55 protein-coding genes, 3 tRNA genes and 2 pseudogenes (2 of these 60 only partly in view) are annotated in these 56,030 nt (G+C 59.7%); 31 read left to right on the top strand and 29 right to left on the bottom strand.

The window, feature by feature from the left end:
• A protein-coding gene (locus BLR26_RS13245; RefSeq protein WP_093381189.1) for a hypothetical protein crosses the window boundary here: on the top strand, nucleotides 1–616 show its 3' end. 728 nt of this gene lie to the left of the window's left edge; the window shows 616 of its 1,344 coding nt (coding positions 729–1,344); its start codon lies beyond the left edge, outside the window; its stop codon occupies nucleotides 614–616.
• Between the two features lie 64 nt (nucleotides 617–680).
• Here the strand turns inward: BLR26_RS13245 and BLR26_RS13240 are convergent, their stop codons facing one another.
• Complete coding sequence (locus BLR26_RS13240; RefSeq protein ID WP_093381186.1) at nucleotides 681–971, bottom strand: DUF3077 domain-containing protein; 291 nt, start codon at nucleotides 969–971, stop codon at nucleotides 681–683.
• An 81-nt stretch (nucleotides 972–1,052) separates the two neighbouring features.
• Complete coding sequence (locus BLR26_RS13235; RefSeq protein WP_093381185.1) at nucleotides 1,053–1,280, bottom strand: hypothetical protein; 228 nt, start codon at nucleotides 1,278–1,280, stop codon at nucleotides 1,053–1,055.
• A gap of 269 nt (nucleotides 1,281–1,549) precedes the next feature.
• Here BLR26_RS13235 and BLR26_RS27480 point away from each other — a divergent pair, with 269 nt between their 5' ends.
• The 11 genes and pseudogenes from BLR26_RS27480 to BLR26_RS27730 all read left to right on the top strand — a co-directional run.
• The gene (locus tag BLR26_RS27480; RefSeq protein WP_256326716.1) at nucleotides 1,550–1,681 is read left to right on the top strand and encodes a hypothetical protein; all 132 of its coding nucleotides are present in this window, start codon (nucleotides 1,550–1,552) and stop codon (nucleotides 1,679–1,681) included.
• A 26-nt stretch (nucleotides 1,682–1,707) separates the two neighbouring features.
• A complete protein-coding gene (locus tag BLR26_RS13230; RefSeq protein WP_093381182.1) occupies nucleotides 1,708–2,670 on the top strand; it encodes a bifunctional GNAT family N-acetyltransferase/nucleoside diphosphate kinase regulator in 963 nt (320 codons plus the stop codon).
• A 207-nt stretch (nucleotides 2,671–2,877) separates the two neighbouring features.
• Nucleotides 2,878–3,780 carry an HNH endonuclease gene (locus BLR26_RS13225; protein ID WP_093381179.1) on the top strand — a complete coding sequence of 301 codons (903 nt, stop codon included), beginning with the start codon at nucleotides 2,878–2,880 and terminating at the stop codon, nucleotides 3,778–3,780.
• A gap of 416 nt (nucleotides 3,781–4,196) precedes the next feature.
• The gene (locus tag BLR26_RS13220) at nucleotides 4,197–5,453 is read left to right on the top strand and encodes an integrase domain-containing protein (protein WP_093381176.1); all 1,257 of its coding nucleotides are present in this window, start codon (nucleotides 4,197–4,199) and stop codon (nucleotides 5,451–5,453) included.
• A 948-nt stretch (nucleotides 5,454–6,401) separates the two neighbouring features.
• Nucleotides 6,402–7,385, top strand: a complete 984-nt coding sequence (locus tag BLR26_RS13210) for an integrase domain-containing protein (protein ID WP_093387455.1) — start codon at nucleotides 6,402–6,404, stop codon at nucleotides 7,383–7,385.
• Complete coding sequence (locus BLR26_RS13205) at nucleotides 7,378–7,686, top strand: hypothetical protein (RefSeq protein ID WP_093381170.1); 309 nt, start codon at nucleotides 7,378–7,380, stop codon at nucleotides 7,684–7,686. The genes BLR26_RS13210 and BLR26_RS13205 overlap by 8 nt, the downstream gene beginning before the upstream one ends.
• Before the next feature lie 357 nt (nucleotides 7,687–8,043).
• A complete protein-coding gene (hsdR, locus tag BLR26_RS13200; RefSeq protein ID WP_093381166.1) occupies nucleotides 8,044–10,407 on the top strand; it encodes an EcoAI/FtnUII family type I restriction enzme subunit R in 2,364 nt (787 codons plus the stop codon).
• Between the two features lie 101 nt (nucleotides 10,408–10,508).
• Complete coding sequence (locus tag BLR26_RS13195) at nucleotides 10,509–11,978, top strand: type I restriction-modification system subunit M (RefSeq protein ID WP_093381162.1); 1,470 nt, start codon at nucleotides 10,509–10,511, stop codon at nucleotides 11,976–11,978.
• Nucleotides 11,975–13,696, top strand: coding sequence for a restriction endonuclease subunit S (locus BLR26_RS13190; RefSeq protein ID WP_093381159.1), 1,722 nt, complete (start codon nucleotides 11,975–11,977; stop codon nucleotides 13,694–13,696). Before BLR26_RS13195 ends, BLR26_RS13190 begins: the two co-directional genes overlap by 4 nt.
• A 10-nt stretch (nucleotides 13,697–13,706) precedes the next feature.
• Nucleotides 13,707–15,620, top strand: coding sequence for an AAA family ATPase (locus BLR26_RS13185; protein WP_093381156.1), 1,914 nt, complete (start codon nucleotides 13,707–13,709; stop codon nucleotides 15,618–15,620).
• A gap of 361 nt (nucleotides 15,621–15,981) precedes the next feature.
• Nucleotides 15,982–16,246, top strand: a pseudogene (locus tag BLR26_RS27730) (site-specific integrase); the annotation flags it as partial.
• A gap of 78 nt (nucleotides 16,247–16,324) precedes the next feature.
• Here the strand turns inward: BLR26_RS27730 and BLR26_RS13180 are convergent.
• From BLR26_RS13180 to thrS, 9 genes are all read right to left on the bottom strand, one after another.
• Nucleotides 16,325–16,401 (bottom strand) — tRNA-Pro (locus BLR26_RS13180).
• Between the two features lie 106 nt (nucleotides 16,402–16,507).
• Nucleotides 16,508–16,864: a MerR family transcriptional regulator gene (locus BLR26_RS13175; RefSeq protein WP_010222411.1), complete on the bottom strand. Its 357-nt coding sequence runs from the start codon at nucleotides 16,862–16,864 to the stop codon at nucleotides 16,508–16,510.
• Nucleotides 16,845–17,147, bottom strand: coding sequence for an integration host factor subunit alpha (gene ihfA / locus BLR26_RS13170; protein WP_002553164.1), 303 nt, complete (start codon nucleotides 17,145–17,147; stop codon nucleotides 16,845–16,847). The genes BLR26_RS13175 and ihfA overlap by 20 nt, the downstream gene beginning before the upstream one ends.
• A 3-nt stretch (nucleotides 17,148–17,150) precedes the next feature.
• Entirely contained in the window at nucleotides 17,151–19,526 is a 2,376-nt protein-coding gene (pheT, locus tag BLR26_RS13165; RefSeq protein WP_093381153.1) for a phenylalanine--tRNA ligase subunit beta, read from the bottom strand.
• 36 nt (nucleotides 19,527–19,562) lie between these two features.
• Nucleotides 19,563–20,579 carry a phenylalanine--tRNA ligase subunit alpha gene (pheS, locus tag BLR26_RS13160; protein WP_038994580.1) on the bottom strand — a complete coding sequence of 339 codons (1,017 nt, stop codon included), beginning with the start codon at nucleotides 20,577–20,579 and terminating at the stop codon, nucleotides 19,563–19,565.
• A 104-nt stretch (nucleotides 20,580–20,683) separates the two neighbouring features.
• Entirely contained in the window at nucleotides 20,684–21,040 is a 357-nt protein-coding gene (rplT, locus tag BLR26_RS13155) for a 50S ribosomal protein L20 (protein ID WP_010222414.1), read from the bottom strand.
• Nucleotides 21,041–21,069: 29 nt separating this feature from the next.
• Nucleotides 21,070–21,264 (bottom strand): 50S ribosomal protein L35, encoded by a 195-nt coding sequence (rpmI, locus tag BLR26_RS13150; protein ID WP_045194535.1) that lies wholly within the window; start codon nucleotides 21,262–21,264, stop codon nucleotides 21,070–21,072.
• Nucleotides 21,265–21,324: 60 nt separating this feature from the next.
• Nucleotides 21,325–21,876 carry a translation initiation factor IF-3 gene (gene infC / locus BLR26_RS13145; protein WP_174242331.1) on the bottom strand — a complete coding sequence of 184 codons (552 nt, stop codon included), beginning with the start codon at nucleotides 21,874–21,876 and terminating at the stop codon, nucleotides 21,325–21,327.
• Nucleotides 21,876–23,798, bottom strand: coding sequence for a threonine--tRNA ligase (gene thrS, locus BLR26_RS13140; protein ID WP_045194537.1), 1,923 nt, complete (start codon nucleotides 23,796–23,798; stop codon nucleotides 21,876–21,878). Before thrS ends, infC begins: the two co-directional genes overlap by 1 nt.
• 384 nt (nucleotides 23,799–24,182) lie before the next feature.
• Between thrS and BLR26_RS13135 the strand changes: the two genes are divergently transcribed.
• Both BLR26_RS13135 and BLR26_RS13130 read left to right on the top strand, forming a co-directional pair.
• The gene (locus BLR26_RS13135; RefSeq protein ID WP_082075393.1) at nucleotides 24,183–24,485 is read left to right on the top strand and encodes a hypothetical protein; all 303 of its coding nucleotides are present in this window, start codon (nucleotides 24,183–24,185) and stop codon (nucleotides 24,483–24,485) included.
• 163 nt (nucleotides 24,486–24,648) lie between these two features.
• Nucleotides 24,649–24,861, top strand: a complete 213-nt coding sequence (locus BLR26_RS13130) for a cold-shock protein (protein WP_007956027.1) — start codon at nucleotides 24,649–24,651, stop codon at nucleotides 24,859–24,861.
• A gap of 131 nt (nucleotides 24,862–24,992) precedes the next feature.
• On the opposite strand, the gene BLR26_RS13125 is transcribed toward BLR26_RS13130, so the two are convergent.
• Nucleotides 24,993–25,310 (bottom strand): I78 family peptidase inhibitor, encoded by a 318-nt coding sequence (locus tag BLR26_RS13125; protein ID WP_093381150.1) that lies wholly within the window; start codon nucleotides 25,308–25,310, stop codon nucleotides 24,993–24,995.
• Between the two features lie 130 nt (nucleotides 25,311–25,440).
• Nucleotides 25,441–25,743 (bottom strand): hypothetical protein, encoded by a 303-nt coding sequence (locus BLR26_RS13120; RefSeq protein ID WP_093381147.1) that lies wholly within the window; start codon nucleotides 25,741–25,743, stop codon nucleotides 25,441–25,443.
• Between the two features lie 192 nt (nucleotides 25,744–25,935).
• On the opposite strand from BLR26_RS13120, the gene BLR26_RS13115 reads away from it, so the two are divergent.
• A complete protein-coding gene (locus tag BLR26_RS13115; protein ID WP_045195702.1) occupies nucleotides 25,936–26,145 on the top strand; it encodes a hypothetical protein in 210 nt (69 codons plus the stop codon).
• On the opposite strand, the gene BLR26_RS13110 is transcribed toward BLR26_RS13115, so the two are convergent.
• From BLR26_RS13110 to BLR26_RS13080, 7 genes are all read right to left on the bottom strand, one after another.
• Entirely contained in the window at nucleotides 26,117–27,088 is a 972-nt protein-coding gene (locus BLR26_RS13110; protein WP_371128643.1) for a nucleoside hydrolase, read from the bottom strand. The two genes, BLR26_RS13115 and BLR26_RS13110, sit on opposite strands and share 29 nt — an antisense overlap.
• Before the next feature lie 72 nt (nucleotides 27,089–27,160).
• Nucleotides 27,161–27,565 (bottom strand): D-ribose pyranase, encoded by a 405-nt coding sequence (rbsD, locus tag BLR26_RS13105; RefSeq protein ID WP_045194548.1) that lies wholly within the window; start codon nucleotides 27,563–27,565, stop codon nucleotides 27,161–27,163.
• Nucleotides 27,562–28,470, bottom strand: a complete 909-nt coding sequence (rbsK, locus tag BLR26_RS13100; protein WP_093381142.1) for a ribokinase — start codon at nucleotides 28,468–28,470, stop codon at nucleotides 27,562–27,564. The genes rbsD and rbsK overlap by 4 nt, the downstream gene beginning before the upstream one ends.
• 14 nt (nucleotides 28,471–28,484) lie before the next feature.
• Nucleotides 28,485–29,507 carry a LacI family DNA-binding transcriptional regulator gene (locus BLR26_RS13095; protein WP_093381139.1) on the bottom strand — a complete coding sequence of 341 codons (1,023 nt, stop codon included), beginning with the start codon at nucleotides 29,505–29,507 and terminating at the stop codon, nucleotides 28,485–28,487.
• 4 nt (nucleotides 29,508–29,511) lie between these two features.
• Nucleotides 29,512–30,504, bottom strand: coding sequence for an ABC transporter permease (locus tag BLR26_RS13090; protein ID WP_093381135.1), 993 nt, complete (start codon nucleotides 30,502–30,504; stop codon nucleotides 29,512–29,514).
• Entirely contained in the window at nucleotides 30,501–32,051 is a 1,551-nt protein-coding gene (locus tag BLR26_RS13085) for a sugar ABC transporter ATP-binding protein (RefSeq protein WP_093381133.1), read from the bottom strand. The genes BLR26_RS13090 and BLR26_RS13085 overlap by 4 nt, the downstream gene beginning before the upstream one ends.
• A gap of 47 nt (nucleotides 32,052–32,098) precedes the next feature.
• Nucleotides 32,099–33,058: a sugar ABC transporter substrate-binding protein gene (locus BLR26_RS13080; RefSeq protein ID WP_093381130.1), complete on the bottom strand. Its 960-nt coding sequence runs from the start codon at nucleotides 33,056–33,058 to the stop codon at nucleotides 32,099–32,101.
• A gap of 335 nt (nucleotides 33,059–33,393) precedes the next feature.
• Between BLR26_RS13080 and BLR26_RS13075 the strand changes: the two genes are divergently transcribed.
• From BLR26_RS13075 to BLR26_RS13065, 3 genes are all read left to right on the top strand, one after another.
• Nucleotides 33,394–34,482, top strand: coding sequence for an asparaginase (locus BLR26_RS13075; protein WP_045194561.1), 1,089 nt, complete (start codon nucleotides 33,394–33,396; stop codon nucleotides 34,480–34,482).
• Nucleotides 34,483–34,647: 165 nt separating this feature from the next.
• Nucleotides 34,648–34,917, top strand: a complete 270-nt coding sequence (locus BLR26_RS13070) for a DUF1654 domain-containing protein (protein ID WP_045194563.1) — start codon at nucleotides 34,648–34,650, stop codon at nucleotides 34,915–34,917.
• A 6-nt stretch (nucleotides 34,918–34,923) separates the two neighbouring features.
• Entirely contained in the window at nucleotides 34,924–35,616 is a 693-nt protein-coding gene (locus tag BLR26_RS13065; protein WP_045194565.1) for an endonuclease, read from the top strand.
• Nucleotides 35,617–35,619: 3 nt separating this feature from the next.
• Here BLR26_RS13065 and BLR26_RS13060 read toward each other — a convergent pair whose 3' ends face one another.
• The 4 genes from BLR26_RS13060 to BLR26_RS13045 all read right to left on the bottom strand — a co-directional run bounded on the left by BLR26_RS13060 (nucleotide 35,620) and on the right by BLR26_RS13045 (nucleotide 37,221).
• Complete coding sequence (locus tag BLR26_RS13060; protein WP_093381127.1) at nucleotides 35,620–36,045, bottom strand: HD domain-containing protein; 426 nt, start codon at nucleotides 36,043–36,045, stop codon at nucleotides 35,620–35,622.
• Nucleotides 36,046–36,180: 135 nt separating this feature from the next.
• Nucleotides 36,181–36,753 (bottom strand): SPOR domain-containing protein, encoded by a 573-nt coding sequence (locus BLR26_RS13055; RefSeq protein ID WP_093381124.1) that lies wholly within the window; start codon nucleotides 36,751–36,753, stop codon nucleotides 36,181–36,183.
• Nucleotides 36,754–36,908: 155 nt separating this feature from the next.
• Nucleotides 36,909–36,985, bottom strand: a tRNA-Val gene (locus BLR26_RS13050).
• A gap of 159 nt (nucleotides 36,986–37,144) precedes the next feature.
• Nucleotides 37,145–37,221 (bottom strand) — tRNA-Val (locus BLR26_RS13045).
• Between the two features lie 186 nt (nucleotides 37,222–37,407).
• On the opposite strand from BLR26_RS13045, the gene BLR26_RS13040 reads away from it, so the two are divergent.
• Nucleotides 37,408–38,691 (top strand): NAD(P)/FAD-dependent oxidoreductase, encoded by a 1,284-nt coding sequence (locus BLR26_RS13040; RefSeq protein ID WP_045194571.1) that lies wholly within the window; start codon nucleotides 37,408–37,410, stop codon nucleotides 38,689–38,691.
• Nucleotides 38,692–38,713: 22 nt separating this feature from the next.
• On the opposite strand, the pseudogene BLR26_RS13035 reads toward BLR26_RS13040, so the two are convergent.
• Nucleotides 38,714–39,452 (bottom strand): annotated as a pseudogene (locus BLR26_RS13035) (peptidase C39 family protein).
• A 161-nt stretch (nucleotides 39,453–39,613) separates the two neighbouring features.
• Between BLR26_RS13035 and BLR26_RS27315 the strand changes: the two are divergent.
• Nucleotides 39,614–39,790: a hypothetical protein gene (locus BLR26_RS27315; RefSeq protein WP_176794244.1), complete on the top strand. Its 177-nt coding sequence runs from the start codon at nucleotides 39,614–39,616 to the stop codon at nucleotides 39,788–39,790.
• A gap of 77 nt (nucleotides 39,791–39,867) precedes the next feature.
• Here the strand turns inward: BLR26_RS27315 and BLR26_RS13030 are convergent, their stop codons facing one another.
• Nucleotides 39,868–40,617, bottom strand: coding sequence for a TerC family protein (locus BLR26_RS13030; protein ID WP_045194575.1), 750 nt, complete (start codon nucleotides 40,615–40,617; stop codon nucleotides 39,868–39,870).
• Nucleotides 40,618–40,649: 32 nt separating this feature from the next.
• Entirely contained in the window at nucleotides 40,650–40,892 is a 243-nt protein-coding gene (locus BLR26_RS13025) for a hypothetical protein (RefSeq protein ID WP_093381118.1), read from the bottom strand.
• A gap of 137 nt (nucleotides 40,893–41,029) precedes the next feature.
• Between BLR26_RS13025 and nhaR the strand changes: the two genes are divergently transcribed.
• From nhaR to BLR26_RS13010, 3 genes are all read left to right on the top strand, one after another.
• Nucleotides 41,030–41,926, top strand: coding sequence for a transcriptional activator NhaR (nhaR, locus tag BLR26_RS13020; RefSeq protein ID WP_045194578.1), 897 nt, complete (start codon nucleotides 41,030–41,032; stop codon nucleotides 41,924–41,926).
• 198 nt (nucleotides 41,927–42,124) lie between these two features.
• Nucleotides 42,125–43,336, top strand: a complete 1,212-nt coding sequence (gene sstT / locus BLR26_RS13015; RefSeq protein WP_093381115.1) for a serine/threonine transporter SstT — start codon at nucleotides 42,125–42,127, stop codon at nucleotides 43,334–43,336.
• 96 nt (nucleotides 43,337–43,432) lie between these two features.
• Nucleotides 43,433–44,077, top strand: coding sequence for a YceH family protein (locus tag BLR26_RS13010; protein WP_045194583.1), 645 nt, complete (start codon nucleotides 43,433–43,435; stop codon nucleotides 44,075–44,077).
• An 85-nt stretch (nucleotides 44,078–44,162) separates the two neighbouring features.
• Here BLR26_RS13010 and BLR26_RS13005 read toward each other — a convergent pair whose 3' ends face one another.
• Entirely contained in the window at nucleotides 44,163–44,981 is an 819-nt protein-coding gene (locus tag BLR26_RS13005) for a shikimate 5-dehydrogenase (protein ID WP_045194586.1), read from the bottom strand.
• 256 nt (nucleotides 44,982–45,237) lie between these two features.
• Here BLR26_RS13005 and BLR26_RS13000 point away from each other — a divergent pair, with 256 nt between their 5' ends.
• Both BLR26_RS13000 and pbpG read left to right on the top strand, forming a co-directional pair.
• Entirely contained in the window at nucleotides 45,238–45,420 is a 183-nt protein-coding gene (locus BLR26_RS13000; protein WP_093381111.1) for a hypothetical protein, read from the top strand.
• Between the two features lie 228 nt (nucleotides 45,421–45,648).
• On the top strand, nucleotides 45,649–46,572 hold the full coding sequence (gene pbpG, locus BLR26_RS12995) for a D-alanyl-D-alanine endopeptidase (protein WP_082075415.1): 924 nt from the start codon (nucleotides 45,649–45,651) through the stop codon (nucleotides 46,570–46,572).
• A gap of 39 nt (nucleotides 46,573–46,611) precedes the next feature.
• On the opposite strand, the gene BLR26_RS12990 is transcribed toward pbpG, so the two are convergent.
• Complete coding sequence (locus tag BLR26_RS12990) at nucleotides 46,612–47,061, bottom strand: hypothetical protein (protein WP_256326715.1); 450 nt, start codon at nucleotides 47,059–47,061, stop codon at nucleotides 46,612–46,614.
• Between the two features lie 186 nt (nucleotides 47,062–47,247).
• Here BLR26_RS12990 and pvdM point away from each other — a divergent pair, with 186 nt between their 5' ends.
• From pvdM to BLR26_RS12960, 6 genes are all read left to right on the top strand, one after another.
• Nucleotides 47,248–48,597 (top strand): pyoverdine-tailoring dipeptidase-like protein PvdM, encoded by a 1,350-nt coding sequence (gene pvdM / locus BLR26_RS12985; protein ID WP_093381108.1) that lies wholly within the window; start codon nucleotides 47,248–47,250, stop codon nucleotides 48,595–48,597.
• Nucleotides 48,598–48,614: 17 nt separating this feature from the next.
• Nucleotides 48,615–49,886, top strand: a complete 1,272-nt coding sequence (locus BLR26_RS12980) for a pyoverdine-tailoring periplasmic protein PvdN (RefSeq protein WP_093381105.1) — start codon at nucleotides 48,615–48,617, stop codon at nucleotides 49,884–49,886.
• A gap of 12 nt (nucleotides 49,887–49,898) precedes the next feature.
• Nucleotides 49,899–50,762, top strand: a complete 864-nt coding sequence (locus BLR26_RS12975; protein ID WP_093381102.1) for a dihydropyoverdine dehydrogenase — start codon at nucleotides 49,899–49,901, stop codon at nucleotides 50,760–50,762.
• Nucleotides 50,763–50,874: 112 nt separating this feature from the next.
• Nucleotides 50,875–52,221: a lysine N(6)-hydroxylase/L-ornithine N(5)-oxygenase family protein gene (locus BLR26_RS12970; RefSeq protein ID WP_093381099.1), complete on the top strand. Its 1,347-nt coding sequence runs from the start codon at nucleotides 50,875–50,877 to the stop codon at nucleotides 52,219–52,221.
• 14 nt (nucleotides 52,222–52,235) lie between these two features.
• Nucleotides 52,236–53,885: a cyclic peptide export ABC transporter gene (locus tag BLR26_RS12965; protein ID WP_093381096.1), complete on the top strand. Its 1,650-nt coding sequence runs from the start codon at nucleotides 52,236–52,238 to the stop codon at nucleotides 53,883–53,885.
• A 93-nt stretch (nucleotides 53,886–53,978) separates the two neighbouring features.
• On the top strand, nucleotides 53,979–56,030 hold the 5' portion of the coding sequence (locus BLR26_RS12960; protein ID WP_052676483.1) for a TonB-dependent siderophore receptor. The gene runs 408 nt beyond the window's last position; the window shows 2,052 of its 2,460 coding nt (coding positions 1–2,052); its start codon is at nucleotides 53,979–53,981; its stop codon lies off the right edge, out of view.

The following is a 56,030-nucleotide window of genomic DNA, read 5'->3' as shown; positions in this document are numbered from 1 at the left end:
GGCGGTGCTCGCCCATGACAATGCAAAGCACAGCGGCTTCAACCAGGACGACGGTACAGGCAGCAGCCCGTTGCGACGCCTGGAAGCGGCGTTGTTCATGATCGGCTACGACCTGGGCGGCGGTACGGTAACGAATTCGCAGCCAAAGGCTACCAGCCAGAGCGAAGTAATTGTGCCAACAGTCGGCTGGACTGAAGGCTGGACGCCGACACAGCGCAAGGCTTTTCTCTATCGCCTGACCGACCAGGGCTTCGAAACCCTGGGCAAGAGCATCACCCGCTACCCGCTGCCGGTAATCAACGACACCCTCAACTACCTGTGGCAGCAGTTCGGTCGCGGTCAATTCCCCTTGGCCAACAGCGCCGACGGTGTGCCGGCCGGCACCAGCGAAGAAGGCATCGGCACCGCTTACTACCAGGCAATCAACCGGCAACAGCGGGTGCCGGAGTCGAGCCGCCTGGCTGCGATCCTTGAGGACCTCGGGGTGATTCAGCTAGTGAGCCGTGGGAAAAAGCACTGGGTGTTGAACCTCGAGTTGCTGGACGCTAACCATAAAGGCGCTTTGGATATCGAGCCGCTGGTGCTGCGTTTGCTTGAAGACGAGGCGCAGGACTAGCCCGCGCTGCCCGCCCGCAGTCATCGCCTCGGCCTCTTCGGCGAGCGCTGGTCCAACAGCTGCGTCATTGCGGCCGGTCCAGCATGGCGTGAGCCACATCCTCCACCAGAGCTTTGGCCATGCCGCTGAGGTAATGCGCCGCCCAGACCAGCTTGGGGTCGTGCTCGATGCCGGCCTGCAGGGTCAACCGGTTTACGCAGCCCATCAGCAGCGACGACTGCTCCAGAGCGAACGCCGCACTGTGTCCGGGCTCGACGCGGAACAGCCTTTGTGTGGAATGCCCACTTTCGCCTTCACCGAAGGCCGCGATGCCAGCGGTCTTATAGGTGCTGACTGCTTTCAAATCCTCATCCATTGACAGGTCCTCCTGCTGAAATCGCTAGCCCGCGTTGCCAAGGGATTTCGTCAGCAACGCGGGCGTCTGCTTATTGGCCACTCAGTGGCGTGACTGCACCTTGCTCAAGGCCACTTCGACCAGAGCCCAGGCGTGTTCGATTTCATGCAGGGTCGCCAAGGTGAGGACCTGGTCGGGAGCTTTGGGATGGAGCAGGACGGATTGTCGGGCGATGGTCTGGGCGCGGACCAGGTATCCGGAGGTCTGGACCAGGAGGTCTTCGAGGGATTGGTTGGGGTGGTGAGGTGGGTCGGGGACGATTTTTAACATTACGAACTCCTTTGCTTTACGGAGCCGCCACACATTTGCTGTCAAACAAAAGGTGGCAGCCATACGTGGGTTGACAGACCGGCAAAGCAAAGGAAAACCCGGCGCACACGAAGGTGCCCCACGTACAGCCGCCATAACGCGAGCACATGCGGATTCACTTTGAATTCGGTCTGTCAAAACCGGTCGTTGAATTGGCAACGACTGGCGGAGACTAGAGCGCCAAAGGAACCACTGCAATGGCTTAAAGGCGGTGCGAGTATGATTGGGAAATGGACTACATGGAATCAGGAAATTCTGAAGATTTTGAGGGGCGGATGTTCATCGGCAAGGTCATCGAAAAGAACGGCAAAAGCCTGCCAGAGTGCGCAGGCTATTCGCCATTCACTAGCGTTTTGCCATAAAATGGCCGGTTGCCGAAAGAACCGTCATGGCCATAGCCATGAAGGGCTTTCATTCTTTCCAAATAACTGTGGTGAAGATGAACAAGCCTTTCATTTCGCTGTGCCCGGAAATTACTCGGGCACACGCACTGACGCTCATGGATTGGTTGGAAGATGAGCGCGTTACCTGCTACTTGAGCGATTCGCGTCATGTCTCCCGCTCCATCGAGCAAGTTATCGATCGAACCCAATTGCCGATCCTGACCCATCTATTCAACCGGGGCGGCCGATTCTTCATGGCCTACGACCGGCATGACGCCCCGGTGGGCTTTGTCCGTCTCATCAAGACCGGCCCTAATTGCGAAATCGTCCTGGTCATCGGAGACAGCGACAAATGGGGCCGAAACCTTGGCGCGCGCACAATCCGCGAAGGCATGAAACTGGCCTTCCTCGACATGCGCGCCGAGAAACTCATCGCCAAGATCCACCCCGACAACACCCGCTCGCTGAAAGCCTTTGTGCGCAGCGGCTTTCTGCTTGAAAGCGAAACACCGACATTGAAGTCATTTTCCATGACGGCGGCGCGCTATCTCCAGTACCTGCGCGAAGGTGCCGTGGCCGATTCCACTGAGATCTACATCACCGAAATCGACAAGGCCAGGCTCGAGGGCCTGATCGCGCTCGAACAAGGCCCGGCGGTTGTTGAACTCGAACATGAGCTAGAGCGAGCCATTGTCGTCACGCCGCAGCAGGTGGCGCGCAATGTCGTCACGATGAACTCCAGGGCCTTGCTGCAACTGGACGACGAAGAGATCGAAGTGGCCCTGGTCTACCCTGAAGACGCAGACAGCAGCGCCGGAAAGTATTCCGTGTGTTCCGACATCGGCGCCGCCATCCTCGGCTATCAGGAGGGGGACGCCATCGACTGGCGAGTTTCTGACCGGACTCGCCGGATCGGGATCAGGAAAGTACTTTACCAGCCAGAGGCTGCGGGCGATTTCCACCTGTAATTGAGCCTTTGGCTAAGTGCTCCATCAGGCACGAAGATCCCCAACGATTTCCGTGCCTGATGCAGACAGGGTGGACAAGGTCAGGACTTGGCCAGAGGACCTCCTTCCTGCGCTCGATTTGGTAACAACAAGTAGGACCATTCCTTCATTTTCGTAGGATCTCGCGGTATGGTTGCTGGCGATATGCCAGACCTGTAAGGACGCGAGATGCAATTTTTCTGGGTGAACCTAGGTACAACGCACAAAGAGGCCAGGGCCGGCAATTTTCTCTGGGCCCCACTGAGTTCGCGTACACAAGCCGGCAAGGTACAAACCCGTCGCCACTGGGACAACGTCGGTAAAGTTAAAGCCGGAGACTTGATCTTCTGTTACCACGACAACTACCTACGCGCGATTGCCAAAGCCGAGCGCGATGCCTACCAAGCCGAACGCCCTCCAACTCGCTCGTTCAACGAGTGGAGCAACCAAGGGCACCGAGTCGATATCACCCTCACCGACCTCAAGCACCTCTTGCGCAGCGACGACATTGCACCCACCTATCAGGCACAATTCGATGCCCGCACAGAGCCATCGTTGTTCAACAACAAAGGTAGTGTGAATCAGATCTACATGGCGCAGTTGCCTGCCGATGCTGCGCTGTACTTGTTGGAGCAAGCTGAGGTTATTGCTGACTACGAAGACCAGCTCGTTGATGCTGGCTCGCCAGGAGAAACCCCTTCCGTTACGACTCGAGAAGCGCTCGTAAAGGCTCGAGTTGGCCAAGGCACGTTTCGAACAGGATTGCTCAAACGCTGGGAGAAAAAGTGTGCGTTGACCGGGCTAAAAAATCCCAACCTATTAGTTGCCTCGCACATTCAAGCTTGGGCCTTAGCCGACAACAATGCCCGGCTGGATACAGACAACGGACTGCTGCTGGCCACCCATATTGATCGACTCTTCGACTGTGGATTGATTTCCTTTGGTGAGGATGGGCGACTGCTGATCAGCGACGATTTGGCAGTGGAGGAACACAAAATTCTAGGGCTGGACCAGTACACATCGATTCCGGCCTTGAGTGAGGGCAATCGCCGCTATCTTGAGAAGCATCGCAAGCGATTTAGTTTTGCGTAGGGGGCGTTTCCAGATCGAGTAAACTCCGCTCCATTGATCTACACGGTCCTTTTTGCCCGAAATCAAAATCAATTGACAAGGAAAAAGATCTGCAACCATAGAACCTCAGGCTTCAAGGGGACAATGGTGGGTTTGCTTAGTATCTCGGACTCAATGTGCTCGACCAACCCCTGAGGAAACCAATATTTAGCAAGGGTGTGACGGGGGTTCAAATCCCCCGGCTCCACCAAATGATCAAAAAAAGACGTCCACGGACGTCTTTTTTTGTGCCTGCGACTCAGTAAATACGCGGCCTCCAGCGCTTTTGCGGTCTTTCAAGAGTTTTTGAGTTCCAGCCATTCGGGTATTCCAGGCGGTATTCCAGCTCACCCGGTGCTAATCTTTGGAATACCGAATCAGTGCTTGAGGACAATCTCATGCCTGCTCAAAACCTCCGCCTCTCCGATCGACAACTCAAGGGAGTCAAACCCGCGTCCAAGGATTACGTCCTCACGGACGGCGACGGTTTGCAGCTCCGCGTACGCAGCAACGGCTCGTTGCTGTGGAATTTCAACTACCGCGAACCGGTGACCAAGAAGCGCATCAACATCGGCTTCGGGACCTACCCCGAACTGTCGCTGGCGAACGCACGAAAGAAGGCAGTCGAAGCGCGCGAGCTGCTCGCCCAAGGCATCGATCCGAAGGTGCAGCGCAATACGTTGAATGAAGCCAAACGCGCAGAAACGGAACATACCTTCGAGAACGTGGCCACCGCCTGGTTCGAGCTCAAGAAGGACTCGGTCACCCCGGCCTACGCCGAGGACATTTGGCGGTCGCTCACGTTGCATGTATTCCCCGACTTGAGAACGACACCACTCGCAAAAATCACCGCGCCGATGGTGATCGCATCGCTCCGCCCCATCGAGGCGAAAGGCAGCCTGGAGACAGTCAAGCGTCTCAGCCAGCGGCTAAACGAGATCATGACCTACGGCGTAAACTCCGGCCTGATCTTCGCCAACCCGCTCAGCGGCATCAGGGCAGTCTTCAAGAAGCCCAAGAAAGAGAACATGGCTGCGCTTCCGCCCGAAGAGCTCCCCGAGCTCATGCTGGAGATCGCGAACGCCAGCATCAAACGCACCACCCGTTGCCTGATCGAATGGCAGTTGCACACGATGACTCGCCCCGCCGAGGCGGCAACTACTCGCTGGGCTGACATCGACTTTGAAAGGCGTGTCTGGACTATCCCACCGGAGCGGATGAAGAAGCGCCGCCCACACAGCATTCCGTTGAGTGATCACGCGGTCGCACTGTTGGAGTCACTGAAGACTCACAGCGGCCATCGAGAATACGTCTTCCCGGCAGACAGAAACCCGCGTACTCATGCCAATAGCCAAACGGCCAACATGGCATTGAAACGCATGGGGTTCCAGGATCGGTTGGTTAGTCACGGCATGCGTTCGATGGCCAGCACCATCTTGAATGAGCATGGGTGGGACCCGGAGCTAATTGAGGTCGCACTGGCGCATGTCGACAAAGATGAGGTGCGCAGCGCCTACAACCGAGCCGACTACATCGAGCGCCGGCGCCCGATGATGGCTTGGTGGAGTGAGTACATCCAGAAGGCCGCCACCGGCAGCCTGCTCGCCTCAGCGTACGGCCAAGTCAGAGACAAAAACGTGGTGCCGATCCGCTAGCGCTGTACAGGCGCAATAACGGCGGCGACAGCAACTGAGCGCTCAAGATTCAGGGCGAGCAGCCTCGCTCATCCGCTTCTCAGCGCGGGTCCATCCAAACAGGGCTGCAAAGCCGCCCTGTTTGGATGGACCTCACCGTGAAGAGCTAAAAGCCACGACGTTGTCCGAGATTTACCACGGAATTCCACCAGTGGATAACCGCTTTTCACGTCCCCAAGAGCGCTGAATTTCGGCCCTTGACCGGGTTTATCCACAGGCGTAGAACTGGCTGTGCAAAGGCTGTCGATGACAGCACCCCAGGTGACCCGAACCCTAAAGGTCACGCCGCTCCCGCGGTGGTTCTCCCCAAGGGCGATTCGCATCCGGCAGCTCGCCCGGTCACCTCTCCGGTGATGGATGCTCTCTAATCTCATGGCCCTCGTGCGCCAGCGACACCGTACTGTGCTGCCCTGCAGCAACCCCATCCGCTTGGCCGAATTTTGCGCCAACCTGTGCCCGTCTCTTTCTTCTGGAAAGAGACGGGCACTTCTACCACTGCTGCAGCCCTGATCGCACATGGCTTTGCGGCAATTCCCCTCGTGACAATCGGCGTGACAAACGCCGATGTCACCAGCAACAGCCATGTAGATGATGGTGCCGCAGACCAAGGAATGGACTGCACCTGACTGACAGTCAGGCATGCCCCGGTCATCGCATTGCTGCTTGCACCTGGCTCAGGATCTCGCGGCGCTGGTCTCGTCAGCCAATGCAGCCTCCACCCGCCCACCGGCAACGGTGCTCAGGAGGCCAGATCATGAGATGCCCTTGCTCCCGGTCGTAAGGAGCCGCCAGTCCCGCGTTAGAGGACATCCCCACAGGTCGCAGGGGCCTTGATCCCTGATAACACTCAGCATTCTTGGCGGGATGACGGGGGGCGAGGGTTGGAGATCGGATGATGAGGTGACTGACATGGCATTGGTAGATAGACGCGATGGCCGCAATTTCGGTTACGGCAGACAATTGAGCTATGCAGGGCCGCAGGCATTGAAAGACATGTTCGGCGGTGGTCACTACGGTACGGTCAAAGCGCACTGTGATCGCTGGCAGGCATTCGTCAAATGGTGCCGTTCCGAACAGGGGCCCGGAATCAATGATGCGCGGCAGATTGATCGGAAGGTGTTGGCAGACTATGCGGCGTATCTGCGCGAAATGGTCGGGCGCGGTGACCTCGCCGTCAGCACCGCACAAAACCGGCTATCCAGCGTTAACAGGACCATGGCAGCGCTTCGCGGTGATCAGTGCGTGAAATTGCCAAGCCCGAGCAAGGCGCTGGGCATGCAGCGCACCGGGGTTCGACAGTCGGTGCCTCAGGGCCAAGACCGCGAGCAGGTTAAGCAGATCGCCGATGCGCTTTGCAGCCATCATCAGCTACGGGCCGCAGCGATCGTTCTGTTGGCGCGAGCCACCGGCATGCGCTTGCGTGAGGCCATCTTGGCTGACTTGCCACGGCTAAGCCGTGAGGCTAAAGATTTCGGCAAAATCAACATCCAGGACGGCACCAAAGGCGGTCGCGCCGGTGCCTCGGCACCCCGCTGGATTGCAGTGGACGAACATGTTCGACGCGCGCTTGAGTTTGCACTGCAGGTGTCGCCTGCGGGTAGCCGCAACCTGATTGCGCCACACGAAAGCTACCTGAACATTCTGCAGGAAATCGTCCGCCCTGCACGGGACACACTCCAAGCACACAACCTCAAAGGCTTCCATGAACTACGAGCGGCATACGCATGTGAGCGCTACGCGCTAATCACCCAACACCGCGCGCCTATCAACGGCGGTCAATGTTGCCAAGTAGATCCGCGCCTTGATAGTGAGGCCCGTAGGCAAATCAGCTATGAGCTGGGCCATGGTCGGATAGACGTGGTCGCTGCCTATATCGGTGGCGGGCATGAGTAAACCATTTGATATGGAAGTGTTCTTGGCTGGCGTGCTGACTGGATCGCGCGCGACACGGCAACGCCATTTGCGGCAGGCGAAGATCATTCAAGTTGATATTGCAGAGCGCTGGCAGCGAGAGACGCCTTGGGGGTGGCAGAGGAAGCATGTGGTTTGGTTTCTCGAGCATCGCCTAAAAGGGCGCAGTGGGTCTTCGCAGTATTACTATCTACTGACGATACGGCTGCTCGCCCGACGATTAGAAAAGCCATGGGTATTCAACCGCTATCAGGAAATACGCAGGCCTGACGGCCGACCCTGACCAACCCGCACTCACCGCATATCAGCTTATGATTATCATGCACCGCCTGGCCTCGGTGTTTTGGACAGCTTTAGCCTGGCCTGAGCGATTGTTATCGAAGCCAGGTCTCGGTTCACTCTGCCATCTAGAGAGCCTCGCTTACTTCATGGACAGGCCCCCGCTCCTGTCATGACAGTTGCGGGTGCGGGTGCGGGTGCGGGTGCGGGTGCGGGTGCGGGACAAACTCACGTCGATAGGTATTCAAAGCATGCTCTGTATGAGCGCACAACGTCGGGAGCGCCCCCGCTGCTGATACTGGCAGCATGCCTCTAGCCATTCTGATAAAGTTCGGAGCACGTCATAGGGACATAGCCAGCCATGGACAAGAAATCACTTTCCGAGCGGGACATCTGCAGTAAGTACATCGCCCCAGCCATTCAGCAATCTGGGTGGGACATGCACAAACAGGTGCGTGAGGAGGTCAGCTTCACCAAAGGCCGCATTATGGTCCGTGGCAAGCTTCACAGCCGGGGCGAAGCACGCCGTGCAGACTTCATCCTCTACCACCAAGCCAACCTGCCTATCGCTGTGATCGAGGCGAAGGATAACAAGCACTCCATTGGCTCCGGTATGCAGCAAGCTCTTGGCTATGCAGAGGCGTTGGATGTGCCGTTCGTGTTCTCCAGCAATGGCGATGGTTTCCTCTTTCATGATCGCAGTGGGACAGGCAGCAAGGTCGAAACTGAACTCTCCTTGGATCAGTTCCCTAGTCCTGCAGAACTTTGGCACCGCTACTGCCAATGGAAGGGATTGGACAATGCTGCTCAACACAAGATAGAAGCGCCCTACTACGACGACGGCTCCGGACGTATGCCCCGCTATTACCAAATGAACGCCATCAACCGCACCGTTGAGGCGGTAGCGCGCGGGCAGGACCGCGTTCTGCTGGTAATGGCAACTGGCACCGGAAAAACCTACACCGCCTTTCAAATCATCTGGCGACTGTGGAAATCAAAACAGAAAAAAAGAATCCTGTTCCTTGCCGACCGCAACATCCTGGTCGACCAGACAAAGAACAACGACTTTAAGCCCTTCGGCCAGGCGATGACCAAAATCGCCAGACGCCAGATAGACACCTCCTACGAGATCTACCTGTCGCTCTATCAGGCGGTTACTGGCGCTGACGAAGAGATGAACGTCTACAAGCAGTTCTCCCGCGACTTCTTCGACTTGATCGTGATCGACGAATGCCACCGAGGCAGCGCCGCCGAGGACTCTGCCTGGCGCGAGATTCTTGACTACTTCTCCAACGCCACCCATGTCGGCCTCACCGCAACACCGAAGGAAACCAAAGAGGTATCCAGCATCACCTACTTCGGTGAGCCGGTGTACAGCTACACCCTCAAACAAGGCATCGAGGACGGTTTTCTCGCGCCCTATAAAGTGGTGCGGATCGACTTCGACAAAGACCTGCAAGGCTGGCGCCCACCCAAGGGCATGCTCGACAAGAATGGCGAGCTGATCGAAGACCGCATCTACAACCTCAAGGACATGGATCGCACCCTGGTTATCGAGGCGCGTACCCAACTGGTGGCGCAGAAGGTCACCGAGTTCCTCAAGGCCTCCGACCCGTTCCAGAAAACCATCGTCTTCTGCGACGATATCAATCACGCCGAGCGTATGCGCCAGGCCTTGGTCAACCTCAACCCCGAGCGCGTGGCTGAGAACCGCAAGTACGTCATGCGCATCACCGGCGATGATCAGGAAGGCAAGGCCGAGCTGGATAACTTCATCAACCCGGAAGAGCGCTACCCGGTCATCGCCACCACCAGCAAGCTGATGACCACCGGTGTCGATGCGCAGACTTGCAAGCTGATCGTGCTCGACCAGCACATCAAGTCGATGACCGAGTTCAAGCAGATCATCGGCCGTGGGACCCGCATCAATGAAGACTTCGGCAAATACTGGTTCACCATCATGGACTTCAAGAAGGCCACCGAGCTGTTTGCCGACCCGGCCTTCGACGGTGATCCCGTGGTGATTTACGCCCCCGAGGGCGATGAATCCCCCGTGCCGCCTGACAACCCGCTGGCCGATGAAGACGGCATCAGCGCAGGCTCTACCGAGGGCGATGATCTGCATTTTACCGACGAGGAAGACGGCAAGAAGCGCATCAAATACGTGATCGACGACCTGCCGATCTACGTAATTGCCGAGCGCGTTCAGTACTACGGCCCGGACGGACGGCTGATAACCGAATCGCTGCACGACTACACCCGCGCCTGTGTGCAAAAGCAGTTCGCCTCGCTGGATAATTTCCTACGCCGCTGGAGTGATGCCGAGCAGAAGAAAGCCATTATTGACGAAATGGCTGGCCAGGGCGTGATGTGGGAGGCCCTGGCTGAGGAAGTGGAAAAGAAACAGGGCAAGCCCCTCGACCCGTTTGACCTAATCTGCCATGTCGCCTTCGACCAACCGCCGCTGTCGCGTAAAGAGCGCGCTGAGCAGGTTAAAAAGCGCAACTACTTCGCCAAGTATTCCGGTGCAGCCCGCCAAGTGCTGGAGGCGCTGCTGGATAAATACGCCGACACCGGTATCGAGCATATTGAGGACATCAAAATCCTCCAGCTCGACCCATTCAGCCAGATCGGTGCTCCCATTGAACTGGTCAAGGCGTTTGGCGGCAAGGCCGGCTACAACAAGGCCATCCATGAACTGGAAGCCGCGCTTTACGCCAATTAGCCAGCGCTACCCGTAGGGTGGTCGAGGGATAAGCCTTGACCCACCTAATCCGCCAATTCCATTAGAATCCCCCGCTTTGCCGCCCCCATTGAGAGTTTGTTATGTCCATCAGTTCCACTATCAAATCCATCCAGGACATCATGCGCAAAGATGTCGGCGTCGATGGTGACGCCCAGCGCATCGGTCAGTTGGTCTGGCTGTTGTTCCTCAAGATCTTCGATGATCGCGAGCAGGAATGGGAGCTAATGGACGATAACTACCTCTCGCCCATCCCCGAGAGCTGCCGTTGGCGCACCTGGGCCGCCGACCCGGAAGGCTTGACAGGTGATGCACTGAAGGACTTCATCGACAACAACTTGTTCCCCCAGTTGCAAAATCTGCACGAGTACAGCAACACGCCGTCCGCCTTCGTAGTGCGCAGCGTATTTGAAGACGCCTACAACTACATGAAATCCGGCCAGCTGCTGCGCCAGGTGATCAACAAGATTCAGGAAGGCGTGGACTTCAACAAAGCCCAGGAACGCCACGAGTTCGGCAACCTATACGAACAACTGCTGCGCGACCTACAGAACGCCGGCAACGCAGGTGAGTTCTACACCCCGCGCCCAGTCACCAAATTTATGGTGCGTATGGTCGATCCCAAGCTAGACGAAAAGGTCATGGACCCAGCCTGCGGCACCGGCGGTTTTCTCACCTGTGCCATCGAGCACAAGCGCAGTCGTTACGTAAAAACAACCGAAGACGAACGCACACTGCAAGCCAGCATTTTCGGTGTGGAGAAAAAGCCGCTGCCGCACCTGCTGGCCACCACCAATATGATCCTGCACGGCATCGAAGTGCCTAGCCAGATCCGCCACGACAACACCTTGAGCAAACCACTGATCAGCTGGGGCCCGAGCGACCGCGTGCACTGCATCGTTGCCAATCCGCCGTTCGGCGGCATGGAAGAAGACGGCGTCGAAACCAACTTCCCTGCCGCCTTCCGCACCCGCGAAACCGCCGACCTGTTTCTGGTGCTGATCATGCAGCTGCTCAAAGACGGTGGCCGCGCCGCCGTAGTGCTGCCCGATGGCTTTCTATTTGGCGAAGGCATCAAGAGTCGCATCAAGGAAAAGCTGCTTACCGAGTGCAACCTGCACACCATCGTCCGCCTGCCCAACGGCGTGTTCAACCCCTACACCGGCATCAAGACTAACCTGCTTTTCTTCACCAAAGGCACTCCGACCAAGCAGGTGTGGTTCTACGAACACCAGTACCCGGCCGGCTTGAAGAACTACTCCAAGACTCGCCCCATGCGCATCGAAGAATTCGCCGTGGAACAAGACTGGTGGGGCAACGAAGCCGATGGCTTTGTCGCACGGATGGAAAACGAATTCGCCTGGAAAGTCAGCATCGAAGAGCTGCAAGCGCGCAACTGGAACTTAGACTGCAAAAACCCGCATATCGGCGAGCAGATCAGCCACGACCCGGACGAACTGCTGCGCAACTACGCCAGCATGCAAGGCGAGATCAGCGACCTGCGAGACCAGCTCAAAGCGGTGCTGGCCGATGCCCTGGAGCGCCAGGCATGACGGAGTTGCTCACAAACAACTTGCCACTGCTGGCTGGAGCGCCCAATGGCATCAAGAAGCTGCGCGAGCTGATTCTGGAGTTGGCGGTGCGTGGCAAGTTGGTGCCGCAAGATCCGAATGATGAGCCGGCCAGTGAGTTGCTAAAACGAATTTCCGAGGAAAAGGCGCGGCTGGTAGCTGAGGGGAAGATTAAGAAGCGGAAGCCGCTGACCGAGATTTACGAGGAAGCACAGCGGCTTGAATTGCCAGCAGGTTGGGAGTGGAGTTCACTAGCACAAGTTTCATTTGTTAACCCCCGTAATGCTGCAGCAGACTCACTTGAAGTCTCGTTTGTGCCTATGACTTTTATTGGCACACGCTTCGATGATCAGCATGCGCAAGAGCCACGACTGTGGGGTGAGGTGAAACAAGGTTTCACGCATTTTGCCGAGGGCGATATTGGTGTGGCGAAAATCACACCTTGCTTTGAGAACAGCAAAGCATGCGTCTTTTCCAATCTCGTGAATGGTTTGGGCGCGGGTACGACTGAGCTGCACATAGTTCGTCCTGTTACCGGAACTCTTGATCCTAGGTACGTACTGGCCTATCTGAAATCTCCGCAGTTCTTGCTTGTTGGCGAAACCAAGATGACCGGGACAGCAGGTCAGAAACGATTGCCCAAAGACTTTGTTGAAGAAAATCCGTTTCCACTGCCCCCACTCGCCGAACAACACCGCATCGTCGCCAAAGTCGATGAGCTGATGGCCCTATGCGACCGACTGGAAGCCCAGCAGGCCGACGCCGAAAACGCACACGCTCAACTGGTGCAAGCGCTGCTCGACAGCTTGACCCAAGCCAGCGACGCCACTGACTTCGCCGTCAGTTGGCAGCGCCTAGCCGAAAACTTTCACACCCTGTTCACCAACGAATTTGCCATCGACGCTCTCAAAAAAGCCCTACTGCACCTCGCCGTAACTGGAAAACTTGTCCCCCAAGACCTTACCGAAGAACCCGCCAGCGAACTGTTAAAACGTGTCGAAGGAGAAAAACAGCGATTGGTAGCCGAAGGTGTAATGAAAAAACATAAACCCTTGGTGGAGTTTAGAACCGGGGACATTAAACTCGAGCTACCAACAGCTTGGAAATGGGTACCGCTTTTAGATATAACGACGGGAATGGATTCTGGATGGAGCCCTGCTTGTTTAGGCAATAGTTCGCCCTCTGATGATGTTTGGGGAGTTCTCAAAACAACAGCAGTTCAGGTAATGAGTTACCTAGAACATGAAAACAAAGAGCTACCTAGCCACCTTGAACCTCGCCCTGAAGCGGAGGCTAAGGTCGGTGACATCCTATTTACACGGGCTGGCCCTATGAACCGAGTGGGAATTTCCTGCCTCGTTGAAAGTACGCGCCCGAAACTAATGATTTCCGACAAGATCATCAGATTCCATCCTGTGGAGTTAGGTATTTATGGGAGGTTCATCGCTCTTTGCTTGAACGCAGGAGAAACCGCTAAATATCTAGAGCAGGCCAAGTCCGGTATGGCTGCCAGCCAGGTCAATATCTCGCAAGAAAAACTGAGAATGGCTCCGATCCCATTAGCACCGCTCCTCGAACAACACCGCATTGTCGAAAAAGTCGATCAGCTAATTAACCTGTGCGACACGCTAAAGCAACGGATAAACGTAGCTCGCAGCAAGCAAACCGAACTATTAAACGCCGTTATGGCTCAGGTGTAGGAGATTCGCCATGCGCCTGAAGTCGTTCTCGATCGGCCACTACAAAAATCTTAAAAATTTCAATCTAGGCTTTGACGGCGATAGCTTCATCGATCTATTTGTCGGCAAAAACGGAAGTGGTAAATCAAACCTTTTTGAAGCGCTGGTAGAAGTATTCCGTCATCTCTACGAGTACGACAGGGAAAAGACTGAGCCTAAATTCGACTACACCATCAGTTATGAAATCAACGGTGTAGTCACAGAGATCACTTGGGAAGCAGACCAGTTGACCATCAACGGCCGAGAGCGCGCAACCGTTGGTGAAACCCTGCTTCCCGACAATTTATTGATCTACTACTCTGGGCATAATGACATCGTTGCCAGCTTGGTAAGCGACTACGAAGAAACTTTCAGAAAACGCATTAAAAATGCTGACTTTGATGAAAGTCGCCGATTTATCGGTATCGGCCCTGAATATAAAGCCCTCCTACTGGCGGTACTGCTAATGCAGAAGCCAGATAATAAAGCTCAGCAGTTCATCTGCAAAAAGCTCGGTATAAAAGCGCTCGGGATCACTAAGCCTGGGGGGCGAGGACTTACTCAACCCGTAGTCAAACTTGAACTTAAGCGTCCATTGTATGCAAAGGGCATTAATTACAACATCATCAGCAATGATGATAGTGACCGCTACTGGAAACCAGCGGGCATTACCAAAGCATTCCTAGATCGTCTAACTAATTGCGCCAGCCAAGAGCCTAGTAACTTGGCATTAGCCGAGGGATATTTTTCCTCGGACGATCGCTACACTTTATATTTCGATATTGCCAAAATTCAACAGGAATTTGTCGATTTTAGCGCTCAGGAATTTTTCCGCCAACTCGACAATTTAAAAACGCTTGGAATGTTGGCGGACATTGCAATACCGCTACAGCTTTGCAGTGGATTAGATGCTAGCATTGCTAATTTCAGCGATGGTCAGTTCCAGTCGGTCTACATCTACTCCATCGTCGAGCTCTTCAAAGACCGAAACTGTCTAACTTTGCTGGATGAGCCGGATTCGTTTCTACATCCTGAATGGCAGTTCGAATTTTTGAAGCAAGTACTAGAAATCACTGATACAGCGGCAAAAAACAACCATGTATTAATGAGCAGCCATAGTGCTTCGACCATCACGACTGCAAATGAAAATGTCATTAACCTGTTCGAACTTCAAGGTGACACGATTGTAGTCAACAAAGTCAATAAGGCAGACATCATAAAATCACTCTCCGCCGGTCTCATTTCATTTTCTGAAAGTGAGGCTCGCCTGAATATCCATCATGCTTTAAAAAACACGACAGGCGCAGTGTTGTTTACAGAGGGCATAACCGACGAAATGATTCTGGAAACTGCATGGACGAAGTTATTTCCAGCTCAGAGACGCAGTTTTGAAATCCAGAACGCTTTCGACAGAATTTTTCTGCGGAACTTATTTTCACGAGAAGAGCTTGAAAAAAACTTTCCTGATCGAATCATGTTTGCTCTTTTCGATTTTGATGAGGCATTTGATGATTGGAATGGCCTTAAGAAGGAATGTGACTCAGTTACAGACCCCTTCAAGGGTTTGTCAAAACAGCTAAGGTGCAAACATCATTATGCAATGCTTTTACCAGTTCCAGATGTCGAGATATTAAAGCGCCAAGTTCTCGATTCAAACGGAAAACCGTGGGGCAAAGGCGCGGATTCCCACTTGTCAATTGAGTTGCTTTTTTACAAGGATGAATTCCTTGGCTCGTGGTTCCAGAAGAAGGCTACGTCGGGGGGCGGTGAGATAATCGAATTTATTGGTGACAAGGTATCTTTTGCCAAAAATTTTGTGCCCACACTGGATACCGCATGCTTCGAGCCATTCAATCTAGTATTTGAGTTCATCCAGTCAAAATGTACAACCCTGACCACTACTTAATATTTTCCCTCTTGCTGGCGAGACCAATACGATGCTGAAGTAATAGCGAATAGCCCTAGCTCTCGAACTAGGGATGCTAGACATAGACCATGCCATGGTTTTGTCAATATATTCCCTCAGCCTTGAGTTCGGATAGACAGACCTAAATCGCTTTCCGCCAAGCTGGACAGCTTCCAATCGGTTGCTGCCGAAGACAGTGGAAAAACCGGTCAAGTTGCACTTTCTTACTGAATGGTATTCCAATTGGTATTCCACCAAATAATTTGAACGAAAAATATTCAGATAAATCAATATAATATTCTATCAATTCGACTTACCCCGGCGCTGACTCATATTGATGACCAGGCGCTTGAGCCTTTCATCAAGGCTCGTCAGAGCAAAACTCTGGCAAGAGAAAACCGGCGCCCTGCTCACCCTAGGCATGCCGCCATCAGGACTTACGATCTGAAGCACACGGAATAACCGAGGAACACCGCAAGGCACTCCTCGGACGAAAGAAGGGGGAGCACCACCAGCCACAACTCGGGCGCCGAGCTTGGCCAGTTGATCGAGGGACAAACATGGCATCAACCACTAACTCGCGAGGACCAGCGCTGACGGTTCTGAAGAGAAGATCGGAATACTGAACAAGACCAAGTCACTCGAAAAGTCCCTACCCCAAAAACAACAAAGCCACCCGAAGGTGGCTTAGTTGTTCTAAATAATGGTCGGGACGGAGTGATTCGAACACTCGACCCCTTGCACCCCATGCAAGTGCGCTACCGGGCTGCGCTACGCCCCGACTGGGCTTGAAGCATGTTCCCCTGGTTGCTGAGAACGTTGAAGAATGTACCCTAACCTTTTGAATTATGGAAGCATTTTTTCCAAAATTCCGGGCCCGATAAGGGTTACTTCTTCAGCACCACCAACACATCTTCCAACTCGACAATCATCTGCCGGATCAGTTGCTTGTACTGGGTGGTGTCGTCCTTGGCTTCGTCGCCAGAGAGGCGCAAACGCGCCCCGCCGATGGTGAAGCCTTGGTCGTACAGCAGCGCGCGGATCTGGCGGATCATCAGCACGTCCTGGCGCTGATAGTACCGCCGGTTACCGCGGCGCTTTACCGGGTTGAGTTGCGGGAATTCCTGCTCCCAGTAGCGGAGCACGTGCGGTTTTACCGCGCAAAGCTCGCTCACTTCACCAATGGTGAAGTAGCGTTTGCCTGGAATCGGCGGAAGCTCGTCGTTATGACTTGGTTCCAGCATAGGCCTCAACTCGGGCTTTCAACTTCTGCCCTGGACGAAAGGTGACGACCCGACGCGCCGTGATCGGGATTTCTTCCCCGGTCTTGGGGTTGCGGCCCGGCCGCTGGCGCTTGTCGCGCAGGTCGAAATTGCCGAATCCGGACAATTTGACCTGCTCGTTGTCTTCAAGAGCGTGCCTGATTTCCTCAAAGAACAGCTCGACCAATTCCTTGGCCTCGCGCTTGTTCAGGCCCAGCTCCTCGTATAGCCGTTCGGCCATCTCAGCTTTCGTCAGAGCACCCATACGCTATTTCCTTAACGTGGTGTTCAACCTTTGTTCGAGCGAGGTGAGGATGTTCTGGGTTGCAGTATTCACCTCTTCATCATTAAGAGTGCGCGATGGATGCTGCCAGGTCAAGCCGACGGCCAGGCTTTTTCTATCAGGATCAATGCCTTTACCCTGATAAACATCAAACAGCCTGAGGTCTGTGAGCCATTCGCCTGCATTGTCACGAATTACTTCAAGCACCGAGCTCGAAGCAACATCACGTCCTGCGACCAAAGCCAGGTCACGACGCACTTCCGGGAATTTCGACAGCTCGCTGAACTTCGGCAGGCGGCCTTCGGCCACTTCACCCAGCACCAGCTCGAAGACGTACACCGGACGATCCAGGCCCAGGGTCTTGGCCAGCTCCGGGTGGATGGCACCCAGGTAGCCGACTTCGCGACCGTCGCGCTCGATGCGTGCGGTTTGGCCCGGGTGCAGCGCCGGGTGTTTGCCCGCAACGAAAGTGAACTCGGCGAGCGAGCCAGAGAAGCCCAGTACCGCTTCAACGTCGGCTTTCACGTCGAAGAAGTCGATGCTGTCACGGCCGTTGGCCCAGCCTTCCGGCAAGCGGCTGCCGCAGACCACACCGGCGAGCATCGGCTGCTGCTTGAGGTCGCCCAGCTGGCCGACGAAGCGCAGGCCGCTTTCGAACATGCGCACGCGGTCTTGCTGACGGTTGAGGTTGTGCTGCAGCGACTTGACCAGGCCCGGCCACAGGGAGGCACGCATGGCCGCCATGTCGTTGGAGATCGGGTTGGCCAGCAGCAGCGGCTCGACGCCCGGGCTGAACAGTTCGAACAGTTTCGGGTCGATGAAGCTGTAGGTGATGGCTTCCTGGTAACCACGGGCCACCAGCAGGCGGCGCAGGGCTGGCAGTTCGCCACGGGCCTCGGCCTTGGCTTGCGGGGCCAGGCGCGCTTGCGGGTAACGCACTGGCAGGCGGTTGTAGCCGTACAGGCGCGCCAGTTCTTCGATCAGGTCGACTTCCAGGCTGATGTCGAAGCGATGGCTTGGTACTTCAACCTGCCACTGGCCTTCGCCGGCGGTGGTTTTCAGACCCAGGCCGTTGAGCAGCTGCTCGACCTCGGCACTGGCCATTTCCATGCCCAGCATCTGGGTCAGGCGCTCGGCACGCAGGGTGACCGGGGCCACCTTGGGCAGGTGCGCTTCGCTGGTGACGTCAATCACCGGGCCCGCTTCGCCGCCGACGATCTCCAGCAGCAGGCCGGTGGCGCGCTCGATGGCTTCGCGGGCCAGTTGCGAGTCGACGCCGCGCTCGTAGCGGTGCGAGGCATCGGTGTGCAGGCCGTAGGAACGGGCCTTGCCAGCGACGGAAATCGGCTCGAAGAAGGCGCTCTCGAGGAAGATGTCGCGGGTGCCCGCGGCAACGCCGCTGTGCTCACCGCCCATCACACCGGCGATGGCCAGGGCGCGGCTGTGGTCGGCGATGACCAGGGTGTCGGGGCGCAGGGTAACTTCCTGGCCGTCGAGAAGTACCAGCTTCTCGCCCTCTTCTGCCATGCGCACGCGGATGCCGCCGTTGATTTCGGCGAGATCGAAGGCGTGCATCGGCTGGCCGAGCTCGAGCATCACGTAGTTGGTGATATCGACGGCAGCGTCGATGCTGCGCAGGTCGGAGCGACGCAGGCGCTCGACCATCCACAGCGGGGTCGGCCGGGTCAGGTCGACGTTACGGATAACGCGGCCCAGGTAGCGTGGGCAGGCAGCCGGTGCCAGCACTTCAACCGGGCGCACTTCGTCGTGAGTGGCGGCAACAGCCGGCACTTGCGGACGGGTCACCGGTACGTCGTACAGGGCGCCGACGTCGCGCGCCAGGCCGGCCAGCGACAGGCAGTCGCCACGGTTCGGGGTCAGGCCGATCTCGATGCTGGCGTCGTCCAGGTCCAGGTACACGCGAATGTCGGTGCCAACCGGGGCGTCAGCCGCCAGTTCCAGCAGGCCGTCGTTTTCTTCGCTGATCTGCAGCTCGGCCGCCGAGCAGAGCATGCCGTTGGATTCAACGCCACGCAGCTTGGCTTTCTTGATTTTGAAGTCGCCCGGCAGTTCGGCGCCAATCATCGCGAACGGGATCTTCAGGCCAGGGCGCACGTTGGGCGCGCCGCACACTACCTGGAAGGTCTCGCTGCCATTGCTGACCTGGCACACGCGCAGCTTGTCGGCATCGGGGTGCTGTTCGGTGCTCAGCACCTCACCGACGATGATACCGCTGAACTGGCCGGCGGCCGGGGTGACGCTGTCGACCTCAAGGCCGGCCATCGACAGACGGGCGACCAGATCGTCACGGGATACCTGCGGGTTGACCCAACCGCGCAGCCACTTTTCACTGAATTTCATCCTGCTCTCCTGAAAGATTCGTTACGGGTGCGCGACCTAGCGAAATTGCGCAAGGAACCGCAAGTCGTTGTCGAAGAACAGGCGCAAATCGTTGACGCCGTAACGCAGCATGGCCAGGCGCTCGGCGCCCATGCCGAAGGCAAAGCCCTGGAACTCTTCCGGGTCGATGCCGGACATGCGCAGCACGTTCGGGTGAACCATGCCGCAGCCCATGACTTCCAGCCAGCCGGTCTGCTTGCACACACGGCAACCTTTGCCGCTGCAGATCACGCACTGGATGTCGACTTCAGCCGAAGGCTCGGTGAAGGGGAAGAACGACGGACGGAAACGTACCGCCAGCTCTTTTTCGAAGAACACCCGCAGGAACTCTTCGATGGTGCCTTTGAGGTCGGCGAAATTGATGTCGCGATCGATCAACAGGCCTTCGACCTGGTGGAACATCGGCGAGTGGGTCAGGTCCGAGTCGCAGCGGTAAACGCGGCCCGGGCAGACAATGCGGATGGGCGGCTGAGTGGACTCCATGGTCCGCACCTGCACCGGCGAGGTGTGGGTACGCAGCAGCATGTTGGCATTGAAATAGAAGGTGTCGTGCATTGCCCGGGCCGGGTGGTGGCCGGGAATGTTGAGCGCTTCGAAGTTGTGGTAGTCGTCTTCGACCTCAGGGCCTTCGGCAATGCCGTAGCCAATGTGGGTGAAGAACTGCTCGATGCGTTCCAGGGTACGGGTGATCGGATGCAGACCACCGGAGGTCTGGCCACGGCCCGGCAAGGTTACATCAATGCACTCGGCGGCCAGTCGGGCGCTGAGCTCGGCCTCTTCAAACGCCGCTTTGCGCGCGTTGAGGACCTCGGTGACGCGTTCCTTGGCGTCGTTGATCAGCGCACCGACTTTCGGCCGCTCTTCGGCTGGCAGGTTGCCCAGGGTCTTCATCACCTGGGTCAGTTCGCCTTTCTTGCCAAGGAATTGCACCCGGATCTGTTCCAGGGCATTGATGTCTTCAGCGCGTTCCACGGCCTCCAGGGCTTGGGAGACCAGCGCGTCCAGGTTTTCCATGTACAGACTCCAGATACGAAATAGGGGAAGAGCGCAGGCTCTTCCCCTATTAAGACGTTTAACACCAGGCGCCGGAAATGACACCTGGTGATTGTCGGGGGTACTTAAGCCAGCGAGGCTTTAGCTTTCTCGACAATCGCAGCAAACGCCGCTTTTTCGTTCACTGCCAGATCGGCCAGAACCTTGCGGTCGATTTCGATCGACGCTTTTTTCAGGCCAGCGATCAGGCGGCTGTAGGACAGACCGTTGATACGCGCACCAGCGTTGATACGAGCGATCCACAGAGCGCGGAACTGACGTTTTTTCTGACGACGGTCGCGGTAGGCGTATTGGCCTGCCTTGATGACCGCTTGCTTGGCAACACGGAATACGCGCGAGCGAGCGCCGTAGTAGCCTTTAGCCAGTTTCAGAATTTTCTTGTGACGCTTACGAGCGATGACGCCACGCTTTACACGAGCCATGAGTAACTTCCTCTATCTAGAACCAAAAATTAACGAAGGCGCAGCATGCGCTCGACTTTTGCCACGTCCGACGGGTTCAGCAAGCTGCTACCACGAAGTTGACGCTTACGCTTGGTCGACATTTTGGTCAGGATGTGGCTCTTGAAAGCGTGTTTGTGCTTGATGCCGTTAGCCGTTTTCAAGAAACGCTTGGCCGCACCGCTTTTGGTTTTCATTTTTGGCATGTTCGGATACTCCGCATTCAGTTGATAAACATAACCGCAAGGCCTGCCGTGCCCTGGTGGTTATTTCTTTTTCTTGGGTGCGATGACCATGATCAGCTGGCGTCCTTCCATCTTAGGATGCTGTTCGACGGAACCGTATTCCAAAAGGTCAGTTTCGACCCGCTTCAACAGTTCCATACCCAGCTCCTGGTGGGCCATCTCACGACCGCGAAATCTCAAGGAAATCTTGGCCCTGTCCCCATCACTCAGGAAACGTACCAGGTTGCGTAGTTTTACCTGGTAATCCCCCTCCTCCGTCCCTGGACGAAACTTGATTTCTTTAATCTGGACCTGCTTCTGATTCTTCTTGGCCTCGTTAGCTTGCTTCTTCTTTTCGAAGAGGTGCTTGCCGTAGTCCATGACCTTGCAGACAGGCGGTACTGCGTCGGCAGAAATCTCTACCAGGTCCAGCTTCGCTTCTTCAGCGATACGAAGCGCTTCATCAATCGAGACGATGCCAATCTGCTCGCCGTCAGCGCCAATTAACCGAACCTCGCGTGCCGAGATATTCTCGTTGATCGGGGCCTTCGGTGCAGCTCGTTTATCGTTTCTCATTTCACGCTTAATAGTAATTACTCCGATTCTTGGCGACCACGCCGGGAAACCGCTTGAGCGAGGAATTCAGCGAATTGAGCGACGGGCATCGAGCCCAGGTCAGCGCCTTCACGAGTACGCACAGCGACGGTTTGCGTTTCGACTTCGCGATCCCCTATAACCAAAAGGTAAGGGACCTTGAGCAAAGTATGCTCGCGGATTTTAAAGCCGATTTTCTCATTTCTCAAGTCGGACTTGGCACGGAACCCGCTTTCATTGAGAGTTTTTTCAACATTCTGGGCGAATTCGGCCTGCTTGTCGGTGATATTCATGATCACCGCCTGGGTTGGCGCGAGCCAGGCCGGGAATGCACCTTCGTAATGCTCGATGAGAATTCCGACGAAACGCTCGAACGAACCGAGGATTGCACGGTGCAGCATCACCGGATGCTTGCGGCCGTTGTCTTCGGAGACGAATTCTGCGCCCAGACGGATCGGCAGGTTGAAGTCGAGCTGCAGGGTACCACACTGCCAGACGCGGCCAAGGCAATCCTTCAGCGAGAACTCGATCTTCGGCCCGTAGAAGGCCCCTTCGCCCGGCTGCAGGTCGTACGGCAGGCCGGCGCTGTCGAGGGCGGCGGCCAGTGCGGCTTCGGCGCGATCCCACAGCTCATCGGAACCGACGCGCTTTTCAGGGCGGGTCGAGAGCTTCATTTCGATGTCTTTGAAGCCGAAGTCGGCGTAGACATCCATGGTCAGCTTGATGAAGGCGGCGGATTCGGACTGCATCTGCTCTTCGGTGCAGAAGATGTGCGCGTCGTCCTGGGTAAAGCCACGCACGCGCATGATGCCGTGCAGCGCGCCCGACGGCTCGTTACGGTGGCAGGCACCGAACTCGGCCAGACGCAGCGGCAGCTCGCGGTAGCTCTTCAGGCCCTGGTTGAACACCTGCACGTGGCATGGGCAGTTCATCGGCTTGATGGCGTAGTCGCGGTTTTCCGACTGGGTGGTGAACATGTTGTCGGCGTAGTTGGCCCAGTGGCCAGACTTTTCCCACAGCGAACGGTCAACAACCTGCGGAGTCTTGATCTCCAGGTAGCCGTTGTCGCGCTGAACCTTGCGCATGTACTGCTCGAGTACCTGGTACAGGGTCCAGCCGTTCGGGTGCCAGAACACCATGCCCGGCGCTTCTTCCTGGAGGTGGAACAGGCCCAGGCGCTTGCCGATTTTACGGTGGTCGCGTTTTTCTGCTTCTTCGATGCGCTGAATATAAGCAGCCAGCTGCTTCTTGTCGGCCCAGGCGGTGCCGTAGACGCGCTGCAGCTGCTCGTTTTTAGCGTCGCCGCGCCAGTAGGCGCCGGACAGCTTGGTCAGCTTGAAGGATTTCAGGAAACGGGTGTTCGGCACGTGCGGGCCGCGGCACATGTCGACGTATTCTTCGTGGTAGTACAGGCCCATGGCCTGTTCATCCGGCATGTCCTCGACCAGGCGCAGCTTGTAGTCTTCGCCGCGGGCCTTGAACACTTCGATCACTTCGGCGCGCGGAGTGACTTTTTTGATGACGTCGTATTCGGTGTCGATCAGCTGCTGCATGCGCTGTTCGATCGCCGCCATGTCTTCGGGCGTGAAAGGACGCTCGTAGGCGATGTCGTAATAGAAGCCTTCATCGATGACCGGACCGATGACCATGCGCGCAGTCGGGTACAGCTGCTTGACCGCGTGGCCGACCAGGTGGGCGCACGAGTGACGGATGATCTCCAGCCCCTCTTCGTCCTTGGGCGTGATGATTTGCAGGCTGGCATCGTTCTCGATCAGGTCGCAGGCGTCGACCAGCTTGCCGTCGACCTTGCCGGCGACGGTGGCTTTGGCGAGGCCCGCACCAATGGATGCGGCGACTTCGGCAACCGAAACTGCCTTGTCGAATGAACGTTGACTGCCATCGGGAAGAGTAATAATGGGCATGGCGCCTCCTCTCCTAGTGGTGACCCCTACCAAAGGTCACGTGGGTTGGGATGAGCCAGTACGCGATCCGCCCCTGTCTTTGCACAAGCAAAGCCTGCCTCACAGTGGCAGAAGCCCGAAGGCCTGCCAGGGAACGAACCAGAGTGACTGGAATAGTAAAAAAACAGTTGGGAGCTGCAAGCTGCAAGCTGCAAGAAACAGCCGGCGGCGAGCTCAAGGCCAGCATGCTAGCACAAAGCTTTCGGGCGATTGCGGGCAGATTGACCGGCTGGGCAGAAATATTCGCAAATTGAGCTTTGGCGGTGAACTTGCGCGGATTTTTTCCGCTCAGAGTTTGTGAAGCGTCCTACTCTTGTGAGACTCGACCCCAAGGAGTGTTTGGTTATGCGACTTCAGTCTCTTCTGGCCCTGGCGGCTGCCTCTGCCCTGCTGCTGCCGTTGGGAGCCCATGCTGGCAAACTGCCCGGCAACTACCAGTCGACCTGCGTAGCGCAGGCGCAGAAGCAAGGCCTGGCAAAGGATAAAGCCGAACAGCACTGCAAATGCGCCGGAGACGTGCTCCAGAAAAATCTCAGCGACAAAGAGATGAAAGACCTGGATACCCTGGAGGATGGCGTTGATGCGGCAGTAATGGAGCGCGCGCAAAAAAATATTGCAGCGGTCTGCGGCCCGAAAAACCCGAAATAATAGGGCCTTTGGCCAGTTATCCATCGCTAATTTGCTCCAGATCAGCAATCTGCGAAGGTAAAAGGGGCTACAAGCCCATAATTAGACTATGATGGTCGGCGTGCACCCTGTTGGCCTCGGCAACACCGCACTACTGAAAATCATGTTTCCTGGAGATACACCCATGTCTAATCGCCAAACCGGCACCGTAAAATGGTTCAACGATGAGAAAGGCTTCGGCTTCATCACTCCACAAGGTGGCGGCGACGACCTGTTCGTTCACTTCAAGGCTATCGAAACCGACGGTTTCAAAAGCCTGAAGGAAGGCCAGACTGTCTCCTTCGTTGCCGAAAAAGGCCAGAAGGGCATGCAGGCTGCACAAGTTCGTCCAGAGTAAGATCTGACCGAATAAAAAAACCCGTCCTTGTGGCGGGTTTTTTTGTGCCTGGGATTTGGGAGCGGGCTTGCTCCGCGATAGAACCAGTAATGGCCCTATCGCGGGTCAAGCCCGCTCCCACAGAGACCGTTTTAGCCGCAGTTTACGCGGGTGATCACGCCTTGTTCGTCGGCGTTGAGGTTCAGGCGCTCGGAGCGGTATTCCAGGGTCATGACGTCGTGAGGCTTGAGCACACGGGCCAGTTGCGAGCCGCTGGCTTTACGCGCCTGCTCGAGCAACTCGGGGGTGGCCGGCTTGCCGATGGCGAACTCGGCGCCGCTGGCCTGGCAACGGCCATCGGTGTTGGCAGCAGCCTGCGGGGCCTTCGACGAAGAGCCGCCAGTGCTGCTGCAACCTGCCAATACGGCGACAGCCAACAGGCTTACCAATGATGCACGCGTGCGGAACATGAATCCTCCTTAAATACTTGAATGCTGCCTATGTGACAGCACTCCTGGTTTTTCGTTGCAAAACCGGACCATTGTGCCCGAGCCAGAGCGCTCCAGGCCAAGGCTAATCGTGACCGGATTTTGCGCAAGCTCAATACAGGTCGATGTAATCGCTGGCAGGTTTGGGCCAGTTATTTCTCAGGGCGTTGTACACCTGGCGTATCCAGCGCTCGTCATCGGCCACCTGCGGGCCGACACAACCGGAGCCCGCCGCCCAGGTTTCCAGACGAAAGGACAGGCCCTGCAGTTCGCGACCACCGGTGACCTGGGACAACCAGGCGATGCCCTTGTGATTGACCCGCAGCTGGTTGTGAACCGCACCATTGCCGGCCACCAGCAGGGCCCGGACGTTGTCGAGGGTAAAGTCGTTGGGGTTGTTGAGGTCGATCTGCACTGCGCTGTCCCGGCAAGCTAAAACACCGATAGTTTGCCACGCCCCCTGCGCTTATGCCTAAGTCGCAGTGCGATGCAGGCGGCGGCCATGATTTACTGCAGCTATCGGCGGAGCGCAGGCCAGCCTCCCCTTCAAACGCCAGGGCCCGGCATTTGAACCGACAGCGCGCGCAGGTTTCATTCGAGAATGTTCATGACAAGCCACATCATCGATGCCGACATCAAGGTCAAATGGCCTGAGGGCCAGAGCGCCTACAGCCCGGCCAGCGCCGAAGAACTGCTGCTGATCGCCCTCGACTTGCTGGTCAAGGACCTGGGCCCGGACGACGCACGCAGCTACGTCGACCAGGTCTTTGAGCGTTACAGCCAGCCGGTTATGGCAGACGCGCCAGACGGGCACTGAGCAGATCAAAAAAGCCCTGGGCATCCCCCTCGGTAATCCAGGTGACGTTGCCCGGCTCTTTCAGGGTGCCATACCAGTCGGTAATGGTCTGGCCGAAGGTCGGGCCGTCGCGGCTGTCGACCTGCATGAACACCTGGCGGCCGCGGAACAGCTCGGGCTTGAGCAGGTAGGCAATCACCGTGGTGTCATGCACCGGGCCGCCAGGCATGCCGTAGTGCTTCATGTCCTGCTTGACGTAGGCATTAAGGATATCCACCACGCGCTTGCTCGCCCCATTGTTGAGGTCGGCAATCTGTTTGAGCCGCGCCTCGCTGGTCAGCACCTTGTGGGTGACGTCCAGCGGCAGGTAGGTGAGCTTGACCCCGCTATTGAGTACTACTTCGGCAGCGTGAGGGTCGGCGAACAGGTTGAACTCGGCCACCGGGGTGATATTGCCGCCATTGAAGTGGGCACCGCCCATGACGATCACTTCCTTGATGCCATTGACGATTTCAGGCGCTTCAATCAGCGCCAAAGCCAGGTTGGTCTGCGGGCCGAGCATGGCGATAGTGATGCTGTGCGGCTTGGCGCTGCTCAAGGTGTCGATCAGGTAACGCACCGCACTGCCGTTGGCCAGCCCTTTCTGCGGCTCGCTGACCGTTACCCCGGGCAAGCCTTCTTCGCCATGGATATCGGCGGCGTAGATCGGTGTACGCACCAGCGGTTTCGGCGCGCCGGCGTATACCGGAATGTCTTCGCGCCCGGCCCATTCGCGGGACAGGCGGGCATTGCGCGAGGTCTTCTCGAGTCGCACGTTGCCGGCCACGGTGGTGATGGCGCGAATCTTCAGCTCATCTGGCGAAGCCATGGCCAGGAACAGCGCCACCACGTCGTCAGCGCCGGGGTCGGTATCGATAATCAGGTCAATGGGCGCCGCCTGGGCACCCGCCGAAAGCACGGACATCAGCAACACTCCTTGGAGCAAACGTTTGGCACAGCTCAACATAAGACACGTCCTTATGATCAGATGGAACAGCTAGAAGGTCACCCCGGCAACCAAGGCAATGTTGCTGTAGGGCTGGCACTCGCCGGTGCGCACGATGGCGCGGGCACTGCGGCTCAACTGCTTGAACTCTTCGTGACTGAGCAAGCGTCGGGCGCCCAGTTCGCCCTGGGCGGTCAACTGCTCGACGGCGGTCAGGCCCGGCGGCTGATGCTGAAGGATTTCCTCCGCCAGCACGTGGCTTTCGACCTGCATTTCCGTCAGCACAATGCGCAGGGTGCTGGCGAAATCCGGAATACCCGGGGTCAGCGCCAGGTCGATCAGTTCCACCCCCGCCGGCACCGGCAAACCGGCATCGCCAATCAGCAGGATGTCGCCATGGCCGAGGGAGGCGATCAGGCGCGACAGGGCAATGTTCAGCAAGGGCGTCTTCTTCATGGCTGTAGCTCGCTCAAGTGCGGGATTGAAGGCTGCGCACCGGCTCGGGTGACCGACAACGCCGCTGCGCGCTGGCCGAAGGCAATCGCCGCGCCCTGCGCTTCGCCACGCGCCAGGGCCGCGGCGAAACCGCCGACAAAGGTGTCGCCGGCCGCTGTGGTGTCCACAGGCTGCACCACTGGCGCCGGGAAATGCCTGAACACCTGGCCATCGGCAAACAGCGCGCCCTGGGCACCGAGGGTGACGATGACCTTGCCAACGCCCATGGCCAACAAATGCGTGGCGGCCGCCTTGGCGCTGTCCAGGTCGTTGACCGGCAGCCCGCTCAGGGCCTCGGCTTCGCTTTCGTTGGGGATCAGGTAGTCGATATGGGCAAACCATTCGGCCGGCAGCGGGCCGCTGGCCGGTGCCGGGTTGAGGATCACCGTCTTGCCCAGTGCCCTGCCCCGCTCAAGGGTGTAGGCGACGGTGGCCGTCGGCACTTCCAGCTGGCAGATGATCACCTCGGCGTTTTGCAACAAGGCGTCGAAGCGCTGTACTGATTCGGGCAGCAACTGGCCATTGCCGCCAGCAACAATGACGATGGCGTTCTGGCTGGCGGCATCAACCACGATCAGCGCCACGCCACTGGACACCCCGGCAGCGATGCTCACTGCCTGGCAGTCGATCTGCTCATCAGCCAGGGCCTGGCGCAGTTGCTGGCCGTAAGCATCATCACCGACGCAGCCGACCATCGCCACCTGCGCGCCCAGGCGCGCCGCCGCCACCGCCTGATTGGCGCCCTTGCCACCCGGCACGGTGACGAAGCTCTCACCCACCAGGGTTTCGCCGCCGCGCGGCAGGCGCTGGGCGCGCGTCACCAGGTCCATGTTCAGGCTACCTACCACTACTACATTGGCTTGCATGTGCGGGCTCGTTCTCAGCGGTAATCATTGAAAAGGTCGGGGCGCGGCGCGGTGGATTCGCGCAGGACGATGCTCGGCGCAACAATGCGCTGCTCTGGCGCGCCGCGCAGCGGCTCGGCGATGCGCCGCAGCAGCAGTTCGGCGGCGCTCTCGCCCAGCTCGCGGATCGACTGGCCAACGGTGGTCAGCGCCGGGAATACGTACTGGCTGATCTGGATATCGTCGAAGCCGATCACCGACAGCTCGCTGGGCACGCAGATGTTGCGTTCGGCGGCAGCGCGCAATACGCCGATGCCGATCATGTCGTTGCCGGCAAAAATCGCCGTCGGCCGCTCGCCTCCGAGCAGCGCCGCTGCCGCGCTATAGCCACCGATACTGGTAAATTCGCTATTCAGCAGCCACTCCTGGCGCGGGCTGACCCCGGCTTCGGCCAGCGCCCGATGGAAACCGGCCAGGCGCAGCTGGGCGACGCTGGTGGTCGCCGGGCCGCCGATGCAGGCGATGTCGCGATGGCCGAGCTCGAGCAGATGGCGGGTCGCCAGATAAGCGCCCTGTTCGTGGTCAATACGTACCAGGTCAGCGGCCACACCTTCCAGGGCGCGGTCGACGATGACCATCGGCGTGCGCACGCTGGCCAGGCTGTCGAGCAGGTCGTTGTCTTCACCGACCGAGGCGACGATCAGGCCGTCGATGCGTTTTTCCAGCAGCACGCGCAGGTAGCTGCGCTGCTTTTGCGGGTTGTCGTCGGAGTTGCAGAGGATCACGCAGTAGCCGTTGCGCTCGCAGCCGTCCTCGATGCCGCGGGCCAGCTCGGCGAAATACGGGTTGACGCTGTTGGGCACCAGCAGGCCGATGGTCGCGGTGCTGCGCGCCTTGAGCGAGCGCGCTACGGCGCTGGGCACGTAGTCGAGCTCAGCGATCGCCGCTTCGACCTTGAGGCGCACCGGCTCGCTGACCGGGCGGGTCTTGTTCAGTACATGCGACACGGTGGTGTAGGAAATCCCCGCCAGTGCCGCGACATCTTTGATGGTTGCCATTGTTTCAGTTCCGCCTGCGCGCGCGCCGGCTGCGGTAGGTGTCGAGGACCACGGCGATGACGATCACCGCCCCGGTAATAATGCGTTTGGTTGGCTCCGAAGCGCCGATCTGCGCCAGGCCTGCGGCCAGCACCGAGATGATCAACACGCCAAAAAAGGTGCTGATCACCGAGCCGCGCCCGCCCATCAGGCTGGTGCCGCCGATGACCACGGCAGCAATCACTTGCAACTCCAGGCCGGAGCCGGCGTTGGGGTCGGCGGCTTCCAGGCGGGAAATCTGGAACAGCGCAGCCAGCCCTGCGAGCAGGCCCATCAGCGAGAACACCAGGATCTTGTACGGGCGCGGGTCGATGCCGGCCAGGCGCACCGCCTCTTCGTTGGTGCCAATGCCGATCAGGTAGCGGCCGAACACCGTGCGCGTCAGCACCAGCTGGGCGAGGATGATCACCAGCAAGGCGATCAGGAACGACGGCGAGATGCCAAAAGCCAGCGGGTTGGACAGCCAGGCAAAGGCATCGCCGATGTAAGCGGTGCGCGAATCGGTCAGCTGGTAGGCCATGCCCCGGGCCATTTCCAGCACGCCGAGCGAGACGATAAACGACGGAATGCGCCAGACCACGGTAATGGAGCCGGTGATGCTGCCGGCCAGCGCCGCCACAGCCATGCCGAGCAAGGCGGCCGGCATCACGCTCCAGCCCCAGCCGAGCATCGCCACACTGACCGCGGAACCGGCCAGGGCCAGCACCGAACCCACCGACAGGTCGATGCCGCCGATGATCAGCACAAAGGTCATGCCCACCGCCAGCACCATCAGGTCGGGGATCTGGTTGGCCAGGGTGCTGAAGGTGGCGTAAGACCAAAAGTGGCTGCTCAACAACGAGAACAGCACGATCATCGCCAGCAAGGCGCCGGCCAGGCCCAGGTAGGTGCCGAGGCCGTAGTAGCTGCCGCTGCGCTTGGCGCTGGGGGCAGCGGTGTCCAGTTGGGTGGTTTTCATGGGGTTGTCCTGGGCGCCGCTTCGTGCAGCAACGCATCACGTTTCTGATAGCCGGCAAAGGCTGCGGCCAATAGTTGGTCCTGGGTCCAGCTGTCGCGCTCGAAGGTGTCGATCAGGCGCCCGGCACTGAGCACACCGATGCGGTCGCAAATCAGCATCAGCTCGCGCAGGTCGCTCGACACCACCACCAGCGCCTTGCCCTGGCGCGCAAGCTCGGCCAGCAGGCCATAGATGTCGAACTTGGCGCCGACGTCGATACCGCGGGTCGGTTCATCGAACAGCAGCACCGAACAGTCGCGCTCCAGCCAGCGGCCGATCACCACCTTTTGCTGGTTGCCGCCCGACAACTCGCCGACCACCTGCTCGGGGCTGGAACTGCGGATGCGCATGGCGGCGATCTGCCGTTCGGCCAGTTCGCGCTCGGCGCCGCTGTTAACGATGCCGGCGCGGGAAATCGCCGGCAGGTTGCCCAGGGCGATATTGGCGCTGATCGACTGGCTCAGCAGCAGGCCTTCGCCCTTGCGGTCTTCAGTGATCAGGGCAATGCCCTGACGCACCGCCGCCACCGGCGAATCGACGCGCACTTCACGCAAAGGATTGCCCAGCTCGATAGTGCCGCTGTCGGCGCTGTCGGCGCCATAGATCAGCCGCAGCAGCTCGGTGCGCCCGGCGCCGATCAGGCCGGAGATGCCGAAGATCTCGCCGCTGCGCACCTCGAACGAGACGTCCTTGACCTTGTCGCTACGGCCGAGGCCGTTGACCTTGAGGATCGGCGCGCCGATGTTGCGCACGCCCAAATCGATATGCTCGCCCAGCTCGCGACCGACCATCAGGTTGACCAGTTGCTCGCTGTTGTAGCGCTGCATCGGCTCGACGCACACCAGCTTGCCATCGCGCAGCACGGCAATGCGCTGGGCGATGCGCTTGAGTTCTTCGAGGCGATGGGAGATGTAGACGATGGCCACGCCGCGCTGCTGCAGGCGCTCGATCTGGGTAAACAGCAGCTCCACCTCGCGGGCGGTGAGCATCGCCGTCGGCTCATCGAAAATCAGCACATGGCAGTCGCCAATCAGGTTGCGGGCAATCTCGACCATCTGCTGATGGCCGATGCCCAGCTCGCCCACCGGGGTGTCCGGGTCGATGGCATCCAGGCCGACCTGGGCCATGGCCGCCACCGCCAGTTGGCGCAGGCGTTTGCGGTTGATCCAGCCGGCGCGCCCGGGCAAGTTGTCGAGAAACAGGTTCTCGGCCACGGTCAGGGTCGGCAGCAGGTTGAGCTCCTGCATGACCATGCGCACGCCCAAACGCTCGGCCGCGGCGCGGCTGCCGGGCTGGTACGGCTGGCCCTGGTAAAGCATATGACCGGTGGTGGGCCATTCGAGGCCGCCGATGATCTTCGACAGGGTGCTCTTGCCCGCGCCGTTTTCACCGGTCAGGGCCAGCACTTCGCCCCGCCGCAGGCTCAGCTCGATATCACCGAGCACCGGCTGCGCGTAGGTCTTGCCGATGGCGCTGACTGAAAGTACGACATCCGCAGTCGCTGACATTGCCTGTTCTCCTGGCGCCCACCCCGTGGCAGGCGCGCACGCTGCGACTAGGGTTGGGTAACCAGCTCGACCGGGGTCTGGATGACGTTGTCGGCGTCGACATCGGTTTTCTCACCCTTGAGCATCTTCAGCGCCGCCTCGATGCCGAACACCGCTTGCTTGGCGGCGTACTGGTCGGCGGTGGCAAGCACGCGACCGTCCTTGAGCATCGGCTTGATGGCGTTGATGTTGTCGTAGCCGACCACCTGCACCTGGCCGGCCTTGCCTGCGGCGCGCACCGCCGATACAGCGCCCAGGGCCATGCTGTCGTTGCCGGCCAGCAGAGCCTTGAGGTTGGGGTTGGCGTTGAGCAGGGAGGCGGCGACGGCATTGCCCTTGGCAATTTCCCAGTCGCCCGATTGCACCGAGACCACCTTGATCTGCGCCGCTTCCATTGCATCCTTGAAGCCGGCAGTGCGCTGCTGGGCGTTGGTGGTGGTCGAGACGCCTTCGATAATGGCCACCTGATCGCCTGCCTTGAGCTTCTGCTTGGCCAGGTATTCACCGACCAGCCGCGCGCCCTTGCGGTTGTCGGGGCCTACGAACGGCACGCTGAGGTGCTTGCTCTTGAGCACCTCGGGGTCGAGGCGGTTGTCGATGTTGATCACGGTGATGCCGGCATCCATGGCCTTTTTCACCACCGGCACCAGGGCCTTGGAGTCGGCCGGAGCGATGACCAGGGCGTTGACCCCGGAAACAATCATCTGCTCGACGATACGGATCTGGTTACTGGAGTCGGTCTCGTCCTTGATGCCGTTGGACACCAGGTCGAATTCATTGGCGTGGTCTTTCTGGTAGGCCTTGGCGCCGTCTTCCATGGTCAGGAAGAACTCATTGGCCAACGATTTCATAACCAGCGCGACTTTCGGCTTGGCGTCGTCGGCCAGGGCGTGGGAAACGGGTGTGGCGAGGGACAGTGAGGAAAGTACGGCGAGCGCCAGCAGGCGTCCAGCAAAGGGCAGCTTCATGGGTTTACTCCGGATCTTATGATTTTTATCGGGCCGCAAACGTTTGCGTTAACTCACTATGAAAACGTAACCAAATTTTGTCAAATCCGCTGCCGCAGACCATTTGGAAAGCGCACGTAGGAATTATCCTAAAAATAACCGGAAAACCGAACACCTCTTGTACACAATATTCGGAATTCCGAATAGGAAAATGCTTTACCGACGTTTTCCCGAGCGCTCTGAGCCCATGAAAATCAATAGATTGAAGATGAAAACCGACGAACGGCTGTTCTGGTACGGAATCTGCCTCTGTTAGCGCGTTACACAGCGAACTCCAGACACAAGAGAGATCAACGATGAAAGCTGCGCTTAATTCCTTCGTTCCGGGCGCTTTGGCCCTGCTGCTGTTACTGCCCGCAGGCGTCAACGCCAAGGAAGTCGAAAACCAACAGAAACTGGCCAACGTGGTGATCCTCGCCACCGGTGGCACCATCGCCGGCGCCGGCGCCAGCACCGCCAACAGCGCCACCTACCAGGCCGCCAAGGTCGGTGTCGACAAGCTGATCGCCGGCGTTCCGGAACTGGCCACACTGGCCAATGTGCGCGGCGAACAAGTGCTGCAGATCGCTTCCGAAAGCATCAGCAACGAAAACCTGCTGCAACTGGGCAAGCGCGTTGCCGAGCTTGCCGACAGCAAGGATGTCGACGGCATCGTCATCACCCACGGTACCGACACCCTGGAAGAGACCGCCTACTTCCTCAACCTGGTAGAAAAAACCGACAAGCCAATCGTCGTAGTCGGCTCCATGCGCCCAGGCACCGCCATGTCGGCTGACGGCATGCTCAACCTGTACAACGCCGTGGCTGTTGCCAGCAACAAGGACTCGCGCGGCAAGGGCGTGCTGGTCACCATGAACGACGAGATCCAGTCGGGTCGCGACGTCAGCAAATCGGTGAACATCAAGACCGAAGCCTTCAAGAGCCAATGGGGCCCGCTGGGCATGGTCGTCGAAGGCAAGTCCTACTGGTTCCGCCTGCCGGCCAAGCGTCACACCGTAGACTCGGAATTCGACATCAAGAAAATCAGCAGCCTGCCTGCGGTCGACATCGCCTACGGTTACGGCAACGTCACCGACACCGCCTACAAGGCCCTGGCACAAAATGGCGCCAAGGCGATCATCCACGCCGGTACCGGCAATGGCTCGGTGTCTTCTAAAGTAGCCCCGACCCTGATCGACCTGCGCAAGCAAGGCGTGCAGATCATTCGCTCGTCCCACGTCAATGCCGGCGGCTTCGTGCTGCGCAACGCCGAGCAGCCTGACGACAAGAACGACTTCGTCGTCGCCCACGACCTGAACCCGCAAAAAGCCCGGATCCTGGCCATGGTTGCAATGACCAAGACCCAGGACAGCAAAGAGCTGCAGCGGATCTTCTGGGAATACTGATCAAGTAGCCCCCAAGCGCTTGCCCGCCCTGTAGGACGGGCAAGTCTGCTTCCCCTACCCTGGCAAAAAATACTTTAAACAGACCGCAGCAAACCGCGCGGTTTGCGGTCACATGCGCTCTTTCACCGACGAGCTGTTGCGAAATTGCTTACAGTAAAATACTGTATGCGCATACAGCTAAAAAAGGAACGCTTTGTGGCCACCACTTCCGCCCCTGCCAGCAGCTACGAGCAACTGGGCACCCGCATCCAGAAAATCATCAATTCCCCCACCGCACAAAAAGCCCGGGCCGCGCTGATCTTCCGCCTGGAGCACGAAACGCCTGAAGACTGGGCCACCCTGCTCGACGAAATCGCCGAGAACGACAACGTCACCCTCGCCTACCGCGATGACGGTGGCGTGCAGATTTTCTGGGTTGTGCCGAAGGAAGATTGAAAGCGCATGAGATTTCCGGTTTTTGCAGTAGCTTGTTTGTTGTTCAGTGTCACCACCGCCCACGCCGATGCACCGCGCACCTTCAGCGAAGCCAAGAAGGTCGCCTGGCGTTTGTATGCGCCGCAGTCCACCGAGTTTTATTGCGGCTGCAAATACAACGGCAACAAGGTCGATTTGCAGGCCTGCGGGTATGTGCCGCGCAAAAATGCCAATCGCGCCTCGCGCATCGAGTGGGAGCATATCGTCCCGGCCTGGCAGATCGGCCACCAGCGCCAGTGCTGGCAAAGCGGCGGGCGCAAAAATTGTTCGCGCAATGACAAGGTCTACCAGCGCGCCGAGGCCGACCTGCACAACCTGGTGCCGAGCATTGGCGAGGTCAATGGCGATCGCAGCAACTTCAGTTTTGGCTGGCTGCCCGAGCAGCGCGGGCAATATGGCTCATGCCTGACCCAGGTGGACTTCAAAGCCAAGAAGGTCATGCCGCGGCCGTCCATTCGCGGCATGATTGCGCGCACCTACTTTTATATGAGCAAGCAGTACAGCCTCAAGCTGTCGAAACAGGACCGCCAGCTGTACGAAGCCTGGAACAAGACCTACCCGCCGCAGCCCTGGGAGCGCCAGCGCAACCAGCGGGTGGCTTGCGTGATGGGCCATGGCAACGAGTTCGTCGGCCCGGTCAACCTCAGCGCCTGCGGTTGAGGCTCAGGCCAGCGCCTGCAGGTAGGCGCTGGCCTGCTGGTAACGGGCCAGGCGGGCGATGTCATCGGGGCCGGGCATGGGGATGCGCGACAGGTCGCTGTTGTCGGCCAGATCAGCCAGCTTGACCACCCGCGCCAGCGGATCATCGCCGACCCGCACCACGAAGGCTTCGTAGCTTTCGTCATCGCGCCGGCTCAGCGCCTGCACGGCGGCCAGGATCTTCAGGGCGAAGCCTTCGCGGGCAAGGTCAGAGAGGGTCATCGGTGAATCCTCGAGCACGTCGTGCAGCACCGCGACAATGCGCTGCTCGGCCGTCGACACCCTCAGCATCACCCGCAACGGGTGGAGGATATAGGCCGTTCCGCCTTTATCGCGCTGCCCTTCATGTGCCCTCGCCGCAACCGCAATGGCCCGCTCCAGCGTAGACATATGGCCCTCCTGCTCAGCGCGGCTGGCGTCGTAGACGCGCCATGCTGTAGACATCGATCAACTCACCGTCACGCATAGCATAGTCAATCAGTTGAGAATGAATACCTCGCCCTCATAACTCTCGACCTTAATAAACTAGCGCGGGGCGTCGTGCTGGATGACGATCGAGTCGGTGCCCAGGCGTGCCATGACATCGGCTTGCTGCGCCTCGGCTTGCGCCTTGTCGGGATAAGGGCCGAGCAGCACCACCGGCTTGCCGTTGCGGTAGACCACTGAGGACGGGATCTGCTTTTCGATCAGGCGTGCAGTCATGTCGCTGAGGGCGCCCATGTTCGCGCCCTGGACGATCTCGACATCCCAGCCTTGGGGCGCAGGTTTGTCTGCCGCAGCGTCGGCGGCGCGCTGCAGGTCGGCGCCACCGCATTTTTCGCGAATGGCCAGGTTGCTGCCCTGGTCGGCAATAATGAGCTGATAGTCGCCCGCGGCCTGCTTGATCGCCACGTAGCTGCGATACGGCACGAACACGCCGGCGTCGTCCTTGCCGCGCACCTGGCCGCAAATAATGCCTTGCTGGTCGAATCGCACGTTGGCGAACTTGGCTGTCTTGGGGTTCTGCAGGTGTTCGGCCACCTGCTTGTGCACGCCTTCGACTTCGTTTTCGCAACCGGCCAGAGCCAGCACCGCCATTACCACCGCCACTTTGCGCACGCGTCTATCTCCTGAATGCAAGCGGCGGATTTTAGCATTCTTGGCTGGCCTTTAGGGCCCTATCGCGGGGTAAGCCCGCTCCTACAGCTGAAATGCAAAAAGGGCGACCCTTGCGGATCGCCCTTTTTGTTACCACACAGCAGTGTGGATTTGTTTGGTAGGCACAATTGGATTCGAACCAACGACCCCCACCATGTCAAGGTGGTGCTCTAACCAACTGAGCTATGTGCCTGCTGTGGGGCGCATAATACGCAGGTCTTTAACCTTCGTAAAGCGAAATTTCATAAAAAAATCAGCAGCTTTGCTTTGCCGGCAAAAAACGCCCGCAAACAAAAAAGGCGACCCTCGCGGATCGCCTTTTTGTGTACCGCCAGCAGGGGCGGATTTGATTTGGTAGGCACAATTGGATTCGAACCAACGACCCCCACCATGTCAAGGTGGTGCTCTAACCAACTGAGCTATGTGCCTGCTGTGGGGCGCATTCTACCCAATCGCCGAAAGGTGTCAACTCTTTTTTTAACGCTAAGCCACTGAATATCAAAAGTATTTGCCAAAAGCCGGGGTAAAGGATTTTCAACACACGACTAGCGGGTGTTTATTATTATTGATAGCATCGGTACAGTCGTAAAAAATATAAAACAGAGGTTTCGCAGCATGGCCAATACCCCCTACCCTCAGTCCTACTACGCCGCATCGGCCAATCCGGTTCCGCCGCGCCCGGCGCTGCAGGAAGAGGTACAGACCGATGTCTGCGTGATCGGCGCCGGCTATACCGGCCTGTCCAGCGCCCTGTTCCTGCTGGAGAGCGGCTTCAAGGTCACCGTGCTGGAAGCTGCCAAGGTCGGCTTTGGCGCCTCGGGCCGCAACGGCGGCCAGATCGTCAACAGCTATAGCCGCGACATCGACGTCATTGAACGCACCGTCGGCCCCAAGCAGGCACAACTGCTGGGCCACATGGCCTTTGAAGGCGGGCGCATCATCCGTGAGCGCGTGGCCAAATACAACATCCAGTGCGACCTTAAAGACGGTGGCGTGTTCGCCGCCCTGACGCCCAAGCAGATGGGCCACCTGGAATCGCAAAAGCGCCTGTGGGAACGCTTCGGCCACACCCAGCTGGAGCTGATGGACCAGAAGCGCATCCGTGAAGTGGTCGATTGCGACCAGTACATCGGCGGCATGCTCGACATGAGCGGCGGCCACATCCACCCGCTGAACCTGGCCCTGGGCGAAGCTGCCGCGGTCGAGTCGCTGGGCGGCAAGATCTACGAGCAATCGCCGGCCATCCGCATCGAGCGCGGTGCCAACCCGGTGGTGCACACCCCACAAGGTAAAGTACGCGCCAAGTTCATCATCGTTGCCGGTAACGCCTACCTCGGCGGCCTGGTGCCGGAACTTGCCGCCAAGTCGATGCCGTGCGGCACCCAGGTGATCACCACCGAGCCGCTGGGCGAAGAGCTTGCGCGCAGCCTGCTGCCGCAAGACTACTGCGTCGAAGACTGCAACTACCTGCTCGACTACTACCGCCTAACCGGCGACAAGCGCCTGATCTTCGGCGGTGGCGTGGTGTACGGTGCGCGCGACCCGGCCAACATCGAAGCGATCATCCGCCCGAAAATGCTCAAGGCCTTCCCGCAGCTCAAGGACGTGAAGATCGACTACGCCTGGACCGGCAACTTCCTGCTGACCCTGTCGCGCCTGCCGCAAGTGGGCCGCCTGGGCGACAACATCTATTACTCCCAGGGTTGCAGTGGCCACGGCGTCACCTACACCCACCTGGCGGGCAAGGTGCTGGCCGAGGCTCTGCGTGGCCAAGCCGAGCGTTTCGATGCCTTCGCCGAGCTGCCGCACTACCCGTTCCCGGGTGGCCAACTGCTGCGTGTACCGTTCAGCGCGCTGGGCGCCTGGTACTACAGCCTGCGCGATCGCCTGGGCTTCTAAGCCCCCTGCCCGGCTCGCGCCGTCACTGCCCCAGGGCGCTGACGGCCTGCCGGGCCGCTTGTTCCTGGCCCGCCTGGGCCAGGTCATTGGCCGCTTTCAGCCAGCGCTGACGGTCAACCTGGGCCGGCAACTGGCCCGGCTGCTGCACCAGCACCGCCCAACTCCCCTGCTTTTGCCAGACTGATTCGAAGTCATCGAACTCCATCAGCAGGCGCCGGTTCATCCCCGCCCGCAACAATACCCGCTGCTTGTAACGGTCATAGCCGACCAGCAAGGCATAGCGTGGCTCGCTCCAGAACGTCGAACCTTGCTGAAAGCGCAGCAACACCGGGTTGCCCGCCGCTACCTGCGCCAGCAAGGCGTCCAGGCGTGGTTCGAGCGGATACACGACCATGCCGTACTCGCGGCCCACCCGCGGGATCGCCTGCTCAAGCTGGTCGATGTGCTGTGGCAGGCCCAGCGATTTGTCGAGCAGCCCCGGAGTGATGCGCACCCCCTGTTGCGAGAGCAAGGCCGCCAGGGCCATCGAGGCGCTCTGGTTGGCTTCGCCACGGTAGAAAGGCACCGAGCCGATCTCGACCCGTTGCGGCAGGTTTTTCAGCTGGGATGGCGGCTGGCTGGCACAGCCGGCCAGGGCCAGGCCGAGCGCACAGGCCAGCAGCAGGCGGCGCGGGGTGAAGGCGGTTAGGGAAGTCGGTGCAGGCATGAACACTCGCTCGATGACGGCCGGCAGCCACTGCCCGGCCCTGAGCGCTGATCATAGGCTGGCGCGCGCCGTGGGTATAGCCCGTTGCAGGCTTAGAACAAAGCGGCCCAAGCCTCTAGACCATCGGTCAATAGCCTGCAACCTGCAACGGGCTAGACTGAAGACGTGTCCGCGTGGCGAGCCTCGTTGCCTTGGCGCGGATTTGAGGAGGCACACATGAGCCTGACAATGGCAATTTTGCTGCTGCTCGGCGCCTGGCTGAGCGTCGCTGCTGCCATGCTCTGGGGGGTGCTGCGCATCGCCCGGCGTCATCACCCGCACCATCGCATCCAGCCTGAAGGCAAAGACGCTCTACCGCTACGGCGCAGTCGCCGGCATGCCGGGGCGCATTAGAAATCTTTGAAAAGCATCGCGGGGCAAGCCCGCTCCCACAGTGACTGCAGGAGCGGGCTTGCCCCGCAATGGCTTTATCAGCCCTCAACCGCCTCGCGCTTCAAGCGTGCCCGGCGCGACATGATGTTGAGGATCTCGATCGCCGTCGAGAAGGCCATCGCCGCATACACATAACCCTTGGGTACATGAGCACCGAAACCTTCGGCGATCAGGGTCATGCCGATCATGATCAAGAAGCCCAGGGCCAGCATCACCACGGTCGGGTTGTCGTTGATGAAGCGGGCCAGCGGGTCGGCGGCCACCAGCATCACGATCACGGCACTGATCACGGCAATGATCATGATCGGCAGGTGCTCGGTCATGCCCACGGCGGTGATGATGCTGTCGATCGAGAAGACGATGTCGAGCACCAGGATCTGACCAATCGCCGCAGCAAAGCCCAAGGTGATGGTCGAGGACGCCTTGGCTTCAGCCTGGGCGCGCGGGTCGACGCTCTCGTGGATTTCCTTGGTCGCTTTCCACAGCAGGAACAGGCCACCGGCGATGAGGATCATGTCCTTCCAGGAGAAGGTATGACCGAATACATCGACCACCGGCTCGGTCAGCTGGACGATCCAGGCCACGGTGCTGAGCAGGCCCAGGCGCATGATCAGGGCCATGCTGATACCAATGCGCCGCGCCTTGGAGCGGTACTCTTCAGGCAACTTGTTGGTCAGGATCGAGATGAAGATCAGGTTGTCGATACCGAGGACGATCTCCATGGCCACCAGGGTGGCCAGGGCGACCCAGGCGGTCGGGCTTGCAGCGAGTTCCAACAAGTATTCCATGAATCAAATCCTGCATCGGGGTAAGGGGTGGGTCAGATGCCCTGGGCGCTGGCGTCGCGCTCGGGTTTGCCTGCCTTGTCGCTGCCTTCGGAGCCGGTGGCTTCGCTCAGGGCCTGCTGGGCGGCTTCGTTGGTTTTGTCGATGGCCTCCTTGGCCGACTCCGCCGCCTGGTTGAGCATTTGCTGGGCGGACTTTTCCGCCTGCTCGCAACCGCTCATGGCCAGCAGGGCCAACAGCAACACCAGAGGTGTACCGATGGATTTGAAGTGAAGCATCTGTGGGTCTCCATGCAATTAAATCGGTGCGCATTCAGGGGCACCGTGATGGCAAGGGATTCTAAAGAGCCAGATACATCAGGAAAATTCGTATTTTCAGCGGTTATACTTCGGTTTTTACGAATCGGGAAATCGCCATGCTCAATTACCGCCAGTTGCATTACTTCTGGGTAGTGGCCAAGACCGGCAGCATCGTGCGTGCCTGCGAGCAACTGAACCTGACCCCGCAGACCATCAGCGGGCAGATCACCCTGCTTGAGCAAACCTACGGCATCGAGCTGTTTCGCCGGGTCGGGCGCCAGCTGGAGCTGACCGAGAGCGGCCGGCAGACCCTGACCTACGCCGAGCAGATGTTCCAGATTGGCGGCGAGCTCGAGGCGATGCTGCGGGCCCGGCCGGATGAACAGCAGATACTGTTCCGGGTCGGGGTGGCCGATGTGGTGCCCAAGTCCATCGTCTACCGCCTGCTGGCGCCGACCATGGACATGGAAGACGCCCTGCGCCTGAGCTGCCGCGAAGACAAGCTCGAACGGCTGCTGGCAGACCTGGCGATCCAGCGCCTGGACCTGGTGATTTCCGACAGCCCCATGCCCAGCCACCTGGACATCAAGGGCTACAGCCAGAAGCTCGGTGAATGCGGCATCAGCTTTTTTGCCACACAGGCGTTGGCTGAACAGTACGGGCGCAACTTCCCGGCCTGCCTGCAACACGCGCCGCTGTTGATTCCCGGCCAGGAAACCGTGGTGCGCAGCCGACTGCTGCGCTGGTTCGCCGAACAGCAATTGCAGCCGCGGATTGTCGGTGAGTTCGACGACAGCGCCTTGATGCAGGCCTTCGGCCAATCGGGCAGCGGCATTTTCATTGCCCCCAGCGTGATCGCCGACGAGGTCTGCAAGCAGTATGGCGTCGAGCTGATCGGCCAGACCGACGCGGTCAACGAGTCGTTCTATGCCATTTCAGTGGAGCGCAAGGTCAAGCACCCGGGTATCGTCGCCATTACCGAAGGCGCCCGCCGCGAGCTGTTCAACTGGTAGCCGGCGCGGGTTCATCGCCGTTTGCAAAGGGCGCGCAGACTACACTTGCGTCCTACCGTCTGACGCAGCGCAAACACCAAATGTGCCCTGCTGTGCTAAAGTCGCGCCCTTTTTCTCGGCCCTGCCCCGCCAGGTGCCCCATGCTCCAGCGCCGTGGTTCGCCCACCGCGCCCTGAACAAGACAGAGAAACACCTGCCATGACCCCTGTTCTAAACCTGTTGAACCGCACCAGCCTGGTGGTCCAGATCATGATCGGCCTCGCCGCCGGCATTGCCCTGGCCGTGTTCGCCCCCACGACCGCCGCAAGCCTCGGCTTCGTCGGCAAGGTCTTCGTCTCCGCGCTCAAGGCGGTGGCGCCGATCCTGGTGTTCATCCTGGTCATGGCTTCGATCGCCAACCACCGTCACGGCACCGAAACCCATATCCGTCCGATCCTGGTGCTGTACCTGTTCGGCACCTTCGCCGCCGCCGTGGTCGCAGTGATTGCCAGCATGGCCTTCCCGTCCAACCTGGCGCTGAGCACCTCGGACGTTGCCTTGAGTGCTCCCGGTGGCATCACTGAAGTGCTGCAAAGCCTGCTGCTGAGCGTGGTCGACAACCCGGTGAGCGCGCTGATGAACGCCAACTTCATCGGCATCCTGGCCTGGGCCATTGGCTTGGGTGTGGCCATTCGTCACGCCGGGGAGACCACGCGCACGGTGGTTGCCGACCTGTCCAACGGCGTGACTTTGATCGTACGCGTGGTGATTCGCTTCGCGCCGCTGGGGATTTTCGGCCTGGTCGCCTCGACCCTGGCGCAGTCCGGGCTGGACGCCCTGCTCGGTTACCTGCACCTGCTGGCCGTGCTGATCGGCTGCATGCTGTTCGTGGCGCTGGTGGTCAACCCGATCATCGTGTTCTGGAAGATTCGCCGCAACCCCTTCCCGCTGGTGCTGCTGTGCCTGCGTGAAAGCGGCATCACCGCCTTCTTCACCCGCAGCTCGGCGGCCAACATCCCGGTCAACATGGCCTTGAGCGAGAAACTCGGCCTGCACGAAGACACCTACTCGGTGTCGATCCCGCTGGGCGCGACCATCAACATGGCCGGCGCAGCGACCACCATCACCGTGCTGACCCTGGCTGCCGTGCACACCTTGGGCATCGCCGTCGACATCCCGACCGCGATCCTGCTCAGCGTTGTCGCCGCTGTCTGCGCCTGTGGCGCCTCGGGCGTGGCCGGCGGCTCGCTGCTGCTGATCCCGCTGGCCTGCAGCCTGTTCGGCATCCCCAGCGAAATCGCCATGCAGGTGGTGGCCGTCGGTTTCATCATTGGTGTGCTGCAGGACTCGGCGGAAACCGCGCTGAACTCCTCCACCGACGTACTGTTCACCGCCGCGGCCTGCATGGCCAAAGAGCGCCAGGCCGCCTGAGCTTGACCTGCAGCCGGTGCGTCCTGCACCGGCTGCTTGTGTTTTACCCTGTTGCGCACCTAGGCTAGAGGCCTTTCTTCGCATAGAGACAGGGCCATGTCCGCCGAACACGAAACCGCTTCCGACGCCCGCTTCACCAGCACCGAGATCCGCGTGCTCGGCTCGCTGATCGAAAAACAGGCCACCAGCCCGGAAACCTACCCGCTGACCCTCAACGCCCTGGTGCTGGCCTGCAACCAGAAGACCAGCCGTGAGCCGGTCACCAACCTCAGCCAGGGCCAGGTTGGCCAGGCCCTGCGCGCGCTCGAAGGCCAGGGCCTGACCCGCCTGCAGATGGGCAGCCGCGCCGACCGCTGGGAGCAGCGCGTGGACAAGGCCCTGGAGCTGGTGCCGGCGCAGGTAACCCTGCTGGGGCTGATGTTCCTGCGCGGGCCGCAAACGGTTAACGAACTGCTGACCCGCAGCAGCCGCATGCATGAGTTCGAAGATGCCGAGCAGGTGGTGCACCAGCTTGAGCGCCTGATCGCCCGCGGTTTTGCCCTGCACCTGCCGCGCCAGGCCGGGCAGCGTGAAGATCGCTACACCCATGCGCTGGGCGATCCGGCCGAGATCGAGGCGATCCTGGCGGCGCGCCAGCAAGGGCCGGAGCGTTCGGCCGGTGGCGCGGTATCGCTGGAGCGGATCGAAGCGCTGGAAGCACGGATTGCGGCGCTGGAAGAGCGCCTGGCGCAGTTCGAGTAACAGCATCGCGGGGTTGTGTACCACCAGACCCACTGTGGGAGCGGCGGTGCGGCGACCCGACTTGCCCTGCGATAGGTTTTACCCTTCAGCCGCGGGCAAACGCCACTGCCCGCGCCACCTGCTCCGCCGTTGGCCGTACCCCGGTGTACAGCACGAACTGCTCCAGCGCCTGCAAGGCAATCACCTCCAGCCCGGTAATCACCGGTATGCCCAGACGCTGGGCTTCGACGATCAACGGCGTCAGCGCCGGCATCGCCACCACATCGAATACCCGCTGCGCCGCCGCTATCGCCTCGGGGGCGAAGGCCAACTGTTCGGCTTCAACCCCACCGGCCATGCCGATCGGCGTGACATTGACCAACATCGGTGGGCACAGGTCGCCCAGCTCTGCCTGCCAGCGATAGCCGCAACTGTCGGCCAGTTGCCGCCCGGCTTGTTCATTGCGGGCAACGATGATGCCCTGGCTAAAGCCGGCATCGCGCAGGGCACTGGCCACCGCCTTGGCCATGCCGCCGCTGCCGCGCAGGGCAAACGCCGTCGACGGGTCCACCTGGTGACGCAGGAGCAAATGGCGCACGGCCAGGTAGTCAGTGTTATAGCCTTCCAGGTGGCCATTGGTATTGACGATGGTGTTGATCGACTCGATGACCGCCGCCGACGGGTCAATGCCGTCGACCAGGGCCAGGCAGGCTTCCTTGTAAGGCATCGACACGCCACAGCCGCGGATGCCCAAGGCACGGATACCGGCAACGGCTGCCGGCAGGTCATCGGTAGTCATGGCCTTGTAGTAGAAATCCAGATCCAGCTGCTGATACAGATGGTTGTGAAAGCGCACGCCAAAGGTGCCCGGACGCCCGGCCAACGAGATGCACAGCTGGGTGTCTTTGCCTGGAAATGTTGCCATTGAAATCTCCTCAGGAAACGGACTGGCACTGCGCCCTCGCCCGCCGCAGACCGCTGATCGGCCCTTACATAACCTTTACTCTGAACCTGTGTGATTTTTTCGGTTCCCGCAGTCTTATAAATATCACCGACGTCGGCGTTGTGCTGTGAGGAGTGGCTATGAACTGTCGTGGCTGATGATCACTATCAAGCGCGTTGATTTCAACCACCCGGCACTCGACGCTAAGGTAGGCCCATGACTCACGGGAGGAACCCCAATGGCCCCTATCAACATCATGTCCGTCATCGGCAGCGCCGTCCCCACCTCGCTCAGGGAGTTGGGCTTGCTGGCCTGCTGGTACCTGGTGCGCAATGGCGAAGCGATCTCCGGGCCATTGACCTCCTTGCCGGCCGCCCAGGCCCTCGCCGAGCGTCTCGAGGGCCCCGGCCTGCAAGCCTGAGGCCTGCCCACCGTTTTATCGTGCGTTGCTCCGCACAGCCCCTTGCCCCGCCCTTTGGCGGGGCTTTTTATGGGCCGCTGAAAGGCACTTGGATTAAGTTTTTTTCATCTGCACGATAGCGCTGTCCGGGCAATCGACAGCAACTAGGCCATACTCCTAAAATGCAGCGGTTTTTGGGGGAAAACCCTTGCACAGCCAACGACATAACAACTTCTAGTGAGCCTCAACGTGAAAACTTCCCTTTCGATTCTAAGCCTGCTGCTGTTGCTCACAGGTACTGCGACTGTCACGTCGACCGCTGCTGCTCAACCCCCGGCCCAGCAACAACGCGATCCAGCGAAATTGCACCTGGCCTCCGGCAGCGCCCTGCTGATCGATCTGCAAACCAACAAGGTGCTCTACGCCAACAACCCTGACCGGGTGGTGCCGATCGCTTCGGTGACCAAGCTGATGACCGGCATGGTGGTGCTCGACGCCAAGCAGAACATGGACGAGATGCTCACGGTCACCATCGCCCAGAACAAGGAAATGAAAGGGGTGTATTCGCGGGTCAAGCTGGGCAGCCAGCTCAACCGCAAGGACATGCTGCTGATCACCCTGATGTCGTCGGAAAACCGCGCGGCCTCAACCCTGGCGCACAACTACCCGGGCGGCTACAACGCCTTCATCAAGGCGATGAACGCCAAGGCCCGTGCATTAGGCATGAGCCACACCCGTTATGTTGAGCCGACGGGGCTTTCGACCAGCAACGTGTCCACCGCCCGCGACCTCAGCAAGCTGCTGATGGCTGCGCGCAACTACCCGCTGCTGAGCAGCTTGAGCACCACCCGCGAGCAGACCGTGGCGTTCAAAAAACCCAACTACACCCTGGGCTTTCGCAACACCGACCACCTGGTCAACAAGAGCAACTGGGACATCAAGCTGACCAAGACCGGCTTCACCAACGATGCCGGCCATTGCCTGGTGCTGTTGACCAAGATGGACAACCGCCCGGTGGCCATGGTGATCCTCGATGCCTTTGGCAAGTACACCCACTTTGCCGACGCCAGCCGCATGCGCCAGTGGCTTGAGACCGGCAGCACCAAGCCGGCCCCGGCAGTAGCCATGCGCTACAAGTCAGAGCGCACGCAGAACCGTCAACTGGCTGACTGAAAACAAAAGGGCCTGTGCATGCACAGGCCCTTTTTCGTTTCAGGCGTTGGTGCTGACCAACGAGCCCGAGCTGCTGCCACCGGCTTCGGTCAGCGCCTTGAGCAGCGTTGCCGTGGCGCTGGCGATCGACGCCGTGGTCGCGCCCACCGCCGATTGCGCGGCAGCAACAGCGGAAGCCTTGAGGATCGGCTCCATGTCGCTGGCCAGGACTTCCTGCAAGCGTTTCTGCTGCTCGGCCAATTGCTTTTGCATTTTCTTGATCATCTCGCGCAATTGCTTGATGTGCGCCGGTTCTTCGCCCGCACTGGCCTCTTCCTTTTCCTTGGCCTCTTCGGCCTTGCCGCTATCACGCACCTTGGACAGGTCGACGCTGACCGCGCCCGCCGCTTCCATCCCGGCCTGCCTTTCCTGGCCGGTGACGGTGATGCCGGTGTTGATGCCGCTGTTCAATGGGGTCCCGTTGATTGATACGGCGCTAAAACCTGCCATGTTTCTATCGTCCTGATGGTATTGGGGTTAACCCGGCTATCGGCCGCAGACGCTGAAACTTGAACCCGGCGCTCGCCCGGATAAATTTGCCCGCACGCCACTCGTCCCTCCTGATACCCAAGCTTTGCCCACGGCACGCCTGTGCACCGGGCAAACCGCTCCGATCAGCCTAACGTCGAGATGGCAATGACCACATCCCGTTCCCGCAAAGCCCTCTACATCGGCCTGCCCCTGGCCCTGGCAGTGGCCGCTGCCACCGCCGGCTACCTGTACTTCAAATCCCAGCACGGCTACCCGCGCCCGATCGTCGAACAGGCCAATGCCCTGCACGAGCACATGCTGTCGTTCGATAGCCATGTCACTGTGCCGCTGAACTTCGGTAGCGCCGGCAACGAGATCGACAAGGACGGCCACGGCCAGTTCGATCTGGTCAAGGCCGGGCAAGGGCGTTTGTCGGGTGCGGCGTTGACCATTTTCGGCTGGCCGGAGCTGTGGAACGGCCCCAATGCCCCGCACCGCCCGACCCCGGGCTTTGTCGATGAAGCCCGGCACCAGCAGGAGGTGCGCTACAAGATCATCAGCAACATGGTCCGCGACTTCCCCAACCAGGTCGGCATTGCCTATACCCCGGATGATTTCCGGCGCCTCAATGGCGAAGGCAAGTTCGCCGTGTTCATCAGCATGCTCAACGCCTACCCGCTGGGCCACGACCTGTCACAGCTGGACCTGTGGGCCAAACGCGGCATGCGCATGTTCGGCTTCAGCTACACCGGTAACAACGATTGGGCCGACTCCTCGCGCCCGCTGCCGTTCTTCAACGACACCGCCGACGCCCTCGGCGGCTTGTCGCCACTGGGCGAGCAGGCGGTCAAGCGCCTCAACGCGCTGGGGGTGATCATCGATGTGTCGCAGATGTCGACCCTGGCCCTGGAGGACGTCGCACGCCTGAGCCAGGCGCCGTTCGTGGCCTCGCATTCGGCGCCGCGGGCGCTGGTGGATATTCCGCGCAACCTCAGCGACAAGGAAATGCAGCTGATCAAGGACAGCGGCGGCGTCATCCAGGTGGTCGGTTTCGGCCAGTACCTCAAACCGCTGAGCAAGCCGACCCTGGACAAGCTCGAAGCCCTGCGCGTGCGCTTCGACCTGCAACCGCTGCAAGGCCTGGCCAACGCCCTGATGCCCGGCGACGCGGTAATCGCCATCTGGCCCGAGGCACGCTTTGGCGAGTACGCCAGCAGCCTCTACGGCATCCTCGATCAAGAACCCAAAGCCACCCTCAAGGACTTTGTCGATGCCATCGACTACACGGTGAAGAAGGTCGGCATCGACCACGTTGGCATCAGCTCCGACTTCAACGACGGCGGCGGCCTGGAGGGTTTCAAGGATGTCAGCGAAATCCGCAACGTCACCGCCGAACTGCTCACCCGTGGTTACTCCGAGGCCGACATCGGCAAGCTGTGGGCCGGCAACTTCCTGCGGGTGTGGGCGCAGGTGCAAAAAACCGCCCAGCCCGTTGCCGCCACCGCCACCCCTTGAGCCGGAAGCCGCCCGCCATGACAGATCGCCGTACCTTTCTCAAGCAGGCCGGCCTGCTCGCCGCCAGCCTGCCGTTGCTACCCGAGGCGCTGGCCACCCCGACCGCGCCGCTGAGCGGCAGCGACAAATGGCGCAACCTGCGCCAGCTGTTCCCCCTCGATCCGGACTACGCCCACTTTGCCAATTTCCTGGTCACTGCCCACCCGCGCCCGGTGCAGGAAGCCATCGATTACTACCGCGCTGAAGTCGACCGCAACCCGGCCAGCCGCATGGACTGGGAGAGCCAGTACGAATGGCAGCGTGAAGGCGAGGTCCGCCAGTGGGCGGCGCGCTACCTGCAAGTCAGGCCCCGGCAGATCGCCCTGACCGGCAGCACCACCGAAGGCCTGGGGATGATTTACGGGCGCTTGCAGGTCAGCCCGCAGCAGGAAATCCTCACCACCGAACACGAGCACTATTCCACAAACCGCACCCTGGCCTTTCGCCAGCGCCACGAAGGCACCCAGGTGCGCAAGCTGCGCCTGTTCAGCCAGCCCTGGGGAATTTCCACCGACCAGGTGCTAAGCACGATCGACCAGGCCATCACCCCCAACACCCGGGTGCTGGGCATGACCTGGGTGCACTCGGGCAGCGGCGTAAAGCTGCCGGTCGGGCAGATCGGCGAGCTGGTGCGCCGGCACAACCGCGAGCGCGATGAAAACCAGCGGATCATTTACGTGGTCGACGGCGTGCACGGCTTCGGTGTCGAGAACAGCACCTTCGCCGACTTCAACTGCGACTACTTCATCGCCGGCACCCATAAATGGATGTTCGGCCCGCGTGGTACCGGGATCATCTGCGCCGCCTCGGAGAAGATGCAGCACCTGACCCCGACCTTCGCCACTTTCTCCGAGGACGAAGATTTCGCCACCATCATGACCCCCGGCGGCTACCACGCCTTCGAGCACCGCTGGGCACTGGGCAAGGCCTTCGAGCTGCACCTGCAACTGGGCAAGGCCGATGTCCAGGCGCGCATCCACCAGCTCAACGACCTGCTCAAGCAGCGGCTCAAAGAGCACAAGGCCATCGAACTGGTCACCCCGCTCAGCAGCGAACACTCGGCGGGCTTCACCTTCTTCAGGGTCAAGGAACGCAACGCCGATGCCATCGCCGCTTACCTGGTCGACAACCGGGTAATGGTCGACGCCGTGTCGCGCGACGTCGGCCCGGTGATTCGCTTCGCTCCGGGCCTGCTCAACAACGAGCAGGAAATCGATCGGGCCATGGCCCTGCTGATCAAAAAACTCTGAAAAGGCCTTCGCATGTCTTCACCACTGCTCTACCCGCTATCCGTACTCGCGCTGCTGACCAGCATCGCCAGCGCCCAGGCCGCCGACGCGGTACAACCGGGCAAGGTCTTTCGCGACTGTAAAAGCAGCTGCCCGGAAATGGTCATGCTGCCGGCCGGCCGTTACACCATGGGCACCCCGGACGACGAAGTCGGCCGCCAGCCCGACGAAGGCCCGCAACACACCGTGACCTTCGCCAAGCCGTTCGCGGTCAGCCGCTACCAGGTAACTGCCGGTGAATGGGACGCCTACCTGCGCGAGTCCGGGGCCAAGATTGCCGACGGCGACACCCGCCCGGGCCGCGAGTGCAAGGCCAGCAAGCCGCGCTACCAGCAAGGCCCGCGACAACCGGCGGTGTGCATGAGCTATCACGATGCCCAGGCCTATGCCGACTGGCTGACGAAAAAGACCGGCAAGCACTACCAGTTGATCAGCGAAGCACAGCGCGAATACGCCGCCCGCGCCGGCAGCAACGGGCCGTTCCCGTTCGACATGGACCCGGACGGCGACTACCAGATCAGCCGCAACGCCAACGTCTACGGGCCCAGGGATGGCTTCAGTTTCAGCTCGCCGGTGGGCAGCTACCCGGCCAACGCCTTTGGTGTGTACGACATGCACGGCAACGTCTACGAATGGGTCGCCGACTGTTATCACGACAGCTACGAAGGCGCCCCGAACGACGGCAGTGCCTGGCAGCAGGCCGACTGCAAGGTGGTGGTGATTCGTGGCAACGACTGGGGCGAGGCGCCGATTTTCTCGCGCTCCGGCAACCGCAACGCCAACCTGCCAGGCAACCGCGGAGACTGGATTGGCGTACGCCTGGTCCGCGAACCGTGACGGGCCAACGGCGCTAAATTGTCCCGCAAGCCACTCGTCCTATCGTTGTAATCCCCAAGCCCCGGGGGCCGCCTTCGAGGCTATCGGCCCCGACACTGAAGGAACCGATAGCATGAGCCAGATCCATTTCCCCCAGAAGGTCCACGACCTCGTCGGCGTGGGCTTCGGCCCTTCCAATCTGGCCCTGGCCATTGCCCTGGAAGAGCTCGCGCAAACCAATGGTCACGCGCTGGATGCGCTGTTCATCGACAAGCAGCTGGACTACCGCTGGCACGGCAACACCCTGGCGACCCAGAGCGAACTGCAAATCTCCTTTCTCAAGGACCTGGTGTCGCTGCGCAACCCCACCAGCCCCTACAGCTTCGTCAATTACCTGCACCAGAAGCAGCGCCTGGTCGACTTCATCAACCTCGGCACCTTCTATCCCTGCCGCCTGGAGTACAACGACTACCTGCGCTGGGCCGCCGAGCACTTCGCCACGCAGGCCAGCTACGGCGAAGAAGTACTGCGCATTGAGCCGGTGCTCGACAGCGGCCGGATCCGCCACCTGAAGGTCATTTCGCGTGACGCACAGGGCCAGGAGCATGGCCGCCTGACCCGCTCGGTGGTCGTCGGCAGTGGCGGCACACCGAAAGTCCCCAGCATCTTTGCGGCCTTCAAGGACGACCCGCGAGTCTTCCACCATTCTCGCTACCTCAGCAGCCTGGCCGGCTTGCCCTGCACCGAAGGCAAAGCCATGCGCATTGCGATCATCGGCTCGGGGCAAAGCGCCGCGGAAGCCTTCATCGATCTCAACGACAGCTTTGCGTCGGTCAAGGTCGACATGATTGTGCGTGCCTCGGCGCTCAAGCCGGCCGACGATAGCCCCTTCGTCAACGAAGTCTTCGCCCCTGTGTACACCGACCTGGTGTTCAACCAGAGCAGCCCGGAGCGCAAGAAGCTGATTGACGAATATCACAACACCAACTATTCGGTCGTTGATATCGACCTGCTCGAACGCATCTACGGCATCCTCTATCGCCAGAAGGTCGCCCATCAGTTCCGTCACGCCGTGCTCTGCCGCCGCCAGGTGCAGGCGGCCACCGCCACCGCCGATGGCATCGAGCTGACCCTGGAAGACCTCTCGACCGGGCAACAGCAGACCCATCGTTACGATGCCGTGATCCTCGCCACCGGCTACGAGCGACGCTCGCACCGGGAACTGCTGGCACCGCTACAAGACTACCTGGAGGACTACAGCGTCGGCCGCGACTACCGCGCCCTGGCCAGTAGCGACCTGCAGGCCGCGGTGTACTTGCAGGGTTTCTGTGAAGCCACCCATGGCCTGAGCGACACCTTGCTCTCGGTGCTGCCGATTCGCGCGGCCGAAATTGGCCAGTCGCTGTACGACACCCTGGGCAAGCAGGCAGTACCTGCTTTTGCCACTTCCCATGCGCCGACTGCGCTGACCAGCGCCTGAGCCAGGAACCCTTCATGAGCAAGCAATACCGTGGCGCAATGCGCGAGCTGTTGGCGCTGTTGCGCCCTTTCTGGCCGCAGGTGGTCGTGTCGATTGTTCTGGGCATGATCGGTGGCTTGAGTGTCACCGCCTTGCTGGCGACCATTAACGATGGCCTGCACAGCCCGCAAGGCCTTGGCCCGTCGCTGATTGCCAGTTTCGCCGGGCTGTGTGTGGTGGCGTTACTGAGCTCGATTCTGTCCGATATTGGCAGCAACCGCATCGGTCAGAAGATCATCGCCAACCTGCGCAAGGAGCTGGGGGAAAAGGTCCTCAGCGCCCCGATCGGGCAGATCGAACGCTACCGCAGCCATCGCTTGATTCCGGTGCTGACCCACGACATCGATACCATCAGCTCGTTCGCCTTCGCCTTTGCGCCCCTGGCCATTTCCCTGACCGTGACCCTGGGCTGCCTGGGTTACCTGGCAATGCTGTCCTGGCCAATGTTTGTCATGATGCTGCTGGCAATCGGCATCGGCACGGTGATCCAGTACGTGGCCAGGGCTCGTGGCATCAAGGGCTTCATGGCCGCTCGCGAAGCCGAGGATGAACTGCAGAAACACTACAGTGCGATCGCCGAGGGCGCCAAGGAGCTGCGCATCCACCGCCCCCGGCGCCAGCGCATGTTCGTCGCGGGGATACAAAAGGTTGCCGAGCATATCTGCAATACCCAGATTCGCTCGATCAATACTTTCGTGATTGCCAAAAGCCTCGGCTCGATGCTGTTCTTCGTGGTCATCGGCCTGGCCCTGGCCCTGCAGTCGTTCTGGCCGAGCGCCGACAAAGCGGTAATGAGTGGCTTCGTGCTGGTGTTGCTGTACATGAAGGGGCCGCTGGAGCATCTGGTCAGCACCCTGCCCATAGTCAGCCGGGCGCAGATCGCCTTTCGCCGGATCGCCGAGTTGTCCGAGCAGTTTTCATCGCCCGAGCCGCACCTGCTGCTCAGCGACCAGGGCGCGCCGACAGTGAGCGTCGAGCGCCTGCAACTGCTTGATATCTGTCACAGCTACCCGACCCGGGACGGCTGCGCGCCCTTTCACCTGGGGCCGGTCAACCTGGATATCCGCCAGGGCGACATTGTCTTCATCGTCGGCGAAAACGGCTGCGGCAAGACCACGCTGATCAAGCTGTTACTGGGGCTCTACCCGCCACAGCAAGGCCAGATCCGCCTCAACGGCGAGGTCATCGACGATCGCGCCCGCGATGACTACCGGCAACTCTTCACCACCATTTTTGCTGACTATTACCTGTTCGACGACCTGGTCAATGACGGCCTGCAGGTACCTGCCCAAGCCTCGCAATACCTGGAACGCCTGGAGATCGCTCACAAAGTCAGTATCCGTGACGGCGCCTTCAGCACCACCGACCTGTCGACCGGGCAACGCAAGCGCCTGGCACTGGTCAATGCCTGGATCGAAGAGCGCCCGGTGCTGGTGTTCGATGAATGGGCCGCCGACCAGGACCCGACGTTCCGGCGCATTTTCTACACCGAGCTGTTGCCCGACCTCAAGCGCCTGGGCAAGACCATCATTGTCATTTCCCACGACGACCGTTACTTCGATATCGCCGATCAACTGATCCGGATGAAGAACGGACAAGTCGTGGCCGAACGTGCCATGGCTTGAAAAAGAAAAAAGTTTTCCGGATTTGGCCTGCTAGAGCGTCTTACAAAAAATACTAATCATTCTCACTTGTTTGCCTTCGCGCTGGAGCCTCCGTTGACCACTGCATACCGCTTGCCACCCTTCACCAGGGCTTTGCTGATTCGTCGGACTTTAACCAGGCCACTGGCACTGAGCAGCCTGGTCGGCCTCAGCGCCCTGGCTGTCACTGCCCAGGCCCATGCGCAGATGGTCGCGTTTGCAATTCCAGCGCAATCGCTGGCCAGCGCCCTGCAGGCGTTCGGCACCCAGGCCAACATCCAGATTCTCTACAGCCCCGACGACGTCGCCGGGCTTAGAAGCCGCGCACTGAACGGCACCAAGGAGCCTGCCCAGGCGATTGCCGAACTGCTCGGCGGGACCAGCGTGCGCTACAACCTGCAAGGCGATGTGCTGACCATCCATGGCAACAAGGGCGGCGCCGACCTGACCCTGGATGCCACCACGGTCAACAGCTCATCCCTGGGCCTTACCACTGAGGGCACCGGGTCCTACACCACCGGTGAAACCAGTACGGCGACCAAGATGAACCTGTCGCTGCGCAAGACCCCGCAGTCTGTCAGCGTAATCACCCGTCAGCAGATCGAAGACCAAGGGCTGTTGAGCATCGCCGATGTGCTCAACCAGACGCCCGGGGTGACGGTCAGCCAGGACAATACCGAGGTCAATACCTTTTATTCCCGGGGCTTCGAGATTTCCAACTTTCAGTTCGACGGCCTGCCCAGCCTCAGCACCAATGCCCCGTTGCGCGACAACTACGGTTTGATCGGCACCGCCATTTACGACCGTATCGAGATCCTGCGCGGCTCGGCCGGCTTGCTCAATGGCACCGGCTACCCGTCGGGCGTGGTCAACTTCGTGCGCAAAAAACCGACCGCGCAGTTCCAGGGGCATGTGACCGCCGGCGCGGGCAGCTGGGACCAGTACCGCACCGAAGTCGACCTGTCCGGCCCGTTGACCGACAGCAAGCATATTCGTGGCCGGATGGTGGCTGCCACTCAGGATGAAAAAAGCTACATCGACTACCTGCGTCGTGAAGACCACGTGTTCTACGGCATCATCGAGGCCGACCTGTCCGACAGCACCACCTTCGCTTTCGGCATGGACTATCAGAAAGGCAATGCCGACGGCTCGACCAACTCCAACCTGCCGGCGTTCTACACCAACGGCGCGACGGTCAAGCCGTCGCGTTCGACCAACTCCGGGGCAAAATGGTCGTACAGCAACACCGAAACCCAACGCTACTTCGCCAACATCGAACACCATTTTGAAAATGACTGGCTGCTCAAGGTCGAGACCAATTTCCGCCGCTATGACGTCGACAACCTCACCGCCACCGCCAACGGCCAGATCGACGCGGTCACCCACTCGGCCAACGCCTTTACCAGCAAGTACTACTCGACCTCCAAGGAAGTCGACGTAGCGGCTTATGCCACCGGCCCTTTCCAGCTGTTCGGGCGCACCCATGAAATGGTCATGGGCCTGAACTGGGCACGCAACGAAAACGAATCCGGTACCCATTCGTTCGGCAGTTACAAGATCGATGACTTTTTCAACTGGGACAACAATCCGGTCAAGCCCAGCAAACTGCTGTTCACCGTGCCTTACGACACCGTTGCCCGTGAGCGTGCCGGGTACTTTGCGACCATCCTCAAACCGACGGACCGGCTGAACGTGATTCTCGGTTCACGGGTGACCGACCACTACTGGAACCAGGATGGTTTCAACCCGTTGCTGCCCAACCCCAACACCCATTACAACTCCCGCGAAAGTGGCGTGGTCACCCCTTACGCGGGCATCACCTATGACCTGGACGACTACCACACCGTTTACGCAAGCTACGCCGATATCTTCAAACCGCAACCGTTCAACCCCGATCGCAACGGCACGCCGCTGGAGCCACTGACCGGTGAAAGCTACGAAGTGGGGATCAAGGGCGAATACTACGAGGGCCGCCTGAACGCCAGCCTCGCGCTGTTCACCTCCAAGCAGGACAACGTCGCCGAAGCCGACGGCCTGCGTGTGGACATTCCCAACGCCACGGCTTACAAGGCGGTGTCAGGCGCTACCACCAAAGGCTTTGAAATCGAAGTCTCGGGTGAACTGCTT

It is taken from the genome of Pseudomonas sp. UC 17F4, from assembly GCF_900101695.1.
Classification (GTDB): Bacteria; Pseudomonadota; Gammaproteobacteria; order Pseudomonadales; family Pseudomonadaceae; genus Aquipseudomonas.
The sequence above is the reverse complement of the archived record's forward strand: the minus strand, read 5'-3'. Positions and strand labels throughout refer to the sequence as shown.

Bases quoted from the DNA above. Each gene is read 5' to 3' on its own strand.
- BLR26_RS13070 (WP_045194563.1), top strand. From the start codon at position 34,648: ATGCGCATACAGCTAAAAAAGGAACGCTTTGTGGCCACCACTTCCGCC.
- BLR26_RS13030 (WP_045194575.1), bottom strand. From the start codon at position 40,617: ATGGAATACTTGTTGGAACTCGCTGCAAGCCCGACCGCCTGGGTCGCC.
- BLR26_RS13195 (WP_093381162.1), top strand. From the start codon at position 10,509: ATGTCCATCAGTTCCACTATCAAATCCATCCAGGACATCATGCGCAAA.
- BLR26_RS13040 (WP_045194571.1), top strand. From the start codon at position 37,408: ATGGCCAATACCCCCTACCCTCAGTCCTACTACGCCGCATCGGCCAAT.
- BLR26_RS13080 (WP_093381130.1), bottom strand. From the start codon at position 33,058: ATGAAGCTGCCCTTTGCTGGACGCCTGCTGGCGCTCGCCGTACTTTCC.
- pheT (WP_093381153.1), bottom strand. From the start codon at position 19,526: ATGAAATTCAGTGAAAAGTGGCTGCGCGGTTGGGTCAACCCGCAGGTA.
- BLR26_RS13085 (WP_093381133.1), bottom strand. From the start codon at position 32,051: ATGTCAGCGACTGCGGATGTCGTACTTTCAGTCAGCGCCATCGGCAAG.
- BLR26_RS12970 (WP_093381099.1), top strand. From the start codon at position 50,875: ATGAGCCAGATCCATTTCCCCCAGAAGGTCCACGACCTCGTCGGCGTG.
- BLR26_RS13225 (WP_093381179.1), top strand. From the start codon at position 2,878: ATGCAATTTTTCTGGGTGAACCTAGGTACAACGCACAAAGAGGCCAGG.
- BLR26_RS13175 (WP_010222411.1), bottom strand. From the start codon at position 16,864: ATGCTGGAACCAAGTCATAACGACGAGCTTCCGCCGATTCCAGGCAAA.
- rplT (WP_010222414.1), bottom strand. From the start codon at position 21,040: ATGGCTCGTGTAAAGCGTGGCGTCATCGCTCGTAAGCGTCACAAGAAA.
- BLR26_RS13060 (WP_093381127.1), bottom strand. From the start codon at position 36,045: ATGTCTACGCTGGAGCGGGCCATTGCGGTTGCGGCGAGGGCACATGAA.
- BLR26_RS13135 (WP_082075393.1), top strand. From the start codon at position 24,183: ATGCGACTTCAGTCTCTTCTGGCCCTGGCGGCTGCCTCTGCCCTGCTG.
- hsdR (WP_093381166.1), top strand. From the start codon at position 8,044: ATGGACAAGAAATCACTTTCCGAGCGGGACATCTGCAGTAAGTACATC.
- rpmI (WP_045194535.1), bottom strand. From the start codon at position 21,264: ATGCCAAAAATGAAAACCAAAAGCGGTGCGGCCAAGCGTTTCTTGAAA.
- BLR26_RS13190 (WP_093381159.1), top strand. From the start codon at position 11,975: ATGACGGAGTTGCTCACAAACAACTTGCCACTGCTGGCTGGAGCGCCC.
- BLR26_RS13115 (WP_045195702.1), top strand. From the start codon at position 25,936: ATGACAAGCCACATCATCGATGCCGACATCAAGGTCAAATGGCCTGAG.
- BLR26_RS13000 (WP_093381111.1), top strand. From the start codon at position 45,238: ATGGCCCCTATCAACATCATGTCCGTCATCGGCAGCGCCGTCCCCACC.
- pvdM (WP_093381108.1), top strand. From the start codon at position 47,248: ATGACCACATCCCGTTCCCGCAAAGCCCTCTACATCGGCCTGCCCCTG.
- BLR26_RS13230 (WP_093381182.1), top strand. From the start codon at position 1,708: ATGGCCATAGCCATGAAGGGCTTTCATTCTTTCCAAATAACTGTGGTG.
- BLR26_RS13240 (WP_093381186.1), bottom strand. From the start codon at position 971: ATGGATGAGGATTTGAAAGCAGTCAGCACCTATAAGACCGCTGGCATC.
- BLR26_RS13205 (WP_093381170.1), top strand. From the start codon at position 7,378: ATGAGTAAACCATTTGATATGGAAGTGTTCTTGGCTGGCGTGCTGACT.
- BLR26_RS27480 (WP_256326716.1), top strand. From the start codon at position 1,550: ATGGACTACATGGAATCAGGAAATTCTGAAGATTTTGAGGGGCGGATG.
- BLR26_RS13125 (WP_093381150.1), bottom strand. From the start codon at position 25,310: ATGTTCCGCACGCGTGCATCATTGGTAAGCCTGTTGGCTGTCGCCGTA.
- BLR26_RS12990 (WP_256326715.1), bottom strand. From the start codon at position 47,061: ATGGCAGGTTTTAGCGCCGTATCAATCAACGGGACCCCATTGAACAGC.
- BLR26_RS13185 (WP_093381156.1), top strand. From the start codon at position 13,707: ATGCGCCTGAAGTCGTTCTCGATCGGCCACTACAAAAATCTTAAAAAT.
- BLR26_RS12980 (WP_093381105.1), top strand. From the start codon at position 48,615: ATGACAGATCGCCGTACCTTTCTCAAGCAGGCCGGCCTGCTCGCCGCC.
- rbsK (WP_093381142.1), bottom strand. From the start codon at position 28,470: ATGCAAGCCAATGTAGTAGTGGTAGGTAGCCTGAACATGGACCTGGTG.
- nhaR (WP_045194578.1), top strand. From the start codon at position 41,030: ATGCTCAATTACCGCCAGTTGCATTACTTCTGGGTAGTGGCCAAGACC.
- BLR26_RS13065 (WP_045194565.1), top strand. From the start codon at position 34,924: ATGAGATTTCCGGTTTTTGCAGTAGCTTGTTTGTTGTTCAGTGTCACC.
- sstT (WP_093381115.1), top strand. From the start codon at position 42,125: ATGACCCCTGTTCTAAACCTGTTGAACCGCACCAGCCTGGTGGTCCAG.
- thrS (WP_045194537.1), bottom strand. From the start codon at position 23,798: ATGCCCATTATTACTCTTCCCGATGGCAGTCAACGTTCATTCGACAAG.
- BLR26_RS13005 (WP_045194586.1), bottom strand. From the start codon at position 44,981: ATGGCAACATTTCCAGGCAAAGACACCCAGCTGTGCATCTCGTTGGCC.
- BLR26_RS13075 (WP_045194561.1), top strand. From the start codon at position 33,394: ATGAAAGCTGCGCTTAATTCCTTCGTTCCGGGCGCTTTGGCCCTGCTG.
- BLR26_RS13235 (WP_093381185.1), bottom strand. From the start codon at position 1,280: ATGTTAAAAATCGTCCCCGACCCACCTCACCACCCCAACCAATCCCTC.
- rbsD (WP_045194548.1), bottom strand. From the start codon at position 27,565: ATGAAGAAGACGCCCTTGCTGAACATTGCCCTGTCGCGCCTGATCGCC.
- BLR26_RS13220 (WP_093381176.1), top strand. From the start codon at position 4,197: ATGCCTGCTCAAAACCTCCGCCTCTCCGATCGACAACTCAAGGGAGTC.
- BLR26_RS13010 (WP_045194583.1), top strand. From the start codon at position 43,433: ATGTCCGCCGAACACGAAACCGCTTCCGACGCCCGCTTCACCAGCACC.
- BLR26_RS13110 (WP_371128643.1), bottom strand. From the start codon at position 27,088: ATGTCCGTGCTTTCGGCGGGTGCCCAGGCGGCGCCCATTGACCTGATT.
- pheS (WP_038994580.1), bottom strand. From the start codon at position 20,579: ATGGAAAACCTGGACGCGCTGGTCTCCCAAGCCCTGGAGGCCGTGGAA.
- BLR26_RS13095 (WP_093381139.1), bottom strand. From the start codon at position 29,507: ATGGCAACCATCAAAGATGTCGCGGCACTGGCGGGGATTTCCTACACC.
- BLR26_RS13130 (WP_007956027.1), top strand. From the start codon at position 24,649: ATGTCTAATCGCCAAACCGGCACCGTAAAATGGTTCAACGATGAGAAA.
- ihfA (WP_002553164.1), bottom strand. From the start codon at position 17,147: ATGGGTGCTCTGACGAAAGCTGAGATGGCCGAACGGCTATACGAGGAG.
- BLR26_RS13025 (WP_093381118.1), bottom strand. From the start codon at position 40,892: ATGCTTCACTTCAAATCCATCGGTACACCTCTGGTGTTGCTGTTGGCC.
- BLR26_RS13090 (WP_093381135.1), bottom strand. From the start codon at position 30,504: ATGAAAACCACCCAACTGGACACCGCTGCCCCCAGCGCCAAGCGCAGC.
- BLR26_RS27315 (WP_176794244.1), top strand. From the start codon at position 39,614: ATGAGCCTGACAATGGCAATTTTGCTGCTGCTCGGCGCCTGGCTGAGC.
- BLR26_RS13210 (WP_093387455.1), top strand. From the start codon at position 6,402: ATGGCATTGGTAGATAGACGCGATGGCCGCAATTTCGGTTACGGCAGA.
- BLR26_RS12965 (WP_093381096.1), top strand. From the start codon at position 52,236: ATGAGCAAGCAATACCGTGGCGCAATGCGCGAGCTGTTGGCGCTGTTG.
- BLR26_RS12975 (WP_093381102.1), top strand. From the start codon at position 49,899: ATGTCTTCACCACTGCTCTACCCGCTATCCGTACTCGCGCTGCTGACC.